The 57,671-nt window shown below is 35.0% G+C and carries 53 protein-coding genes (2 of these 53 only partly in view); 20 read left to right on the top strand and 33 right to left on the bottom strand.

Translation table 11 applies throughout. From position 1 onward, the window contains the following. The 7 genes from EL260_RS15125 to EL260_RS15095 all read right to left on the bottom strand — a co-directional run. Positions 1 to 310 carry the 5' portion of a DUF2750 domain-containing protein gene (locus EL260_RS15125; protein WP_123856137.1) on the bottom strand. It extends 149 nt beyond the left edge of the window, so the window shows 310 of its 459 coding nt (coding positions 1-310); the start codon lies at positions 308 to 310; its stop codon lies beyond the left edge, outside the window. A gap of 29 nt (positions 311 to 339) precedes the next feature. Continuing rightward, positions 340 to 732 (bottom strand): hypothetical protein, encoded by a 393-nt coding sequence (locus EL260_RS15120; RefSeq protein WP_123856136.1) that lies wholly within the window; start codon positions 730 to 732, stop codon positions 340 to 342. 78 nt (positions 733 to 810) lie between these two features. Continuing rightward, positions 811 to 1,392: a GDP-mannose pyrophosphatase NudK gene (gene nudK / locus EL260_RS15115; RefSeq protein WP_123856135.1), complete on the bottom strand. Its 582-nt coding sequence runs from the start codon at positions 1,390 to 1,392 to the stop codon at positions 811 to 813. 31 nt (positions 1,393 to 1,423) lie between these two features. Further along, positions 1,424 to 2,332 (bottom strand): TIGR01777 family oxidoreductase, encoded by a 909-nt coding sequence (locus EL260_RS15110; RefSeq protein ID WP_123856134.1) that lies wholly within the window; start codon positions 2,330 to 2,332, stop codon positions 1,424 to 1,426. 28 nt (positions 2,333 to 2,360) lie between these two features. Further along, on the bottom strand, positions 2,361 to 2,705 hold the full coding sequence (locus EL260_RS15105) for a hypothetical protein (protein ID WP_123856133.1): 345 nt from the start codon (positions 2,703 to 2,705) through the stop codon (positions 2,361 to 2,363). A gap of 5 nt (positions 2,706 to 2,710) precedes the next feature. Beyond that, positions 2,711 to 3,313, bottom strand: coding sequence for an HPP family protein (locus EL260_RS15100; protein ID WP_123856132.1), 603 nt, complete (start codon positions 3,311 to 3,313; stop codon positions 2,711 to 2,713). A 124-nt stretch (positions 3,314 to 3,437) separates the two neighbouring features. Beyond that, positions 3,438 to 4,160, bottom strand: a complete 723-nt coding sequence (locus tag EL260_RS15095) for a polysaccharide lyase family 7 protein (protein ID WP_123856131.1) — start codon at positions 4,158 to 4,160, stop codon at positions 3,438 to 3,440. Between the two features lie 188 nt (positions 4,161 to 4,348). On the opposite strand from EL260_RS15095, the gene EL260_RS15090 reads away from it, so the two are divergent. Then, entirely contained in the window at positions 4,349 to 5,374 is a 1,026-nt protein-coding gene (locus tag EL260_RS15090; protein WP_123856130.1) for a methyltransferase, read from the top strand. A gap of 287 nt (positions 5,375 to 5,661) precedes the next feature. Here EL260_RS15090 and EL260_RS15085 read toward each other — a convergent pair whose 3' ends face one another. From EL260_RS15085 to EL260_RS26155, 7 genes are all read right to left on the bottom strand, one after another. Beyond that, positions 5,662 to 6,828 carry an iron-containing alcohol dehydrogenase gene (locus EL260_RS15085; RefSeq protein WP_123856129.1) on the bottom strand — a complete coding sequence of 389 codons (1,167 nt, stop codon included), beginning with the start codon at positions 6,826 to 6,828 and terminating at the stop codon, positions 5,662 to 5,664. 67 nt (positions 6,829 to 6,895) lie between these two features. Then, positions 6,896 to 7,771 carry an AraC family transcriptional regulator gene (locus tag EL260_RS15080; protein ID WP_123856128.1) on the bottom strand — a complete coding sequence of 292 codons (876 nt, stop codon included), beginning with the start codon at positions 7,769 to 7,771 and terminating at the stop codon, positions 6,896 to 6,898. Positions 7,772 to 8,389: 618 nt separating this feature from the next. Further along, positions 8,390 to 8,767 (bottom strand): hypothetical protein, encoded by a 378-nt coding sequence (locus EL260_RS15075; RefSeq protein ID WP_123856127.1) that lies wholly within the window; start codon positions 8,765 to 8,767, stop codon positions 8,390 to 8,392. 456 nt (positions 8,768 to 9,223) lie between these two features. Continuing rightward, positions 9,224 to 11,179 carry a hypothetical protein gene (locus EL260_RS15070; RefSeq protein ID WP_123856126.1) on the bottom strand — a complete coding sequence of 652 codons (1,956 nt, stop codon included), beginning with the start codon at positions 11,177 to 11,179 and terminating at the stop codon, positions 9,224 to 9,226. Next, positions 11,176 to 12,255, bottom strand: coding sequence for a hypothetical protein (locus EL260_RS15065; RefSeq protein WP_123856125.1), 1,080 nt, complete (start codon positions 12,253 to 12,255; stop codon positions 11,176 to 11,178). Before EL260_RS15065 ends, EL260_RS15070 begins: the two co-directional genes overlap by 4 nt. Before the next feature lie 91 nt (positions 12,256 to 12,346). Next, the gene (locus EL260_RS15060; protein WP_123856124.1) at positions 12,347 to 12,772 is read right to left on the bottom strand and encodes a hypothetical protein; all 426 of its coding nucleotides are present in this window, start codon (positions 12,770 to 12,772) and stop codon (positions 12,347 to 12,349) included. Further along, on the bottom strand, positions 12,769 to 13,905 hold the full coding sequence (locus EL260_RS26155; protein WP_185145914.1) for a hypothetical protein: 1,137 nt from the start codon (positions 13,903 to 13,905) through the stop codon (positions 12,769 to 12,771). The genes EL260_RS15060 and EL260_RS26155 overlap by 4 nt, the downstream gene beginning before the upstream one ends. A gap of 418 nt (positions 13,906 to 14,323) precedes the next feature. Between EL260_RS26155 and EL260_RS15050 the strand changes: the two genes are divergently transcribed. From EL260_RS15050 to EL260_RS15010, 9 genes are all read left to right on the top strand, one after another. Beyond that, positions 14,324 to 14,656 carry a single-stranded DNA-binding protein gene (locus EL260_RS15050; protein WP_123856123.1) on the top strand — a complete coding sequence of 111 codons (333 nt, stop codon included), beginning with the start codon at positions 14,324 to 14,326 and terminating at the stop codon, positions 14,654 to 14,656. A gap of 14 nt (positions 14,657 to 14,670) precedes the next feature. After that, entirely contained in the window at positions 14,671 to 15,126 is a 456-nt protein-coding gene (locus tag EL260_RS15045; protein WP_228445475.1) for an HRDC domain-containing protein, read from the top strand. 124 nt (positions 15,127 to 15,250) lie between these two features. Continuing rightward, positions 15,251 to 16,618, top strand: a complete 1,368-nt coding sequence (hisS, locus tag EL260_RS15040) for a histidine--tRNA ligase (RefSeq protein ID WP_123856122.1) — start codon at positions 15,251 to 15,253, stop codon at positions 16,616 to 16,618. A gap of 225 nt (positions 16,619 to 16,843) precedes the next feature. Next, positions 16,844 to 17,704, top strand: coding sequence for an SHOCT domain-containing protein (locus EL260_RS25990; protein ID WP_123860550.1), 861 nt, complete (start codon positions 16,844 to 16,846; stop codon positions 17,702 to 17,704). Between the two features lie 11 nt (positions 17,705 to 17,715). Beyond that, positions 17,716 to 18,570 (top strand): PH domain-containing protein, encoded by an 855-nt coding sequence (locus EL260_RS15030; RefSeq protein WP_123856121.1) that lies wholly within the window; start codon positions 17,716 to 17,718, stop codon positions 18,568 to 18,570. Between the two features lie 18 nt (positions 18,571 to 18,588). Continuing rightward, positions 18,589 to 19,230 (top strand): GNAT family N-acetyltransferase, encoded by a 642-nt coding sequence (locus EL260_RS15025; protein WP_123856120.1) that lies wholly within the window; start codon positions 18,589 to 18,591, stop codon positions 19,228 to 19,230. A gap of 65 nt (positions 19,231 to 19,295) precedes the next feature. Beyond that, on the top strand, positions 19,296 to 19,829 hold the full coding sequence (locus EL260_RS15020) for a PH domain-containing protein (protein WP_123860549.1): 534 nt from the start codon (positions 19,296 to 19,298) through the stop codon (positions 19,827 to 19,829). Next, a complete protein-coding gene (locus EL260_RS15015; RefSeq protein ID WP_123856119.1) occupies positions 19,826 to 20,563 on the top strand; it encodes an ABC transporter permease in 738 nt (245 codons plus the stop codon). The genes EL260_RS15020 and EL260_RS15015 overlap by 4 nt, the downstream gene beginning before the upstream one ends. Positions 20,564 to 20,572: 9 nt before the next feature. Next, complete coding sequence (locus EL260_RS15010; RefSeq protein WP_123856118.1) at positions 20,573 to 21,364, top strand: class I SAM-dependent methyltransferase; 792 nt, start codon at positions 20,573 to 20,575, stop codon at positions 21,362 to 21,364. A gap of 160 nt (positions 21,365 to 21,524) precedes the next feature. On the opposite strand, the gene EL260_RS15005 is transcribed toward EL260_RS15010, so the two are convergent. The 3 genes from EL260_RS15005 to EL260_RS14995 all read right to left on the bottom strand — a co-directional run bounded on the left by EL260_RS15005 (position 21,525) and on the right by EL260_RS14995 (position 23,928). Next, entirely contained in the window at positions 21,525 to 21,761 is a 237-nt protein-coding gene (locus EL260_RS15005) for a YtxH domain-containing protein (RefSeq protein WP_123856117.1), read from the bottom strand. A gap of 101 nt (positions 21,762 to 21,862) precedes the next feature. After that, entirely contained in the window at positions 21,863 to 22,705 is an 843-nt protein-coding gene (locus EL260_RS15000) for an isoaspartyl peptidase/L-asparaginase (RefSeq protein ID WP_123856116.1), read from the bottom strand. A gap of 332 nt (positions 22,706 to 23,037) precedes the next feature. Continuing rightward, positions 23,038 to 23,928: a cyanophycinase gene (locus EL260_RS14995; protein WP_123856115.1), complete on the bottom strand. Its 891-nt coding sequence runs from the start codon at positions 23,926 to 23,928 to the stop codon at positions 23,038 to 23,040. Between the two features lie 197 nt (positions 23,929 to 24,125). On the opposite strand from EL260_RS14995, the gene cphA reads away from it, so the two are divergent. After that, entirely contained in the window at positions 24,126 to 26,756 is a 2,631-nt protein-coding gene (gene cphA, locus EL260_RS14990) for a cyanophycin synthetase (protein ID WP_123856114.1), read from the top strand. A gap of 137 nt (positions 26,757 to 26,893) precedes the next feature. Here cphA and EL260_RS14985 read toward each other — a convergent pair whose 3' ends face one another. From EL260_RS14985 to EL260_RS14950, 8 genes are all read right to left on the bottom strand, one after another. Beyond that, complete coding sequence (locus EL260_RS14985) at positions 26,894 to 28,078, bottom strand: hypothetical protein (protein WP_123856113.1); 1,185 nt, start codon at positions 28,076 to 28,078, stop codon at positions 26,894 to 26,896. Positions 28,079 to 28,318: 240 nt separating this feature from the next. Next, positions 28,319 to 29,152 (bottom strand): type 1 glutamine amidotransferase, encoded by an 834-nt coding sequence (locus EL260_RS14980; RefSeq protein WP_123856112.1) that lies wholly within the window; start codon positions 29,150 to 29,152, stop codon positions 28,319 to 28,321. Positions 29,153 to 29,185: 33 nt separating this feature from the next. Continuing rightward, entirely contained in the window at positions 29,186 to 30,307 is a 1,122-nt protein-coding gene (locus tag EL260_RS14975) for a carboxylate-amine ligase (protein WP_123856111.1), read from the bottom strand. A 30-nt stretch (positions 30,308 to 30,337) separates the two neighbouring features. After that, a complete protein-coding gene (locus EL260_RS14970) occupies positions 30,338 to 31,291 on the bottom strand; it encodes an ATP-grasp domain-containing protein (RefSeq protein ID WP_123856110.1) in 954 nt (317 codons plus the stop codon). Positions 31,292 to 31,465: 174 nt separating this feature from the next. Then, positions 31,466 to 32,179, bottom strand: coding sequence for an alpha/beta hydrolase-fold protein (locus EL260_RS14965; protein ID WP_123856109.1), 714 nt, complete (start codon positions 32,177 to 32,179; stop codon positions 31,466 to 31,468). Between the two features lie 29 nt (positions 32,180 to 32,208). Then, positions 32,209 to 33,423, bottom strand: coding sequence for an ATP-grasp domain-containing protein (locus EL260_RS14960; RefSeq protein ID WP_123856108.1), 1,215 nt, complete (start codon positions 33,421 to 33,423; stop codon positions 32,209 to 32,211). A gap of 140 nt (positions 33,424 to 33,563) precedes the next feature. After that, positions 33,564 to 34,979, bottom strand: coding sequence for a leucyl aminopeptidase family protein (locus EL260_RS14955; RefSeq protein ID WP_123856107.1), 1,416 nt, complete (start codon positions 34,977 to 34,979; stop codon positions 33,564 to 33,566). A gap of 5 nt (positions 34,980 to 34,984) precedes the next feature. Beyond that, positions 34,985 to 36,106, bottom strand: a complete 1,122-nt coding sequence (locus EL260_RS14950; protein ID WP_123856106.1) for an alpha/beta hydrolase-fold protein — start codon at positions 36,104 to 36,106, stop codon at positions 34,985 to 34,987. A gap of 201 nt (positions 36,107 to 36,307) precedes the next feature. On the opposite strand from EL260_RS14950, the gene glgB reads away from it, so the two are divergent. The 7 genes from glgB (at position 36,308) to apaG (ending at position 47,164) form a co-directional block, all read left to right on the top strand. Next, complete coding sequence (gene glgB, locus EL260_RS14945) at positions 36,308 to 38,254, top strand: 1,4-alpha-glucan branching protein GlgB (RefSeq protein ID WP_185145913.1); 1,947 nt, start codon at positions 36,308 to 36,310, stop codon at positions 38,252 to 38,254. Position 38,255: 1 nt separating this feature from the next. Beyond that, on the top strand, positions 38,256 to 39,662 hold the full coding sequence (locus EL260_RS14940) for a glycogen synthase (RefSeq protein ID WP_123856104.1): 1,407 nt from the start codon (positions 38,256 to 38,258) through the stop codon (positions 39,660 to 39,662). Between the two features lie 93 nt (positions 39,663 to 39,755). After that, entirely contained in the window at positions 39,756 to 41,024 is a 1,269-nt protein-coding gene (locus tag EL260_RS14935; protein ID WP_123856103.1) for a glucose-1-phosphate adenylyltransferase, read from the top strand. 396 nt (positions 41,025 to 41,420) lie between these two features. Continuing rightward, positions 41,421 to 42,461, top strand: coding sequence for an SRPBCC domain-containing protein (locus EL260_RS14930; RefSeq protein WP_123856102.1), 1,041 nt, complete (start codon positions 41,421 to 41,423; stop codon positions 42,459 to 42,461). 125 nt (positions 42,462 to 42,586) lie between these two features. Further along, a complete protein-coding gene (locus EL260_RS14925) occupies positions 42,587 to 45,400 on the top strand; it encodes a 2-oxoglutarate dehydrogenase E1 component (RefSeq protein ID WP_123856101.1) in 2,814 nt (937 codons plus the stop codon). 39 nt (positions 45,401 to 45,439) lie between these two features. Further along, positions 45,440 to 46,693 carry a 2-oxoglutarate dehydrogenase complex dihydrolipoyllysine-residue succinyltransferase gene (gene odhB / locus EL260_RS14920; protein WP_123856100.1) on the top strand — a complete coding sequence of 418 codons (1,254 nt, stop codon included), beginning with the start codon at positions 45,440 to 45,442 and terminating at the stop codon, positions 46,691 to 46,693. Between the two features lie 81 nt (positions 46,694 to 46,774). Further along, entirely contained in the window at positions 46,775 to 47,164 is a 390-nt protein-coding gene (gene apaG, locus EL260_RS14915; RefSeq protein WP_123856099.1) for a Co2+/Mg2+ efflux protein ApaG, read from the top strand. 64 nt (positions 47,165 to 47,228) lie between these two features. On the opposite strand, the gene EL260_RS14910 is transcribed toward apaG, so the two are convergent. From EL260_RS14910 to EL260_RS14900, 3 genes are all read right to left on the bottom strand, one after another. Next, the gene (locus EL260_RS14910) at positions 47,229 to 47,783 is read right to left on the bottom strand and encodes a 3'-5' exonuclease (RefSeq protein WP_123856098.1); all 555 of its coding nucleotides are present in this window, start codon (positions 47,781 to 47,783) and stop codon (positions 47,229 to 47,231) included. A 98-nt stretch (positions 47,784 to 47,881) separates the two neighbouring features. Continuing rightward, positions 47,882 to 48,865 carry a glycosyltransferase family 2 protein gene (locus EL260_RS14905; protein ID WP_123856097.1) on the bottom strand — a complete coding sequence of 328 codons (984 nt, stop codon included), beginning with the start codon at positions 48,863 to 48,865 and terminating at the stop codon, positions 47,882 to 47,884. A gap of 6 nt (positions 48,866 to 48,871) precedes the next feature. Further along, positions 48,872 to 49,756, bottom strand: a complete 885-nt coding sequence (locus tag EL260_RS14900) for a lysophospholipid acyltransferase family protein (protein ID WP_123856096.1) — start codon at positions 49,754 to 49,756, stop codon at positions 48,872 to 48,874. A gap of 80 nt (positions 49,757 to 49,836) precedes the next feature. Here EL260_RS14900 and EL260_RS14895 point away from each other — a divergent pair, with 80 nt between their 5' ends. Next, positions 49,837 to 50,406 carry a thioredoxin family protein gene (locus tag EL260_RS14895; RefSeq protein WP_123856095.1) on the top strand — a complete coding sequence of 190 codons (570 nt, stop codon included), beginning with the start codon at positions 49,837 to 49,839 and terminating at the stop codon, positions 50,404 to 50,406. Positions 50,407 to 50,490: 84 nt separating this feature from the next. Here the strand turns inward: EL260_RS14895 and EL260_RS14890 are convergent, their stop codons facing one another. The 4 genes from EL260_RS14890 to EL260_RS14875 all read right to left on the bottom strand — a co-directional run bounded on the left by EL260_RS14890 (position 50,491) and on the right by EL260_RS14875 (position 56,377). Further along, the gene (locus EL260_RS14890) at positions 50,491 to 51,876 is read right to left on the bottom strand and encodes an aldehyde dehydrogenase (protein ID WP_394343548.1); all 1,386 of its coding nucleotides are present in this window, start codon (positions 51,874 to 51,876) and stop codon (positions 50,491 to 50,493) included. Between the two features lie 296 nt (positions 51,877 to 52,172). After that, positions 52,173 to 53,603 carry an MFS transporter gene (locus tag EL260_RS14885; protein ID WP_232534812.1) on the bottom strand — a complete coding sequence of 477 codons (1,431 nt, stop codon included), beginning with the start codon at positions 53,601 to 53,603 and terminating at the stop codon, positions 52,173 to 52,175. Between the two features lie 465 nt (positions 53,604 to 54,068). After that, positions 54,069 to 55,115, bottom strand: coding sequence for an HlyD family secretion protein (locus EL260_RS14880; protein ID WP_123856092.1), 1,047 nt, complete (start codon positions 55,113 to 55,115; stop codon positions 54,069 to 54,071). A gap of 5 nt (positions 55,116 to 55,120) precedes the next feature. Then, entirely contained in the window at positions 55,121 to 56,377 is a 1,257-nt protein-coding gene (locus EL260_RS14875; RefSeq protein ID WP_123856091.1) for a TolC family protein, read from the bottom strand. A 214-nt stretch (positions 56,378 to 56,591) separates the two neighbouring features. On the opposite strand from EL260_RS14875, the gene EL260_RS14870 reads away from it, so the two are divergent. Continuing rightward, positions 56,592 to 57,395, top strand: coding sequence for a helix-turn-helix domain-containing protein (locus EL260_RS14870; RefSeq protein ID WP_123856090.1), 804 nt, complete (start codon positions 56,592 to 56,594; stop codon positions 57,393 to 57,395). Positions 57,396 to 57,578: 183 nt separating this feature from the next. Here the strand turns inward: EL260_RS14870 and rplI are convergent, their stop codons facing one another. Continuing rightward, positions 57,579 to 57,671, bottom strand: the final stretch of a protein-coding gene (rplI, locus tag EL260_RS14865; protein WP_123856089.1) for a 50S ribosomal protein L9. Its footprint extends 411 nt past the window's final position; only the last 93 of its 504 coding nucleotides appear in the window; its start codon lies off the right edge, out of view — the gene reads right to left on this strand; it ends in the stop codon at positions 57,579 to 57,581.

The following is a 57,671-nucleotide window of genomic DNA, read 5'->3' as shown; positions in this document are numbered from 1 at the left end:
TATCAAAATTAACGCCTACAAGCAAACCATCACTATTCATTCCCAGGCACCAGTTTTCCAGGAACTCATTAATAGGAATAGAAGATGCTTCATAACGATTCCATTCTTTGTCTACGCAAGATTTTGCCCTTGCTACATCTGACCAGAAGCAAATAATTTCTACGGGTTCACCATCATCATATTCCAAATCGTTGGAGTAGGAGGTTGCGTAGCCTTTATCATCTTTTAAACCATATACTACTTTTGTTTCAATTACTTTTTTAATAAAATCTTTATAGCGGTTCTTTAGGGTAATTTGGTCCTGAAGCATATTTATTAGTTATAAATTGATTTTTTGTTTTACAATGAGTTCCTACTGGTGTTTATATACACGATCTCAGGATTTTCACCATCGCTATTTCGTTTTGATCTTCCGTATAAGCCTATTTCCAGATCATTAGGTGTTTCATGATCCAGTTCTGATGGATGTACATAAGTATACATACCATATCCATGTCCGGAAACAAGCCAGCCTTCTGTAAAATTCAAATGAATAACATTGAAGTCTCCGGCAGGGCCTCCTGCAAATACAGGTCCGAATTCTTTCATTAGTTTGATCGCTTCATCCCGTACATTTTCAACAGTACTAACATCATCAAAAATAATATACGTGTCGTTTTTAAACAAAACCCAATCCTGAAATTGAGGATTAATGGCAAGTTTTACATGCTCAAGAATTGATAAGTTATTCATGATTTAAATATAGTTATTAAAAAAATCAAACGGTTATCAGAAATGTATATTGTGTCTTTACTTTGTGTAGAAAAAGCTTTACAAAATCCCCTTAATCCTCAAATGCTGCAACAGCATCATTGTCTTTGCATCTTTAATCTCTCCGGTATCAATCATAGTAATAGCCTCATCAAAAGATAATTCCAGCACTTCAATATTTTCTCCTTCCTCTTCAAGACCGCCACCATCATTAATCTTCATTTCGTTGGAATATTCAGCGATGAAAAAATGAAGAATTTCCGTTACGGAACCGGGAGACATATAGGCTTCAAATACCTTTTCAACTTTAGAAATCTTGTATCCTGTTTCCTCTTCCGTTTCTCTTTTGATACAATCTTCAGGATTATCATTGTCTAAAAGCCCGGCACAGGCTTCAATAAGCATTCCGGATGCATTTCCATTAATATAAGTGGGTAACCTGAATTGCCTTGTGAGGATAATCGTATGAGAAATTTTGTTATAAAGCAAAATAACAGCTCCATTTCCACGGTCGTAAGCTTCTCTGCTTTGAGTTTCCGTAGTTCCGTCTTTTTTGCGAACCGTAAAAGTAACTTTGTTTAAAGTATACCAGTTGTCTGATAAAATATCTGTTTTTAAAATAGTAATATTAGGATTTTGCATAGTGTTGTTTGAATTCTTTAGGTATATAAAGTTATTGAGTTTTTAATAAATCTCTTAAAGCATCTTTCAGATCAGGAAACTTAAAATGAAACCCTGCATTCTGTATTTTTTGTGAAGAAGCTCTGGAACCTTCCAAAATTGCGCTTGCCAGTTCACCAAATAACATCTTCAAAACAAAAGCTGGAACATTGGGCATAAACAGAGGTTTCTTAAGAACTTCGGCAATCTTTTGGGTTAACTCAGCATTGGTAGCATGCTGAGGTGAAACAGCATTATAAGCACCATGAAAACCTGTATTTTTTAATGCAAATTCATAAACGGAACAGATATCTTCAATATGAATCCATGGCATATATTGTTTACCGTTCCCCAAAGCAGAGCCGATGCCATATTGTATTGGAGGAAGCATTTTCTTTAAAGCTCCTTCCTTTTCAGAAAGAACAACAGCAGTCCGGATTTTTACAATTCTGTCTGTAAGGTTGTGTTCTTTAAAATGATCGGCAGCTCTTTCCCAAAGCACTACAACTTCACTGAGGAAGTCATGTCCTGGCGGATCATTTTCCGAAAATATTTTTTCTGTAGTCTTGGTTCCGTAAAAATTGATTCCTGAAGCTGAAATAAAAGATTTAAGTTTAATTTCTTTTTTTCTTAAAGCATTTCTTAGCAATGTGGCAGAATCCACTCTGCTGGCAATCAGCTCTTTTTTTCTTTCTGCTGTCCAGCGCTTTTCTGAAATATTGGCGCCTGCGAGGTGAATGATGTGGGAAACGTTTTCCAAAGCAGATTCGTCAATGGTTCCTTTTTTAAGATCCCATTCATATTCATTTGCTTGTCTTTTTTTCCGGGTAAGAAACCTTACCTCATAATCATTGCTGATTTTTTTTGCCAGTTCTTTTGCAATCAAACCGTTTGCTCCGGTAATCAAAACAATTTCTTTCATAATGATATATTTTGTGGTGGGGTGTTGATTATGCTTGATTTTTAACAATCAAAACAAAGTCTTCTTCTAAAAGTTTATAGCCATAATCGTAAATAAACTTGTACTCAGAACCGTTTTTATAAACCTTTAGATTGGTGAAATAGTCAAAATCAAAACCGAGACTTTCCAATTTGGATTTAGCAATCTTTGTTTTGCCATCTATATTGACTTCTACGAGAATACGGTAGTTTTTGCGGAGTTTATTATTGATATTCCGCATCAGATTTGTAGAATCTTTATTCTGCTTGTTGTTATAGGCATTCCGGCAGGCGTCGTTGCAGAATTTTTTATCAGACCTCCCAATGATTTTTTCGCCACATTCCAGACAATTCATATGTTTTACTTTTTCATTTTGTGCCCGTGAGCATGTTTTTTTCGTAACAATCTTATAAACCTGCTGTGAGAAGGGTAGCTTCTGTTGGGCGTTATATTGTTAAAAAACAAAGCCACAAGCAACAGGATAATACACCCCGAAAGAACCGGAGAGATAACATACCAATAGCCTAATTCCGGAATTTTTCCGGTTGAACTTACCGCAATAAGAGCTGTTGCTCCACCTGGCGGATGCAGGGTTTTTGTGTATTGCATCAATACAATAGAAAAAGCCACAGCCAATGGAGCCGAAATCCATATAATATCCGGTACAATTTGATACACTGTAACCCCTACTAATGCTGAAAGCACATGCCCACCTATCAAATTTCTAGGTTGTGCTAACGGACTTTGAATGGCTCCATAAATCAGAACACTGGAAGCCCCAAAAGAACCGATCAGAAATATGTTTTCTGTCTGTGTCAAAGAATGAGACTGTATAAAAGCAATCAGTCCAATTCCGAAAAAAGCACCTAAGAATGACCAGAAATGCTCCTTGTAATCAACCAGTGTTTCCTTATAGATCACATATTTCGAAACTCTGAATGTTCTTTTTATCGTCTTCTTCATTGAGGTTGTCTTCTTTTTTGATGATAGTACAAAGATACAGAATTATCCGTTTGTAAATGGATAATATGGAGATTGCAGCCTTCAAGAGTAAAAATTATTACCAGCCTTTAACCGGTCTTTCAGATTAGCTGTTTGTTTTAATTTGATAAATAGCCACAGTACCGGAGGTTACCGGAAATTTATTGTCTTGCAGATAATTCCCGGCTTTAAAATAAACTGATTCGTGTTTCCAGCTATTTCCAAGGCTAAATACAGTCGTTTGTTGGTTTATTTTTACCTGAATATTTAAGTTGTTTTGTTCAATAGAGTATTCAAATACTTGTCCCAAAGGAATGTTTTTCAAAAGAGTAATGCGTTGTTCTTTATCATCAACTTCTTTTTTAAAACCAACCTGAAGGTTACCATTATTCCACCAGATTTTTACAGCTTCCGTTCCCTTGGAATTACCATGGATCTGTCCAATGATTATCTTTCCCGTACCAGGCTGCTTTAATACCGCCATTTTAACCTGTAAATGATGTTGGTTTTCAAAATGCCATTCGCTAATTTGTCGTAGTTCTGTTCTGGGGTAGTGAGATCCCTGAGTAGTTTTGCCATCAGAAGAACAAAAAAGACGGATGCTCGTGTCCTCTGGTGAAAAATAAAAATTCTCGGAAGAAAACTTAGGAATATCTGCTCCTTTAATTATGGTTATAGAATTGTTTTTCTCAATAGGAAGCTGAAGGTTAAAGTCACTTAAATCAAATTGAGATTGGGGAACAGGGATATATGTTTTTTGAGCATATGAAAAATTTGAACATAGGACAAACAGTCCTGCTTTTGCAATGTTTTTAAAACGATTCTGCATCTCTAATGGAATTTTGATTGAACAATGAAGACTAATTTAAATAATTTCTTTGATAAATTTTTACATAAGCTAGTGGTTATAATTGTTTTTTTAATTTAAATGTCAGTAAGTTATGAATAAAATACATAATTTCACTTATTGTTGAATTATGATATTGTAAACTTTAATCTCAATTAAAAACTATTCCTATGAAAAAACAACCCGTAAAACCTGAATTTACCTTGAAGATGTTTCAAGTATTAGGCGGTGTGTGGATTGCCGGCTGTGTAAAGACAGCCGCAGAATTAAACATTGCAGATCATTTGGCAGCTGGCCCGAAAACAATTTCATCGCTGGCAAAAGAAATACAGTCCAATGAAAAAGCATTGTATAGAATCATGAGAGCATTAAGCAGTGTGGGTATTTTTGAAGAATCAGAGAACCAAATCTTTGCATTAAATGATTTTGGGGCAGCATTGCAGACTGATGTGCCAGGAACAGCAAAGAATTTTGTACTTACGATAATGAAAGAACATTTTCCTGCGTATGGAGAGCTTACCTACGCTGTTCAGACAGGTGAAATCCCTTTTGATCATATTCACAGAATGCCTCTTTGGACTTACTATAAAAAGCATCCGGAAATAGGGGAGAACTTCGGAAAAGGGATGACCGGAATGTCAGGAACGGAGCTAAAAGGAATTATGGAAAATTATGATTTCAGTCCCTATAAAAAAATAGTAGATATAGGCGGAGGAAATGGAGTGATGATGTATACTATCCTGGATGCTGCATCCGATAGTTCAGGGGTCATTTTTGATGAAGAAAATGTAATCGAAAAGACTGTGGAACTTATCCCCGAAAATTTAAAAAGAAGATGTTCTGTTGCCATCGGTAGTTTTTTTGAAAAAGTTCCGGAAGGAGCAGATTTATATACCATGAAATGGATTATCCATGACTGGAATGATGAGGAATGTATTCAGATTTTAAAAGTTTGCTATGATGCAATGCCAAAAGGAGCAAAACTATTGATTATAGATGCCGTTATTCCTGATGATTCTCTAAATCAGCCTCATATTGCCAAACTTTTGGATATTGTAATGCTGGCTTGTCTTACCGGAAGAGAAAGAACATTGAGCGAGTTTAAAGTTCTTTTGGAAAAATCAGGATTACAATTCAGCAGGCTTGTTCAGATTGGTACAGAAGCGAAAAGCATCATTGAATGTGAGAAAATTTAAAACTGAGAGCGTAATGATAGCAAAAACAGGAAGTTTATCAGACTTCCTGTTTTTTATGCTAAAATTTAAATATAAAATTATAGTGTCTATATACAATTTTACATCACTGTCATTGGCTACGCCGAATCTTTGATTTCTGACGAAGGAAGAATCTCATAATATCGCTTAGATTCTTCATTTCACTTTTGAACTACGTTCACAGACCTTCAGTCTGTATTCAGAATGACAGAGTCATAGTAATAAGATAACCGCATTAATGTAAAATTGTATATAATTACCAAAATTAATTATCCTGCCACCAATTCTTCAGTGTAAACAAGCCCTTCATAACAAGCATTATAAATTGACTTTAATTCATCCAAAGAAGGAACTCTAGGATTGAAACCTGTACAAGGATCTGCAAGTGCATTAGCCGTGATATAATCAATATTTTTGTCCCAATCTTCTCTTGAAATTCCAAATTCTTTTATGGCTGATGGATTATTAACCTCTAAACGTAATGCCTCGATGGCCTGCGCAAGGTCTTCAGCTGTTTCTTTACCAATAACTCTGGCTAAATCTGGATAGCGTTCTGTAGCTTGAGCGTTATAACGGATAACATTAGGAAGGAAAATAGCATTAGATGCTCCGTGAGGAATCCCATACAACGCTCCAACTTGATGAGATAATGAGTGAACAATTCCTAACCATGCATTATTGAAAGCTAAACCTGCCATAAAAGAAGCATCATGCATATTCTGACGGGCTGTAATATTGTTTGGATTTTCTACCGCTTCTTTTAAATTGTTAAAAACAATATCAAGGCCTCCTTTTGAAAGCGCATCTGCGATATTATTATCAATATTGGAAACAAAAGCTTCCACACAGTGAGTCAATGCATCAAGCCCCGTATTGGAAGTCACATGTGCAGGCATTGAAGCACAGATTTCTCCATCTACGATAGCAATATCCGGTGTTAATTCATAAGAAACGATAGGATATTTTACCCCTTTTTCTCTGTCGGTAATTACAGCAAGACCTGTAGTTTCAGTTCCTGTACCACTTGTGGATGGAATGGCGATAAATTTTGCCTTATTTCTTAAAACAGGAACCGTGAAAGGTTTTATCATCGCATCAAAATCGGCATCAGGATATTCGTAAAATACCCACATGATTTTTGCGGCATCAATGGCAGAACAACCTCCTAAACCAATCACCCAATCAGGCTCAAATGTTTTCATGATTTCAGCTCCTTTCATACAAGTTGCTGATGACGGATCTTCTTCTACACCTTCGAAAATTTGTGTTTCTATTCCTGCTTCAGTAAGATAAGTGATGGCCTTATCCAGAGTTCCGCTTTTTCTCATTGAGCTTCCTCCTGTTACGATTACCGCTTTTTTACCTTTAATATTTGCTAATTCTGAAAGACTTCCGGCACCATGGAAAACTTCTCCTGCAATGAATAATTTGCTCATTTTTTTTGTTTGATTTTAATGAGACAAAATTAGATAAGCCCAGACGGACCATGTTATACAAACAGGATTATGTGTTATACATTTGCGCCAATTCCTGTTGAAGAGCAGTGGGGGTTTCCTTCAATTTTGCCTTTACAAACTTATTGAGAGCAGAAGGTGAATTGAAACCAAGATCAAAGGCGATTTCTTTATGAGAAAGATCTGAAAACATCAATTGCCGTTTGATCTCTATTAAAATTCGGTTATGAATGGCTTGAATGGCCGTTTCTCCACAATGCTTTTTTGTAATGGAGTTTAATTTTTTTGGGCTAATAGCCAGTTCATCTGCATAATATTGAACCGTTCTGTATTGTTTGTAATGTTCATTCAACAATTTTTTAAAACGAACATATATTGGTTTGTCGGGTGTTTCTTTATGCAAGATAGGATGAAGTCCATGAACAGATTCAATTAACCCCAACAGAAAAATTTTGATATGAAACCTTGCCTGTTCCTTTTTGATAAGGCTTGGATGCTGATAAATTCCTTTGATGATGGAGATTGTATATAAACTTTGCTGAAAGTCTTCTGATGACAAAACGGTACAATGAAGCTGCGTGGAAAGGTTGACATTATAAGTACTCAGTTCGTTTTTCAAAATATCTGAACAGAATAATATTTCTTCAAACAGAATGATTTTTCCTTTCAGGTCATTACTTATATCAGAAATAAAATGCACCTGCTCCGGAAATACCACAGAGATTTTCCCTGGCTTCAAAAAATGAATCTTATCCTCAATATGCAGTTGTAAAGTCCCATTTTCAATAACGATAATAAAAAAATGATCTTTTTTGTGTGGCTTACCATACTCTTTCAAAGAGTCATTGGTTAAATCAAAAACCCGAAAAGAAAGATTTTTATCCTCTTCCTTTTGAATATTCTTTTTAATCTCCAGCTTCTTCATATACTCATTTCTTTATATTCAAAAATCTTTGTACTACCTTTTTGTATAGAACACAATACAAAAATAATTTAAATCTAAATTAAATAGCCACTAATGCACGAATAAAAAAAATCGTGCATTAGTGACTAATTACTTTGTGAATTTTTGTTTTTCAAATTAAATCAACATTTTTTTACTCTATAAAATAATTCCTATAGTGTATTTTTTGTTTTGTTTATCCGATCGTAAACGACTACAAACGAATTTAAATAGTTTATAACCGACTGAGCCTTGTTGGGATCTACAACTTTGCCACAGAGATTTGAGAAAACAGTGAACGTCTCTTATCTGAAATATTAATCATTAAAATCTAAAAGTTATGTCACTAAGAAACAAAGTAGCAAAATATGTAGTGTAGAATGTTCATTTTTTGTAATCGATGTTTTTTAATCTTTTTATTGAATGGCTTTTGTTATAATTTTTTATACAAAAAAAGAAATTATTGTTCACATTTGATGTTCATATTTGAATTACTTAATTTAAAATATATTCAACCGACTACTACAGATATACAGAGTAGTAGTGAGAGGAAGAGTTTTGAAAATAGTAACGGCTGTCAAAAAGACAGCCGTCAAATATTTATTTAAGACGAATGTCGTATTCGTCCAGAATAGGAATTGTACTATTTAGGCAATCCATTATTTCTTGCGGTTGTGTACTATCAGCAACTTGTGTCTTGTATTTAGCAATATCGTCAATTACAGACGCGGGTATTTTTTTCTTAGCCAATACTGAACTAAGCTTGTTAAAAGCTTTGTCTAAATGTTCTTTTATTTCATCTAGTTTCTTATGATATGTGCGCTCTAACTGATCTTCCTTAACACCAGGTTTAGGGTTTTTGTAATTAAAATGATTGATTGTCAGACGTTCCCAGTCATCAGTATTGGCTCCATGTTTAAATCTATCGCAGTTCCAACATCTGCGTATAAAAAATTCATAAGTTAAGTTGTCTTCCATAATTAAAATTTGGTTAATGTTCTATAATATATTAAGAATTACTTTTTTCGTTACGTTACGCTCAATAGAGCTCTTATACTCTATTGAGGAAGTTGGTCAGTGGCTAAGTACCTCCGGTTATATTTGATGTGGCACTGTCTTGTCTCTAGGATTATAAAGAAAGACTACATCATAATTAGAATAAGGCAAGTTTTCACAAATTAGTTTGTTACAATTTACAGCTTATATCGATACAAATGTAGAAATCAGCTATAAAATATCACTTTAAAAAAGCTTTTTAATCTATTCAAATAGAGTTCAGATTGATCACGATTAACTAATCACATTACAATTAAATGTATTTATGTGGTTTTTCTGTAAAAAAATGTGAATTTTGAAGTTAATCATTGTATTAGAATAAGTTATATAAGTGTAATTAACCTTTATAATATTTTGTTTATCGCTAATGGTCTTATATTATATATTATTAGATTCTATAATATGACCAACAATGAATTGAGTCTTATCCTTAACCTCAAAATCTACAAATCTTTCAAAGTCTATTGTAATTGAATTACGTATTTTAATTTTTGCGTCCTCCTCGGATAAAAGAATACCCTCATCAGTCTGTTGCCATACACTTGGATTTTCGAAGTATTTTTCTTCAACCAATTCTTCTGGTATTTTATTTACATCTACAGACAATTCATTCTCAAACCAGGCTTCATTAACAATATGGTGCATCAGAAAAGCTTTCTTAAAATTGCTGATGACTACTTTATCTTTCAACAATGGGCTATCTACTAAAAATATGGGAATACCGTCAAATTCACCTAATACAAAAAAATTCATAGTATCATCATGATATATAGGATTGTAGTAACCAGTATACCTATCTGATCTGAAAAATTCTTCATCTTTATAGAGATATTCAGATTCCAAAATAATAGCAGTAGTTGTAATTGAATTTCTTTGCATTTGTGCAAGGGCGGAATCGAGTAAAAGTAATAGGGATGTTTCATGGATAATCACCGGATCACAATTCTCGACAATTTCAATAAACAGGTCATTTTCCATTTTTCCAAATCCCGTAGCAAAATGATCCAATCCATTTTTTGCGTTCACATAATCATCTTTATTAAATAATTTTTTACCATTTTCAATAAAGTTGTGCTGTTCTAATTTTTTAATTCCCGGATAATCCTCGGAAACCTCCATAATATCCCCTAAAATGTTAAAAATTTTTCTAATCCTAGTTTCGATTTTCCACGCATCTTGCATTTGTATTGTAAACCATCTTATTTTACTATCATCAAGATCTTTTTCAGCTAATAATTTTTCTTCCTCACTTACGATCACTCGCTTTGCAAATGCTATAGAAGCTAATAAGTTTTTTGCTATCCTATCATATTCATCAATATTTCTCACCAACAATATTTTTTGCCATTTCTCATAGTCTTTTCTGAATTTTTGAATATCTTCTTGCACTGCGTCATATAGAAAAGGAAGTGTCATTTTTTGATTTGAGCTAATTTCAGATATATCAAAATAATAGTTCTTCGTCCTTATTCTATCGATTACAAATCCGGTAGTCATCCAGTTTGAAACCATCGGAGGTCTAAACGATTCCATTTCAGGCCGACCCATGAAGTCCCAGTGTTTCCACCCCATGTACTGTGATAGATTTGAAGTTCTGAAAAAAAAGAGATCCTTAATCTCTTTGTCTAAATCATTTATCTGAACTTCTTTAACTACTTGCAATAGTCTAAGTAAATTCTCAGTATCAATTATACCCTCATCGTACAGTAAATAGAGCCAATATTTAAGGCCAGAAAGGGTTTGCCTCCCATAATTACTGACTCGAGATTGAACCTCTAAATCAGCTTTAATTTTTTGTATTTCTTCAGTATTTTCATCTCCGTAACTTTCAGAAATTAAAATATTTAAGCGGTATTTACTACTTGGATCAGCAAATAAATCACCAGTTAAATATCGATATTTTTTTATCGATGAGGCCAACATTTCCCAGTCATAAAATGTAGTCTGTCTATATAATAGATCATTAAAACTTCTAAAAGCCTCATAATAAAAATCAATGATTAATAATTTATTAGATTCATCTTTTGTTAAAATTCTAATCAATGTAATTATTTCACTTATGTGACGTGACATTTCATCAGCTACAAAAAATATTTTCTCTCCTTTTAATTGGTATTTACTCTGTTGTTGTTTTATAGTTGTATAGATCGTATCTGGAAAAATTATAAATTGATTAAAAGTTTCAATCTTTTTATATTTTAATGTTTTTCGTAAAATTTTTCTTAAAAAATTTACAAAAGTGTTTACAGTTTCGGGGCTATTATTCTCAATCGCAATCTTGAGTGAAGACCAAATACTGGTAGCCAAGCTGTTTGCAATATGAACATTATTCATACAATATCGTGTTTTAATAATAAGTCAAATAATTCATCATAAATCGATAAAATCTCATTTATATTTTTTTGTTTTCCTTCTGTGGTATATTCTTCTAATTTAGTCTCGAAGTAACGCACATATTCATCTGATTGGTTTATAATTTTCGAAGGTTTTTTTAATGTTAAACACCCTGATAAGTCCAGTTGTCTATTATAAGATGTTGTAATACCTGGAAAAATAAAATTTGAATGATTCTGAGTAACTAAATTTAATGATAGACTTTCAACATAGTAATATTTTTCATAAGCATGTCGATTCTTTAATCTATCCTGTAAATCTTTAAAATCAATATCATATATTAAATATTCTTCGGTAGGTGGTCGATCTAAATCAGGTAAAAGAAGCCGTTGTCTTAGTCCCACTGGATCAATACCGTGATCATGCATCAAGTTTTTAAATTCTGCCGCACTATATTTCGACAATAGAAAAATTTTGACATTCATCTTTATTTCATCGATCAGCTTTTGTTTTAGAATTTTTTGAATATTAGAAGCATTTGCGAAATTTATTATCGTACTAAATAAATATCCAATTCCAATTAATATAATTAAAGCCAAATAAGTACCTGCGAGCACGAATCTCTCAAAGTACGGTTCAATAGAATCTCGTAATGTTGATACTATAATCAAACAGAAAATGGCACTCAAAGTATAATATATAATTAAATATAATCTTGAGTTTACAAAAAGCAATTTATAGGTTTGATCGTTTTTTACAGCAAGATTGCTTAATAAAAGTCCTATCACTGCTAGTGTCATGCTGATAATGGTTGCTACATTAGAAGTTCGCTGATCAATTATCGTACTAGCGGTGTCTTTATCTATTTTAATAAAAGTAAAATCAAGGTTTATAGCTGCGACTAAAATATAGAGAATAACAACATTTAGAAATACTAACCACCAATTTTCGCGTTTCGATAAAATGTTGAAATATTTAATGAGATAGTTATCTGAATTTTCAAATAATTCAAAGTGATTTTGTTTGATTTTTTTCTCTATCTCTTTACGATGACCAGATTTAAATTTGGAGAGCATTCTTAATTATTAGTGTCGCTAATATAATAAAAAATTTAAAAGATATATTTGGAGAAAATTTTTAAAATTGTTCCAGTATTAATTTTTTACATTAATCTTTATTTACTTTTTTTAAAAAGAACATACCTACAGTTGCTGCAACAAGCCCCTGAAAAGGACCGAGATAAATACTTGATGATTGTAGCCAGGGGATCATTCCTTTTGAAGAAAGTGGTTGTGCTAGCAACACACTTAAAACAACAAGTAGGTAAAAAATTGAAAGGCCAAAAGCCAAATTAAAATAAAATTTTTCTACTTCCTTATCAGAATTTTCTGTATTCAAGTCGGTTACAAAAACAGTTATAATAAGTGAAAGAGTTGGTAACAAATTTTGGGTAAACCAGCCCCAAGCTTCAATATTTTTATCTTCAAATTTGCCTCCAATGGTTTGCATAAACATAATTATAAATAGTATTGAAGAAGCTGTAAACCAAGGTATTGAAAGCTTTCTTTTTGCTGTTTCAAAAGATATTTTCATTTTTTCAAAGTATTTATAATACCAGTAACTGTTAGATTCTTACCTGGTATTGGTGTTGGTGATAATAGCTCAGCAGTATCACTACTTTCAGATTTTTTAAACTGATAAATTAATGCTGTTACTTTATGCTGTGAAGTGAAATTCTGCTGCCCAATTTCATCAGGTAAAGAGGTAGCACCTTCGCTCATCATCATATTCATAATTTCTGGTGAAGCTTCACTATCGGAAAAAGATATGGGATTTCTATTAATTATAAACACTATACATCTGTAATAGCCTGGCTGGGCAATAAAAAGTGAATTAATATAGTCTTTAAGAGAGAAGAAGTATTGTTTATTATTTTTATATTTCCAACGTGATTCTTCCGGAAAAGGTCTTCCTGCCTTATCTGTCTGTTCCAACTGTGTTACTAGTGCAAAGCCTTCACTTACATAATAATAGCTAATTCGAGTATATTTATTTATTCTCAAGGCGTTTGTAAGTTTGCTGTTAATATCCCCAATTAATTTTGCACTTTTAAAATATGTATTGGGTAAGATTTCTACATCTGAAGGATAAGGCGGTTTTTCAGGAAACCTTCTTAAATTATAATAACCAATGGAGCTACTTGTTTTTGGACAACCATTGTTTTCCGGAGATCCAGGTATTGTAGGACACATATCATCTTTATCAAAGATATTATCACCATCACTATCTGACCATGGGCATCCGTTATTTTCGATAGGACCTGTTACATTTGGACATTTATCATTAGTATTAATAATGCCATCTCCGTCAGTATCCTGTTTTGATTCATGCATTGTACCACAATCGGTGAATAAAATTGAAAAATATAAAAGAGAGAGAAAATAAAAATATTTGATATTGGGATTGTTTCTATTATTTGTAATACTACAAATTAACTGTATCCCAATTTTTTTCGAAATATTACTTTTCTTCGGTTTAGCATTGTAGTTATCCGAAAGTTTATTTAAAATTACTATTTTATTTTCTTTTGCCTTTCGGGGAAGCCAGATAAAGAGATAAATAGCAACTGTGGGAACGCACCAAATACTAATTGCAAGTAGAATAAATAATCCATTACTTTTAATAGCATTTATCAGTTTTTCAAGTAAATCAAAGAATTTATCCATGGTAATAGGTTTTATACCAAACCCAAAAGAAGATTCCCCTCATTATCCTGACAACATGTTACCTTTTCTTTTTATTATTATACATAAAAGAATTTTGAGTTTCAGGGTTTAATTAGTTTTATTCAAATATAAGAAATATTCTACTATAATCTCATTAATTATATACAGTTAATTTGGATAGAATTTAAGAGTTAAATTTTTCCAAAAAGATAGTAATCTTTACTATCTTTTAATCTTAATAAATACTAGTTTGTGCCATATTCTTTTTATGTTTTTATCCGATCGTAAACGACTACAAACGAATTTAAATAGTTTATAACCGACTGAGCTTTGGTGGGATCTGCAACTTTGCCACAGAGATTTGAGAAAACAGTGAACGTCTCTTATCTGAAATATTAATCATTAAAATCTAAAAGTTATGTCACTAAGAAACAAAGTAACATTAATTGGTTACACAGGTAAGGAAGTTGAAATGGTAAACTTCGAAAACGGAAATGTAAAAGCAAATGTATCCTTAGCTACAAGCGATCATTACACAAACGCTAAAGGCGAAAAGGTAGAAGAGACGCAATGGCATAATCTGATTGCTTTCGGGAAAGTAGCAGAAATTATGGAAAAGTATGTCCCTAAAGGAAAAGAAATTGCGATTGAAGGTAAACTTACGTACAGGTCTTATGACGATAAGGATGGCGTAAAGCGTTACATTACGGAAATTCGTGTAGATGAAATTCTGTTGTTAGGAGGTAAATAATTCTAAAAACTCAAATGATGAAAGTAAAGGTTTTTAAGATCAGACTCCCGGAAGAACTTCTCTACAAAGATCAGAAAATGCTGGATGATTTTCTGGAAGGTAATGAGATTATAAAAGTAGAGACTGCTTTTGTAAACGATGAATGTTATTGGTCTGTAATTCTGTATTTCGAAGAGCCAAAATTGGTGAAAAATACAGTGAAAGAACCAAAGGCTGTTAAATATTCTGCAGAAGATGATTTCCTGAATCCTGATGAAGAAAAGATTCTCAATGCCCTGAAGCTTTGGAGATCAGAGAAAGCCAGAGAACAAAATCTGCCAAGCTACTTCATTGCCAGCAACAAAGAGCTGATGTCTGTAGCCAAGTATAAACCAGCCAAAAAAGAAGAGCTGCTGGAGATCAAAGGATTCGGAAAGCATAAGATTGAAAATTATGGCGAAGAAATACTGGAAATCCTTGAAAGTGTATGATTTTTCAGAATAAATGATCCTATTAACTTTAAAAGCTGAGGAAGATTGCTTCTTCAGCTTTTTTATGCTGTGTAAAGTCCCTGCAATTCCTTACTTTTGTACTTATCAAAATGACATACAATAAATGAAGCCAAGTTTAGCAAAAGGAACAAGAGATTTTACGGCGCAGGAAGTTTCCAGAAGAAAATATATCATCGGTATTTTACAGAATAATTTCGAATTATTCGGATTTCAGCCATTAGAAACACCAAGCTTTGAAAATCTTTCTACTTTAACAGGAAAGTACGGAGAAGAAGGAGACCGCTTGATTTTTAAAATCCTCAATTCAAGCATTAATGAAGCAAAGGAGGATAAAAAACATCAAATGCTTCATGACTTCCAGAGAGCGTTGGAGAAGCCTTTCAGTGCAGAAAGCTTAACAGATAAAGCGCTTCGTTATGACCTTACAGTACCTTTTGCAAGATTTGTAGCGATGAATCATGGGAAATTAACATTTCCATTCAAGCGTTTCCAGATCCAGCCGGTATGGAGAGCAGATAGACCTCAGAAAGGAAGATACAGAGAGTTTTATCAATGTGATGCAGACGTTGTAGGAAGTGAAAGCTTATTGCAGGAAGTGGATCTTGTTCAATTATACTTGAAATCATTTGCTGATCTGAAAGTACCTGTGACGATTCACATGAACAACAGAAAAATTCTTTCCGGGCTAGCTGAATATGCAGGGATTACGGATAAACTGATCGATTTTACTGTCGCTTTGGATAAGCTGGATAAGATTGGAAAAGAGGGTGTGGTTAAGGAATTATTAGAAAGAGAAATCTCTCAGGAATCTATTGATAAACTAGACTTCTTATTCAGTCAGTCTGATGATGCACTGAAAAACCTTCTTCAGCTAAAAGAAAAATTCGAAGGCAATGAGATCGGATTGAAAGGAGTAGAAGAGTTGGAATTTGTTCTTACACAATCTCTGAACCTTGGTGTTGATATGCAGAATCTTGTATTCAATATTACGTTGGCAAGAGGTCTTGATTATTATACCGGAGCTATTTTCGAAGTAAAAGCTGATGAAGTAGCAATGGGTTCCATCGGTGGAGGTGGTAGATATGATAACCTTACAGAAGTGTTTGGAGTTAAAAATATCCCTGGAATTGGTATTTCGTTCGGGTTAGACAGAATTTATCTGGTGATGGAAGAGCTGAACCTTTTCCCTGAAGAAGCTTCTTGTAAAATAGAATATCTATTTGCTAATTTTGGAGGTGAAGAAACTACAGAAGCTCTGAAATTAATTATGCAGTTGAGAGCAAAAGGTATTTCAGCAGAACTATACCCTGAAAGCGCAAAAATCAACAAACAATTTACGTATGCCGAGAAAAAAGGAATTAAAAATCTTGTTTTCTTAGGGGAAGAAGAACTTAAAAATAACACGGTTACCTTTAAAAACCTTGAAGCCGGAGAGCAGAAGACTGTTTCTTTGAATGAGTTTTTAGGATAAAATACGATAAAAATATAATCAAAACGGCTCAAGGTTCTAAAACCCTGAGCCGTTTTTTTGAATGAGAGTGTAAATTTCAAGAATAGGAGAAAAAAATATCTGAAAAACAAGAAGATTTGAATATTTTTGAGGATAAATATAGAATCAAAATTTGTAATTTGGACTGAAAGAACAAAAAACAGATTAAAACTGTTTTAGTCCATACCATTTAAAACTTAAAACCAGATGAATACTATTTGCGCATTATGCGGAACTCCGCTGACGTCTACGGATATGCTTGTTGGGAAAAATAAACTTGCAGATGGCGGTTATCTATGTGCCGGTTGCTTTACTAAAGCAGTTACTATCAATAGAGATCTTATCAATAATTTGGACCAGTTCTATTTTGCTGAAATAACAGGAATGTTCCTTAAAAGCAAAATTGATGGGAGTCAGAGTACGGGAATTTCATCCTCAGGAACGGGCAACTATGAATATGATGCTCCCACCAGACTAGACGAAATAAAAGACCAGATTGTAGCCCTGAAAGCCAGATTGAGTGTTTTAGCCAATGAAGAAGTCAATGAACTGGATAAAGTCCTGGATCCGAGCGAACGTTTGATTGCGATTGCAGAATGTATCAATCTTCATAATAAGAGGGAAGGAATTATTTTTTCAACCCAATGGAGGGTGATTTTCATGGATAAAAAATTCCTGGGTGGAGTGGTGAAAAATGAATATAACCACAAGGATATTATCTCTCTGGATCAGGTTGAAAATCTTTTGTACTCAGTGTTAAGAGTTAATACAAAGGGCGGTGCTGTAGAATTTAAGCTGCATAATAAAAGTGACGGAAGAGCATTTTTAAATATCAAAAATAATAATACAAACTATTCTGAAAATAAATTCAGAGCAGACCCTAGCCCATTACATGCATTTTCTCAAATAATTCCGGATTTGGTGCAGGAAAACGTCTACAATACAAATAAGACAGATTCCGGAGCTATTATTGAACAATTGGAAAGATTGGGTAAACTCAAAGAAAGTGGAATTCTAACAGAGGCAGAGTTTGCAGAACAAAAGAAAAAGCTTTTGGATAAATTATAAAAGAAGAAGAAATGAGTAATACTTGTTCATTATGTAATACAGAATTAACCTCTATGGATACGCTTCTGGGAGAAAATAAGCTTTCGGATGGTGGTGTTTTATGCAATAAATGTTTAGATAAAATAAGCTACATCAATCAGGAAGTATTATATAACCTTAATCAGTTCAATATTGATGATATTCATCGTATCATTCAGGATAAAAATTCAGAACAGAATTCACTTGCTATAACACAAGAAAATCTTCCTATGACTGTGGAAGAAGAGGCTCAAAATATTTCTAAAGAAGTATATAAAAGGAGAAAGCAGAAGATAAAAACAGAGTTGGAAAAGCTGAATGCGAGTCTTTCTGTATTTACCAAAGGTGAAATCAAAGAACTGCCTTATCTTATTTCTGAGGAGGAGAAAATCATTGGTATTACAGATGCTCAGTTTGTTAATACACTGGCTGCAGGAATCCTGGTGGCAACTTCCAAAAGAATGATCTCTGTTTCAAAAGCAATGTTTGGGACAGCCAAAATCAACGATTATCCCAATGAAACGATCAAGTCAATAAGTTTTGTAACAGATCCGAGATCTCCAATCATAAAATTACATCTTGATGAAAGAGTGGTAGAGTTTGAATGTTTTATGGATAAAGAAGATGCAGAAAAGTTCTATGATATCATAAGACCTATCTATAATAAACCGATACAGCAACTTCAGCAACAGACAAATCCCGTAAATGCAAATACAGCTGCAAACGCTACACGCTCCCTTGATATTCTTGAGCAGTTGGAAAAATTGGGAAAACTGAGAGAAAATGGTATTCTTACCGATACGGAGTTTACAGAACAAAAAAGAAAGCTGCTGGAACAATTAAAATAAAACTCTTAACACCCAATCATGAAGGATAAAACGGAAATAGTAGAAAACTGGCTTAAAGGATGGTGTTTATCAAGAGAAGTATCTTTTCCTGTTCAATATAAGTCTGGATTCAATGTATTTGTGGGAGATGAAAAACAAAAAGAACGGTACGTATTTCCTGACCTTAATGAAGATTTTTTTCAACTTGCCCGGTCAATTGATGAGCCTTGGATTTATCTGAAAGTAAGTACCTCTCCTGATTGGTTTATAGGGGATATTCCTGAAAAATGGCAATTACAGGCACAAGGGTATTTGATGACCTGCTTTCATCCGATGAGTTTTCCCAAAATCAGTCTTGCAAAAGGATATCACTTAGAGTTTTCTGAGTATAATAGAACTTTTGTTGTCAGGATTGTAGCAGAGAATGGTGAACAGGCTTCTATAGGTCGTGTTTCACTTATAGATAGTGTTGCCGTTTATGACAGGATTATTACCGAAAAAAATCACCAAAGGAAAGGGCTTGCTTCTTTTTTATTGAAAGAACTTGAGAAGATCGCTTTGTCGAAAGGGTTTTCAAATAATCTTCTGGTCGCAACAGAAGAAGGAAAACGGCTGTACGAAACCTTAGACTGGAAAGTGTATTGCTTACACTCTTCCATTGTAATTCCTTCTGAGGTGTAAGTTTTTAATCAAATTAAATTATTATTTTCCTAAGAAATAGTAATTTAGACCCATAAACTATAGCTATGAGTGAAAAGTCAAGACTCGACGAAATAAGAGAAGAACTTGAAAATCTGGATATCAGCCCTACCATATTTGCCAGAAAAGAAATCCGGGAATTACCGGATATCATCTCAAAAGAGGAAAAAATTATTTACCTCGTTGAAGGCAGAAATAAAATAAACAATCATCATATCATTTTAGTAGCTACAGACAGAAGACTGATCTTTGTAGATAAGGAATTCATGTACGGATTGAAAGTAGAAGACTTTTCTTATAGCAAAATAAGTTCAATACAGTATGAAACTGCATTATTACTCGCCTCTATAGATATTCAGGTTACTGATGACATTGTAGAGATTGATGGAGTAGGAAGATACCATGCTGAACTTTTTTGTGAAAAGGTAAGAGACTTCATGTCCCGTCCTGAAGAAAATTTTCATAAAGCTGAACCCACTGTTTTAGATCAATTGGAACAATTGGGAAGGTTAAGAGAAAGTGGAATTTTGAGTGAAGAAGAATTTAATGAGCAGAAGAAAAAACTTATAAGCAAATTATGATAAAAGAAGTCGTATTTAGAGCATTAAACTGGAGATGGTATTTTACCTCTTTACTCACATTATTTATAGGAATTTTCTGCTGGGTACTCATCCTTATTTTACCAATCAGCAGTTTTACATGGAATTTTTTCTCGGCTTTACCATTTCTGGTTGCTGGAGTAAGCTTTATATTAGGAATTTCGAGGATGTTCAAAAAAGAAGAATTTAAAAACGGTCTTTGGCAATGCCTTTTAAGCTTTATTATGTTTTTTATCATTGGTGGGCTATTCGCTTTTTATCCGCCTAAAAGTCCTTATAAGCCTTATCATAATGATATTAAGAATCCTAAGAATGCAAAATTTTCAATGCCTTTGAAATTATTCTCAGATGAGAAAGAACTTGTAGAAGTTACCCAACCAGATATTCTTATCTATGATTATTTACAACCCGGAACTTATAAATATGATGTTTTCCTGAATACAATAGAAAAAGGCAAGATCTATTTAAGAGTGTATGATTTTAATACCAACAGGATTCTTTCTGAAAAAGAAATTAAAAAACAATCGATGAGAGAGGTTTTTAATCCCAATGATGAATTGAAAGAATTTTCAAGTGACGATAAAGATTTTACAGTGAAAGAAGGAGATTGGGGAGACTATTATGGAAGCAGGATTGAAGTTTGGTTTCAGCCGGATAATTCCAATACACCTGAAAGAAAATTATTAGAAAAAAATTATATTATTCAGGGAAATTAAAATTAAACAATGGAAAATTACTTAGAAATAAATAAAAAATCATGGAATGCAAAAGTAGAACCGCATTTGAAGTCGGATTTCTACTTTGTTGATGAATTTTTAAAAGGAAGAACCTCACTGAATTCAATTGAGCTGGGACTTCTGGGAGATATAAAAGGAAAAACTATTCTGCATTTGCAGTGTCATTTTGGGCAGGATTCTATTTCACTGTCAAGAATGGGGGCAAAAGTTACCGGGATTGATCTTTCTGATAAAGCAGTTGATACAGCCAGAGATCTTGCACAAAAGTGTGGAACTGATACAGCATTTATCTGTTCGGATGTATATGATCTACCTAATATTCTGGATCAGAAATTTGATATTGTATATACAAGCTATGGTACAATAGGCTGGCTTCCTGATCTTGGAAAATGGGCAGATGTTGTCAATCACTTTCTAAAACCTGGCGGGAAGTTTATCATGGCAGAATTTCATCCTGTCGTTTGGATGTTTGATGATGATTTTACAAAAGTCACCTATAACTATTTCAATGAAAAACCGATTGTAGAAACGTATGAAGGAACCTACGCAGATCAGTCTGCACCTATTGTACAGGAATATATCATGTGGAATCACTCTTTATCGGAAGTTCTTGACAACCTGATTAAAAAAGATCTGCAACTGAATACTTTTCAGGAGTTTGATTGGTCACCATATCCGTGTTTCAGACATGTAGAAGAAGTTGAAAAAGGAAAATGGCGAATTCCACAGTTTGGAAATAAAATTCCGCTGATATTTGCGTTAATAGCACAGAAAAAATAAAGTATTGTAATATCCAACCATTACGAAGGAGATCTGGCTAAAAAATCAAAGATTTTGCCTTAAATACACTTCATTTATTCTGATGAATAAACAAAAAGTCATCGCAAACTACTACGATGACTTTTTCTATATATGAATGTTAAAAAAACTACTGTCTTTTTTAGCTTAAAGAATCCTCGGCTTTTGTTTTTGCCTCGTCTACTTTATTTTGAACCTGGGAAGCAACATCATTGGCTTTACTCTTAATATCATTTCCCCATTTGTTAAGATTATCCTTTGCTGTATTAAGCTTATCCTTTACGACTTGCTGATCTTCAGGACTTGAATTTTTATATTTCCAATATGCTAAAGCACCTAGTCCTAGTAAAGCTAATAAACCTTTTGTTTTGTTTCCCATGATTTCTATTTTTTAAAAGATATTAATATTAAAATTTGTTATTAATACATATGTAAAATACGTGCCAAAAAATTAAGTTGAATTATAAAAAAATGTTAAAATTAAGAAAAGATATCAAAATTTTCACCGTCAAAACTGGCGAAAACCATAGTAGGATAGGAATCCTGATGATAAATATTTCCATCTTTATCAATGGCAATGGCACCTGCAAATCCGTCAATTGTTTTAAGTTCATCAAAGGTTTTACTGAAAGCCGTTTCAAGGCTCATTCCATCCGTCACACGGGTTACAATTTTTGCGGCAGTAGCATTGCTCACAATATCTTCTCCCACACCTGTGCAGCTTACCGCACAGAATGCGTTGGCATAATTCCCGGCCACAGTGGCCGAGTCTGAAATCCTTCCCGGAATCTCAAAACCTTTTCCACCTGTAGAAGTAGCAACAGCCAATTTCCCATCTTTGTCGATGGCTACACAGCCTACAGTTCCTTTACCTCCGTTATTCAGTTTAGCTTCATATTCTGTTCTTCTCTGTGGAATTTCCGTTGAAAAGTTTTCAAACCCGTGTTCTGCAGCGTAACGTTTCGCCCCTTGACCACCTAAAACCCTATCATCTTCTCCAATCAGGTCTTTGGCTACAAAAATTGGATTTTTTACCTCCTGAATATTAATGACTCCACTTAATTTTTGGGTTTCACCATTCATAATTGCCGCACTCATACGAATGACACCATCACTTTGAATCTGTGAACCTATTCCCGCGTTGTATAATGGATCATCTTCCAGCAAAGAAACAGCATAAGCCACTGAATCAAAGGCCGAATGGGTATGAAGATAATGAAATGTCTTTTGAGCAATTTCTTTTAAAGAGTTCTGTTTGGCTGTTTTTACTTCATGGCTTTGGTCACTTTCCGAGAAGAAGCCTCCGTGAATGATGATTTTCATAGAATATAAATGATAGTTGATAAATTTTTTACGAAGGTAATTTATAAATAAAAGATAAAAGATAAAAGATAAAAGATAAAAGATAAAAGATAAAAGATAAAAGATAAAAGATCTTGTCTTTAAATAACAATTACCCATGTGTATATCCACAGGGATATCAACATCAATAAAGGTGGGCTTTGGCCCACCTGAAAAAATATTTAACCCGTTCGTTGGCTTTAGTCCAAACTTATTTGATAGTCTGCTACTATCTAAACTGTGAATTTAAAAAAACAAAAAAACGGAACCGAGGTCCCGTTTATATTTATATTTTATATACAGTATAAATTTTGTTATTTATCCTGAGGAATTGGATTGAATTGTGAATTCTCAATCGTCAGCGCTTTAGTGGTAAGATCATAATGATCATTCATAGACATTACATGAACCGTTAAATTATCAATAGAAATAGGTTCTCCAAGATTAATATTGGTTAGGTTGGTATCTTTAATAAATCTTCCATCTACCAAAATTACAAGTCCGGAACCTACAGCAGTCATCACATCATTATGAATAAAAAGTCCGGTATCTTCCCCAAGTCCGATTCCCAATGTTCTTGGGTTATTCACTACTGCCTGGAAAAGACGTCCGATTCTGCCTCGCTGTACAAAATGCGTATCGATGATAACGTTATCTATTAAACCTAAACCTTGTGTTGTTTTAATTTCTCCCTTCAACAGAGCTTCAGAACTACTTCCCTGGTAAATCATATTTTCTGAGGCAGCAGCTGCACCGGCAGAAGTTCCTGAATAAATAAAGTCCTGTTCCTGATATTTTAATAAAATAGTATCGTGAAATCGGGTTCCGCCCAGAATAGATGTCAGTCTCAACTGGTCACCTCCTGTAAACATCATGACGTCCGCAGCATTCGCTCTGGCTACCATTGCATCAGAATTAGCTTCTTCACGATTATGAATATCAAGAATATTCACATTTTTAGCACCAAGGAATTCAAATGCCTTTTTATATTCAGCACCTACAATCTGAGGAATTTGAGAGGCTGTTGTTACCACTTCAATCACAGAATCTTCTTTGTGTTTTGATTCGTTGATGATCTTTCGCAAAATTCCGCGCTCAAAAAAATTAAGATTCTTTTCAATATTCTGATCATAATCGGTTTCTGCAAAGCTTCCTTTATTTACAGCACCTCCGATAACAATTAATTTTCCTACAGGTTTAGTCATGGTACAAAATTAAAAAATAATTAGCATATTTGGCGAATTTCGTGCCATCTTTAGTTGATTTTTAATGTTTTAGAAATGTGAATAAAGATTAATTTTTTTTTAATAAATCTTCAAGTGTGCTATAGTTTCGTTTAGGGTTTTATATTATATTTGATTATAAAATAAGTTATTATTAACTGACAAAATGCCAATAGACTATGAAAATCGAAAAGATTCAGGCACTACGAGGTCCTAATATCTGGAGTATCAGAAGAAAGAAACTGATACAGATGAGGTTAGACCTTGAAGAAATGGAGAATTATCCTACCAATAAAATAGATGGATTCAGGGAAAGAATTGAAAAATTAATTCCATCACTGGTTACCCACAGGTGTTCAGAAGGAGTGGAAGGCGGTTTTTTCCATAGAGTAGAAACAGGTACCTGGATGGGACATGTCATTGAGCATATTGCCCTGGAAATACAAACCTTGGCAGGAATGGATGTTGGTTTTGGAAGAACCCGGGAAACCAAAACGCCGGGAGTGTATAATGTAGTATTCAATTATCTTGAAGAAAATGTAGGTATTTATGCTGCCGAAGAAGCCGTAAAGATCGCGGAAGCCTTAGTTGAAGGAAATGATTACAATCTAAATTCCTGTATTCAGAAACTGAAAGAGATCAGAGAACGTGTGCGCTTGGGTCCATCTACCGGAAGTATTGTAGAAGAAGCCGTTTCCAGAAAAATACCATGGATCAGATTGGGAACAAATTCATTGGTACAGCTGGGGTATGGAGTTAATCAACAGCGTTTTCAGGCGACAATTACCGGAAAAACAAGCTCTATTGCGGTAGATATTGCCTGCAATAAAGAATTAACCAAAAGGATGCTTCACGATGCTGCTATTCCGGTACCTATAGGTGACTTGGTGGTTGATGAGGAAGATTTAAATAACGTTATCAAAAAAATAGGGTATCCCATTGTTTTAAAACCTTTGGATGGAAATCATGGAAAAGGCTCCTCTATCAATGTTAATGATTGGGAGGCAGCCAAAATTGGATTGGAACATGCCCAGAAATACTCCCGAAAAGTAATCGTTGAAAAATACATTACAGGATATGATTTCAGGGTATTGGTGATTGATAATAAAATGGTGGCGGCAGCAAGAAGAGTTCCTGCCCATATCGTTGGAGACGGGGAACTGAATATTCAACAGCTTATTGATAAAGAAAATAAAGATCCACGAAGAGGGTATGGCCATGAAAATGTTCTCACCGAAATTGCAGTGGATAAAGATACTTTAGAACTGCTTGAAAAGCTTCAATATACTTTGGAAACAGTTCCGCAAAGAGGAGAGGTGGTTTATCTGAAGTCTACAGCCAATCTTTCTACAGGAGGAACATCAATAGATGTTACCGATATGGTGCACCCGGAAAATATTACAATGGCGGAAAGGATTTCCAAGATTATCGGACTGGATGTTTGCGGGATTGATATTATGGCAGAAAACCTTACACAACCTTTAAAAGAAAGTGGTGGGGCTATTATAGAAGTCAATGCTGCTCCAGGATTTAGGATGCATCTGGCTCCAAGTGAAGGGTTGCCAAGAAATGTAGCGGCTCCGGTAGTGGATATGCTATATCCACAGGGAAAACCTTTTACCATTCCGATTATTGCAGTAACCGGAACCAACGGAAAAACAACCACAACAAGATTAATTTCCCACATTGTAAAAAGCAATGGTTATAGAGTAGGATTTACTACTTCAGATGGAATTTATATTCAAAATACAATGCTGTCGAAAGGAGATACCACAGGACCATTGTCAGCAGAGTTTATTTTAAAAGATCCTACCGTGGAGTTTGCTGTTCTGGAGACAGCCAGAGGTGGAATTCTCCGTTCCGGGTTGGGATTTTCACAATGTGATATTGGCGTTCTGACCAATATTGAGGAAGATCATTTGGGAATGAATGATATCCATAACCTGAAAGATCTTACTAAAGTAAAGCGGGTTGTATTAGACAGTGTAAAGAAAACTGGTTGGAGCGTACTGAATGCAGACAATGAATATTCCATGAAAATTGTTAACAATCTTGATTGTAATGTAGCTATTTTCAGCATGGATGAGAATAATCCTCATATTGTAAAATTTGCCAAAGAAGGAAGAATTACCTGCGTTTATGAAGAAGGTTTTGTAACCATTAAGAAAGGTGACTGGAAGATTAGAATAGGTAAAGCCAAAGATTTCCCGATTACAATGGATGGTAAAGCCAGATTCATGATCGAAAATGTTTTGGCGGCCAGTTTGGCAAGTTATCTTCATGGATTTGGAATTGAGGATATTTCCAATTCGTTAAGAACCTTTATTCCAAGTGCGCAGCTTACTCCCGGAAGATTAAATGTCTTTAAGTTTAAAAGCTTTAAAGTGTTGATCGACTTTGCTCACAACCCATCCGGATATGAAGCAATAGAAGATTACCTGAAAAATGTTGAAGCAACTAAAAAAATAGGAATTATTTCAGGTGTTGGAGACAGAAGAGATAGTGATATCAGAGAGTGCGGAAAAATTGCTGGAAGAATGTTCGATCATATCATCATCCGAAATGAAAAACACCTTAGAGGAAGAACCGAAGAGGAAATCAACGGATTGATTATCGAAGGAATGCAGTCTTCAGGAAAAGATGTCAGCTACGAAATTATTCCTAAAGAAATTGAAGCATTGAAGCATGCCATGGGAATGGCTGAAGACGGAACATTCATTACGGCTTTAAGTGATGTAATTTCCAATGCTATTGATCTTGTTCAGGAATATCAGGCAAGAGAATTGCTGGAAGATGACAAGAATTTGTAAACATCTGAAATTGAGATAAAAAAAGCGGTTGTACTTCATAGTGCAGCCGCTTTATTATAAATTCTGATGATCTCACCGATTAATAAGTTATTAAGCATCTGCGATATCTGCAAAATCTGCGAGAGCTCAGCCTTTATTTATAGTTCTCCAAAAAAAGCATTAGAACTCCCAATCCAGATAGCATCTTTCTTATTGAAATCCACATTGACCATGGCTGCTTTGGTCATTCTTCCTAAATTTTCAAGTAGTATAGGACGCTCATCATTTTCTTTCCAGATATACAGCAAACGGATCTCTGCCTTTGAAAATTCCCCATTGATATCTTCAAAAAGCGGCTCATAAGTTACCTTTCTCTGTAGGATATAGTTTTCCTTATCTTCTATAGTGTCTGTAATTTCTTTGGTAGGATTTAAATTTACACCACTGCCTGCAAATGAAAATAATGGCTTTAATACAAAATTCTCAAGGTTTTCATGTTCCGGAAATTCATGCAAGAAATAACTTTTAGGAACAAATTGATGTTTCAGGAATGGTAAAATAAACTTAGAAATCTTAAAGAACCAGTTCGGATGAGTGATCCATTGTACATCTACTTCTTCACGGAAATCAAACTCAATTTTAAGATCGGGAATCCTATCCAGTTCATCAAATATCACACGATTGTAGATTCTTTTGATTTCAACAAGTTTGCTGTCATTTTCATAGTAAAGCTTTTTACCTTCCTTCTTTATTTTGGTCAAACATACCGTTTTGATACCGAGTAACTGCTCGGTTAAAGTAAAGTCGATGGCTGTTTTCTGCTTTTCAGGAAAGATTTCAAGAAGAATGACATTCTCCGGATTTTCATCCCCTACAATCAGATCTTTTAAATACTGTTTAAAGTCTGCATGAGACATAGGATTACGAATCGATGAAAGAAAAGGATAAACTTCACAGAACGTTTCTTCATAAATTTTTTGGAAAACATATAATGAAGGAAAAGCCTGAAGCTCGATCAGCTGTGGTTCAATTGTTCCATCTTCATTTTTACAGACTCCAAAATCGATGGTGAAAAAATGAGGTTGGTCTGTATCATTGGGAACCCTGCAGTTGTCAGGAATTGCTTTTTGAAGGGTTTCAGCCGGAAGCGCTTTGATCTGGCTAATGATACTTTCACTGGCATCAAGCAATTTACTTTCAAATTCTTTAGTAAGGAAAATAGGACTTTCTGAAATTCTGAAACCCGGTTCTATACCACCTTTTTGTTTTAAAATCTCTTTAAGCTGTTTGTATTTTTCATCTGAAAACTCCTGATTGAAATGCTTTCTGTATTTTGGGATCATATTTTTTCTTTTGTGGTGGTAAAAAATCGAGCATTTTTGCTCGATTTGATATTTGAAATAAACTTAACCACAAAAGTCACAAAAGTTTTTACTAAAAATATAAATGGATGTATAAGTTCACATAAGATGAAAATCAAAGATTTTCAAAACGCCTAAATGTACTTTTCAAACAGTTTAATAGTAACTTAAAAAGAACTTAGATGTTAAGCTTTTGTGGCTTTTGTGGTTTATTTTAATTTTTTAAGCTAAAGACTCAACTTCTTTCAAAATGTTTTTTTTTGCAAACTGAAGAAATCTTGGGAGGATCTGATTTCTGGTCAAAATGATTTTATCTTCATCATCTATTCTGTCCATGGTTTCAAGATATTTTTCCATTCCGAAGTTTTCAATCATAGCTTCTCTGTTCTTATCATCTTTAAGATTTTCTATTAAAGCCTCAGGGCTTGCTTCCGGGTGAAATTGGGTCCCGAATACTTCATCAGAAAAACGAACAGCCATTATCGCTCTCTCCAAATTGATATGAGGCCGGAACTTTTCAATAGCCATAACAGTCATTCCCAGTTCTTCAAAACGGTCGTGATCCGGCTCAATGAACTGATAAGCTCTGGAATCTACTGCATAAAAAGGATCCTGAAGATTTTTGAACAAAAATTCTTCTCTGCCTTCTGTTGTTTTATGAATTGGCATTACCCCAAAAGAATAGGATTTTCTTTTACAGATATTTCCTAATTTCCAATGAATACTTGCCAACTGAAAAGAATGACAAATCAGGAAAAGATACTTTTTATCCTCATTGTATTTATTATGTTCAAAAACGGAATCTAAAAATTGAGCAAACCTATTTTCCCATTCGAAACCTTCACGGTGCGGGGTTCCTGGTCCGCCTGAAGAAATAAAAATATCAAAGTCTCCAATCTCCGGCATTTCATCTTTAAACCTGACATCAAATGTCTCGATGATTACATTTTCTTCAGAGTTCTGCTGAAACGTTTCAGAAATTTCTTTAATGTTTCTAAAGCCTTGATTAACATGATTATTGTTCATGTCCAGCAGAGCAATTCGAATATCTTTCATTACATCATATTTTTTGTAAAGTTACCAAAAATATTATGAAGCGGATTCACCATGTGTGATGCCGTACTCTGTTTCTGAGATCATATAATCCACAACCTTAGTAAGATCCCCGGTTTCTTTGAAGATCTGAAGCTGTCGATCGGCACCCGTACCATTTTCAAGAATTTTCCAGGCATATTCAACTTCTTGTCGGCATCCTAAATCATCTACTACATCATCAATAAACTCTAAGAGTTCTTTTAACAAATGGGGATAAGGAACCGATTCTTCTTTTCCAAAATCAATCAGATGAGCCTCAATACCGCTTTTGGAAGCACGCCATTTATTTTCATTCAATAAAAGTCTTCTGTAGCTTCTAAAACTCAGATTTTGTTGGTGGAGTTTATAAATTTTAGCCACTAAACTCTGCATAATGGCTGCAAGACATACTGTTTCATCAATTCTTAAAGGCATATCGCAAATCCTGAACTCAATGGTAGGATAGAACGGATGAACCCTTAAATCCCACCATATTTTTTTAGCATTATCAATGGTTCCTGTTTTTACCAAAAGATCGACATAACTATCAAATTCTGCCAATGAATTGAAGTAACTGGGAATACCGGTTCTCGGAAACTTAACGAAAATTTCCTGTCTGTAAGATTTAAAACCTGTATACCTTCCGATCCAGAAAGGAGAATTGGTAGAAAGGGCATAGACGTGAGGCAGAAAATAACGCATTACATTCTGAATTCTTACGCCTTCCTCACGATTAGGAATTCCAATATGAACATGAAGTCCAAAAATCAGGTTCTCACGGGCAACATCCCCCATATCATCAACAATTTTGATATATCTCTCTCCCTGAGTAATCGTATTATCAGACCAATGAGAAAAAGGATGGGTTCCTCCTCCGGAAACGCGAAGTCCCTGTTCATGGGCTGTATTGATGAGATGCCTTCTTAAATTGGTTAATTCTGCTCTTGCTTCCTGAATATTCTGGCAAATTCCGGTTTCCATTTCGATCATGGATTCGTGCATTTCGTGCTTTAAGTTTTCACTCAAAACCGCTTTTCCGCCTTCAATGATTTTTGATACGTGAGAAATCAGATCCCTGCTTTCAACATCAATGATCTGATATTCTTCTTCGATTCCAATAGTAAACTGATGATGCATTGTCTTGTGTTTTTTTATTCTTTTTCAATATTATTTTATGGAATCTTTTACGAAGGTTCCCCAAGTGATATTAGGTTTTCCCGGAACATATTCCTTAGCTTTTTCAATAGCAAGCTTAGCAGCATGTTCTATAATCCATGCGAAATTCTCTTCTCCTACGGAATTTCTGTCTGCATCCGGAGCCGGATTACAGAAGTCGATAGCATAAGGAATACCATCTCTTACAGCAAATTCAACAGTGTTGAAATCATATCCTAACGCTTCATTCATTTTGATCGTATAATCATGAATGGTTTTTAATAATTTTTCAAGCTCTTCCCCTTGTGTCTGGTGAGTAGTGGCATACCTTAAGTGATGTGGGTTCCTAGGTTCGTAAGGCATGATATGAACATATTTTCTGCCCAGACAATAGACTCGGTAATAATCATCAAAAATAATTTCTTCCTGAACCATCATCACCAGCTGTTCTGTTTCTCCAAGCTTGTTCCAAAGATCATCCGGATTTTCTACCCTGTAAACATTCTTCCAGCCGCCACCATCGTGAGGTTTCATATAAGCAGGAAATCCAACATAATCAAAAATATATTCCCAGTCATGGGGAAATTTAAGGTTCCTGAATGAAGTTTCCGAAGTATCGGTTGGTCTTTCATGGGATGGAAGCAATACTGTTTTTGGTAACGGAATACCTAATTTGCTCATGAGTGCATTATTAAAAAATTTCTCATCAGCACTCCACCAGAACGGATTATTGATTACATAAGTACCATTAAGTGCAGCGTTTTTCAGATAAGCTCTGTAAAAAGGAACATTCTGCGAAATTCTGTCGATGATCACTGCATACCCATAATCTGCACCCTGCTCAAGTTTATCAATGGTAACAGGTTCAGCTACGATATCTCCACCTCCCAATTCATTTACTTTGTCTATAAATGCCCAGGGAAATGTGTCTTCCATACCGAATAGAATTCCTACTTTTTTTGTCATAATTTTTGTTTTTAATGGTGTCTACTATACTTTATTTCTCAACAGAATCTATGATTCTTTAGATTTTTAAAACTTAAGCGTTAAAGTATTGATTCTCCTTTTCATTTAAAAATCTTTATTTTAAACACTTAAGTTATTTTACAAACTGATTTTTTGTTTTTATTTGGATGTTTTTTAAGAGAAATAAGCTCCAATAAAGATTGGAAAAACCATTCTCCACAACGGCCAGTCGTGACCAATCCATTTTCTTTCATCATACCAGAAATCAATACCTTTTACCCTTAAGATTTCTGCCATTTCAATATTCTTGTCTTTGCAGATATCCTGATCTGAGGTGCTCAATACAATGTGCATATGCTTATATTTCCATGCTTCATCATTTCTTATAAACTCTCTTGGACAGTTGAAATATACCAGGTCATCGGAATAACCGTCCATAAAATTTCTTATGCTGAAGGCCCCTGAAAGGCAAAACAAATGAGAAACTACATCCGGAAACCTAAAGGCAAAATTGGCAGCGTGATAACCTCCAAAACTGGCTCCAGCCACTGCTACACGATGGGTTTTATGAAGTTTTTGAATGTATGGAACAAACTCCACGATCAAAAACTGCACGTATCGTTCGTAATTTTTGATTCTCTGTTGCGGTGATAGTGTTTGATCATAAAAGCTCCAGCTGTCAATGGTCTGAATATTATAAAGCTTTACCTTTCCCTGTTCTACAAACCAATTGATACTTCCGTTAAGGTGAAAGTCATGGTTCTGGGTATATTGTCCTTGAGAAGTAGGAAACATGATAATAGGATATCCGGAATATCCGGTCACTTCTACCTTAAGACTTGTTCCCAATATATTGGAATAGTAATCAGTATGTTCTATATGCGGCATTTAAATTTGTACTTTAAGGTTGTGTATAATTAACTGCTTAATTTACTAGTCTTAGGCGGAAGGATGTTGAGCATTTCGGCATTGATCTTTTCTGCGGCGCTGTCTAGTCTTTCTTCTATTACGGAAGCATCACTGGATTTGTAAACAATTCCAACATGATAATCGATGGGAAGAAATTTTATAGCTTCCTCACATTCGAATTTACTATAATCTGGCTCTTTATCTTTGATAAGCGCAACAATAAGACCTGCGTAATATCCTGTAGGAGGGGAGACACTATAGTTTTTATTTCTTAAGAGAGCATCTTCAATTTTGGCCCATTCTCTCCAGATATTGATGCTGCTTGAAGCTTCTACCAAATCAGGAATATGAGCGCCCCCCACTCGTGAGGAGGTTTCCAGAAAATACCATTTTCCGTCTTCTTTTCCACGGATGAATTCCGTATGAGTGGCTCCGTTGAGTAATCCAAAGTTGGAAAGTACTCTGGAATTGATCTCTTCCAAAGCTTTGAATTCATCAGAGTATCTTCCTAATGTTTTAGATCTGAAAACACCCCCTTCATGAGAAACCTGCATAGGCGGAGCCAGATATTTTGATGCAGAAGTAAAGACTATTTCTTTGTTGAAGGTAAGGCTGTCTACATGATATACATCTCCCGGTTTAAAGCTTTCCAGGAGGAAAAGATGACGCTCTTCTCCAAGAATTTCCAATGCCTCATGAAGCTGTTCTTTAGTCATTATCTTTTTAATTCCTGATGCCGAAGCCTCTGAACGGGGCTTCAATACCCATGGAGCGGGAACCTTATCTACAAATTCATTCACTGTATCGTCATTGAAAACGGCCGTAAATTCAGGAACATTGATGCCTGTGTCTTTTGCCTTTTGGCGCATCGCCAGTTTATCTCTGAAGTAGCGGTGGGTAGTCTGTCCCATTCCCGGAATACGAAACGTTTCGCGGATCAGGGCAGCCTTTTCTACGTCGTAGTCATCAAGGGCAACTACAGCATCTACTTTTCTTGTTTTCATCAGGTGTGAAAATCCCTGAATCAAATGTTCCAGGTTCCACACAGATGGTTTGATTTCAGGCATATAAAATACCTCATCAATGGCTTGCCAGGGCCAGTTTTTTTCTTTAAGATTTTCTGATGTTACTAAGATGATTTTATTACCGAGCCTCTTCATTTCATCCATGAAGTCATAGCCCTTGTAATAGCACGAAATACATACTATAATTTTCTCCTCCATATAATGTTTTTTAAGTTTTAGTGAATTATCAAAAATAAAAGCAATTCTTTATTGTTTGATTAATATCAAAAATAAAAATATGATGTGCTTTTATTAATCACTAATCAAGTATACAGAGAATTTTTGTAATAAACTAATTTTTAGTGATAATTTTCGATTAAATCCGTGAGTAATTGAACCCCATACCCGGTTGCTGCTTTTTCTTTAGCATACCCTACATTTCCAAAGGCTACTCCGGCAATATCCAAATGCGCCCATTTAGGGTGGTTTTCAGTGAATTGTTCTAAGAATTTGGCGGCGATAATACAATCTCCAACAGGCTTTAGAGACATGTTTTTTAAGTCGGCTACATCAGACTGTATATCATCTTTCCAGATATCCCATAATGGTAAATTCCATAGCCTCTGATTGGTGTGATCTCCGGTTTTTATCAAAAGGTTTTTCAGGTCTTCATTATTGGAAAATAGAGCTCCACAAGTATCGCCAAACATTCTTACTGAACTTCCCGTTAAAGTAGCGAGATCAATAAGGAAATCTGTTTTGTAATTTTTAGTTAGATAAGACAGTCCGTCAGCAAGAATTAGCCTGCCTTCCGCATCCGTATCCATCACTTCAATAGTTTTACCATTGTAAGCGGTAATCACATCACTTGGAAGAAGGGCTTTTTCGGAAATAGCATTATCAGTAATCGGAAGAACGGCTATAATATTAACAGGTAAATTCATTTCAGCAGCATAGATTAGAGTCCCTAAAACAGCTGTTGCTCCGCCCATATCGGATTTCATATAATGCATATTGGTAAAAGGTTTTAAGGAAATGCCTCCGGTATCAAACAATACACATTTTCCAACCAATCCAAATGTTTTTGCATTTTTAACGGTGGTCTTATATTCCAAAATAGTGAAGGCAGCATCATGAGCGCTTCCTTGGTTAACAGCAAGATAAGCTCCAAGACCAAGTTCTTCGCATTTTTTTCTGTTGAAAACGGTATATTTTAATTCATATTTTTTTGCCAGATTTTTAAGGTATAAACTGAAAATTTCCGGTTTTTTTAGATTCGCAGGTTTATTCATCCATTCCTGGCAAGCGATTTGTCCATTGCTTAAAGCTTCAGCTTTCTGGCTGATAAAATCCAGTTTTTTCTGGCTTAAATTTTCAAAATGCAATTCAAATTTTGAATTCCAGAAAGGATGGTTTTTTTCAAAAGGATAGTTGTAAGTTCCTATGAGTAATCCCTTCACGAATTCTTCAAACTGTTTTTCATTAAGAGAATCTGCAAGCAGTAAAGTGGGAGCAGCCTGTAGTTTTTCCTTTTGGGTTTGAGAGAATTTTACCGCAACCTGTTGGAATTCAAAATTTTGTAAAGTAGATTTTCCGAGTCCGATAAAGTAAGTAATTCCTTCTTCATGAGCATTGATGAACACTTCATGCTTTTTTCCTGTGAAGAATAGGGCAATATTTTTATTGAAATTTTTACTTGTTTTGGTCCATTCCTCTTCAGTGAATAAATGGAATATCTGGGTATAGTTTCTATTTTTTTTGTTGATTAGTTTCATAAAATTTAGTTCTTAATGCTTTGTTGTTGTGGTTTTACTTCTACAGGATTTTCGGTGTTGTCATAGAACAGCCATTCAATAGCTCTCGGAAACTCCTGTGACCAGTAAAATTCATTGTGAGTTCCTTCAGGATTAATGCTGGTTCTGAATTCAAAGTCAAAGAGGTTCTTTTTCTCCCATCTTTTCAGATATTCTTCAAAAATATGAATTCTTTTGACCATTTTAGATCCTTCCTGCCCACCACCATATAAGTATATTTTTGTTTTAAATGGAACCCGGAAGTTCATCATGGGAAAGTTATTATTGGGTTCCACCCAAAGAGAAGGAGAGAAGATTAATAACTTAGAATAAACTTCAGGATAAAGGAATCCACTGTAAATACTGATTAATGCTCCCAGCGAGCTGCCACCGATTCCTGTATTGTCGCGGTCCTTTTTAGTACGGTAATTTTCATCCACATAAGGTTTTAAAGTATCAGCAATAAAACGGATGTATTTTTTTCCCTCAGAGCCATTGGCTACATTATCATTATCAAAGATATATTCTTTAATCCGTTCTTCGCTTCCGTGTTCTATAGCAATGACGATAATATCACCACGCCCGTATTCTGCAAGGATAGATAGCTTTTTATCAATTTCCCAGTTTCCGAAACCACTTCCTTCATTGAACAGGTTTTGGGCATCCTGAAGATATAAAACAGGATAGCTCTTCTCCGAAGTATGATAGTCATAAGGAAGTACAGCCCAGATTTTCCGGTAACGATCCAGTTGTGGAATATAGAATTTTTCGGAAATCACTTCAGCAGTGGGGAAGAACTCCTCCTTAAATGGTCCCCAGTTTAATCTCCATTTTTCTACAGTATCAGAAACTTTCTGGAGTGATTTTTTTGTTTTCCGATTAGGAGTGATATTTCCATATTTATCCAGTTCTACATTTTCCCAGCCTCCTTTGGTGAATTTGTACTCAATTTCATCAGCTAGCTTTTCGTCTTCAATTTCTATAAAATAATGATGTGAATCTGATCTTTGGAGTAGGTAATTATCGTCTTTTGGATTCCAATTGTTGAAATTACCAGTAATAAATACTGGCCTGTCATCTTTTTCATCAGTATAAAGTTCGAACCTCATCATAAGTGTTTAATAAATTATTAGATTGCTAAATTTATAAAAAAGATTGTTTGGGAATCATAAAAAAGTGAATTAAAAAATGATATATTTGATAGGAAACGAAAGTGGGAAACTAACATGATAATTATTTGATGAATAATTAATCACTATTATCAGTATTTTTCGTAGTTTCAGACAAAATATAAATACAAACTGATCTTGATGAATTCTGTTAAAACCTATACGCTTTTCACCGATCATGACGTGTATCTTTTCAAAGAAGGTAGACACTATAAGCTGTATAGTAAATTTGGAGCCCATTCTGTAGAGAAGGATGGTATAAAAGGAGTTTATTTTTCGGTTTGGGCACCTAACGCCAAAAAGGTTTCCGTAATAGGAGATTTTAATAACTGGAACCATAAAGATCATATTTTGTTTCCAAGATGGGATGGTTCCGGGATTTGGGAAGGCTTTATTGAAGAGTTGCCTTGGGGAACTTTATATAAATATGCCGTTGAAACAGCAAGAGGAGAAATCCTGGAGAAAAGTGATCCTTATGCTTTAAGCTGGGAACAGAATATTCAGGCAGCATCATTGGTTTCTACAACCTGGTATGAATGGAATGACAGGGAATGGATGGATAGCCGTAGAGAGAAAAACAACCTGGATGCCCCTTTGTCTGTTTATGAATTACATCTGGGGTCATGGGTAAGAGAAAGTAATGATCCTGATAAATTTTTGAACTATCGTAATATTGCAAAGAAACTCGTCCCTTATATAAAAGAAATGGAGTTTACCCACGTGGAGTTTATGCCCGTTATGGAATATCCTTATGATCCAAGTTGGGGCTATCAGATTACAGGATTTTATGCCGCCACTTCGCGATTCGGATCACCACAGGATCTGATGTTCCTGATTGATGAACTTCATCAGCATAATGTAGGTGTTATTCTGGATTGGGTACCTTCACATTTTCCCGGAGACGCTAATGGACTGTATCGTTTTGATGGTTCTCATTTATATGAACATGAAGATCCGAGAAAAGGGTTTCATCCTGACTGGAAATCTCATATCTTTAATTATGGAAGAAATGAAGTAAAATCTTTCCTGATTTCCAATGCAATGTTTTGGCTGGATCGTTATCATGCAGATGGACTGCGTGTGGATGCCGTAACTTCAATGCTGCATCTGGATTATTCAAGGAATGAAGGAGAATGGGAACCCAATGTCTATGGCGGAAATGTAAATCTTGAAGCCAAAGCATTTCTGCAGGAATTTAATACCGCTGTTTACAAAGAATTTGGAAATAGTATTATGACCATTGCGGAAGAAAGTTCAGATTTCCCTATGCTTACCAAACCTGTTCATGATGGCGGTATAGGCTTTGGAATGAAATGGATGATGGGCTGGATGCACGATACATTGGATTATTTCAAGGAAGACTTTGTCAATAGAAAATTTCATCATCATAAACTTACGTTTGCTTCCATGTATATGTACAATGAAAACTATATGATGCCTTTGTCTCATGATGAAGTGGTACACGGGAAAGCAAGTCTGATTTATAAAATGAAAGGGGATGAATGGCAAAAGTTTGCTAATCTTCGTACCTTGTACGTATATATGTATACTCATCCGGGAGCCAAACTGCTTTTTATGGGTGATGAATTCGGGCAAACCAGCGAATGGAATTTTACCCGAAGTCTTGACTGGCACCTGTTGGAGTATCCTGTGCATAAAGGATTGCAGGGGTTAGTAAAGGAACTAAACCATTTGTACCAATCAGAATCTGCATTGTTTGAAAATCAGTTTGATAAAAACGGTTTTGAATGGATAGAGGCAGATGATCTGGAAAATTCGGTTTACGTTTATCTCAGAAAAGGAAAAAGGAGAGATGATGTTTTGATGACTGTCTTAAATCTGGCCCCAAAAGTCTTGGACTACAGAGTAAAGATACCCAACGGAACGCATTGGGAAGTTATCTTTAATTCCGACGATGAAGAATACAGTGGAAGTGGAGTAATATCTGAGGTAATGGAAGAGAAATATGAAGATGGAATGGATCATCAGAAATTTATGACTATCAAATTACCTCCTTTGGCAGGGGTTATTTTGAGGCAGCAAAAAGATAAAAAGTATAAATTACACAGAATTAAACATAAAAGATAAAATGGTTATCTATCATTTAAGTACAGAATGTTATCCTGTAGCAAAAGTGGGTGGGCTGGCAGATGTTGTAGGTGCACTTCCAAAATATCAGAATAAAATAAAAGGAATAGAAGCCAAGGTAGTAATGCCATGGTATAATAAACCCTTTGTGCACGAACATGAATTTGATTTAGTATTTGATGGCTTTATCCATCAGGGATCAAATATGCTGCAGGTTCAGGTCATAAAGGAAAAAACAAATGTTCTTGGGTTTGAACTCTATATGGTGAAAATTCCCGGATTGTTGGATAGGGAAAATCCTTACGGATATAAGGATGAAAGTTTTCAGTTTCTGGCCTTCCAACAGGGAGTTCTGCATTGGTTATGTGCTATGGAATTAAAACCGGATGTTCTCCATTGTCATGATTACCATACCGGATTAGTCCCTTTTATGGTAGAGCATTGTCCGGAATTTAGCTTTCTTCAAGACGTAAAAACAATAGGGACAATTCATAACGGGGAATATCAGGGAATGATGAGTTGGAATATGGCGAATTATATGCCTTCTTTTGATACTTATAAATGGGGCTTAATGGATTGGAATGGATTGATAAACCCATTAGCAAGTATGATTAAATGTTCAGATGCCTTTACTACAGTTTCCGAAGGATATCTGGAAGAACTTTTCATCAGCTTCAGAGGACTAGAAAGTCTGGTTCGCCAGGAATTCGGCAAGGCGTATGGAATTATCAATGGAATTGATACGGAAGTCTGGAACCCGAAAACTGACCCCATGCTGGATTTTAATTTTAGCAGTAAGAATGCAGTGGCGCAAAAGAAAAAGAACAAAGAGAAACTTTGTAGAGAATATGGTTTAAAACCTGAACTTCCTCTATTTGCATTTATTGGTAGGTTCGCTACGGAAAAAGGAGCAGATCTATTACCGGATGTGGTATGGAAAAGTATCAAACAAAGCTATGGCGCTTTAAATATCATGATTCTGGGGTCAGGAAATACCTATATTGAGAATAAACTTAAGGAATACGACTATACCTATACCAACTTTGCCCTGGATTTAGGGTATAAAGAACATCTTTCTCATAAGATCTATGCCTCGGCAGATTTCCTGTTAATGCCATCAAGAGTAGAGCCATGTGGTTTAAATCAAATGTATTCTATGAGATATGGAACCGTTCCGGTAGTAAGATATACCGGCGGATTGAAAGATACAGTAGAAGATATTTCAACCGGCGGAGCAGGACTAAATTTCACATATCCCGGTGTAGACGATATTGTACATGCGATGAACAGGGCGATTGGAATTTATAATCAAAAAGGAATGATGGAAGAACTTATTCATGCCAACATGAATTTTGACTTTGCATGGGAGAAATCTGCTGAGAAATACATAGCTTTATATAACAGCTGACATAATGAGATTTTTTATCCTTAGTGATATCAGATTAATCAGACACCGAAAATAGAACAGTAAATTTAATAAAATAAAAAACGCAATATATTTATGAATCCAAATGTAATCTCTATTGTATTGGGCGGAGGCAGAGGAACAAGATTATTCCCGTTAACGTATACCAGATCAAAACCTGCAGTTCCTATTGCTGGAAAATACAGACTGGTGGATATTCCTATTTCAAACTGCCTGAACTCAGGACTAAATAAAATCCTGGTTCTGACTCAGTTTAACTCAGCGTCACTGAACTCGCATATTAAAAATTCTTATCATTTCGATATCTTCAGTCAGGGCTTTGTAGATATTTTAGCTGCTGAGCAGAATGTAGAAAATGACAGCTGGTACCAAGGAACTGCAGATGCAGTGCGCCAGTCCATGAAACATCTTGAAAAGTATGACTATGAATATATCTTAATTCTTTCCGGAGATCAACTTTATCAGATGGATTTTAGAGAAATGCTGGATTTTCATATTGAAAACGGAGGTGATCTTACCATTGCAACCATTCCAGTCAATGCAAAGGATGCAACGGGTTTTGGGATCTTAAAATCCGATGATGATGGAAATATTACCTCTTTCTACGAAAAGCCAGGTTATGATATGCTGGAAGGTTTGCAATCTGAGGTTTCGGAAGAAAATAAAAACAGAGGTAAGGAGTATCTGGCTTCCATGGGGATTTATATCTTCACCAAGACCATTCTTAAGAAGATGTTTGACGAAGGTGCTGGTGATGATTTCGGAAAAGATATTATTCCAAGTTCCATTGGGAAATATAAAACATTAAGTTATCAATATGAAGGATATTGGACGGATATCGGAACCATAGAATCATTCTACGAAGCCAATCTGGATCTTTGTCTGGATCTTCCGCAATTTAACTTGTTTTCTTCCTCTCCAATCTATACAAGAGCGAGAATGCTTCCACCATCAAAAATCAACGGTTCTTATGTGAGTAAGGCTGTTTTCGGAGATGGATGTATCATTATGGCAGATAAAATTGAAAATTCTGTGATTGGAAATAGAACCCGCATAGATAAAGGCAGTACCATTGTTAATTCCTACGTGATGGGAGCAGATTTCTATCAAAATACCACAGAAATTGTTCTTAACGATAGAAATGGTCGTCCGAATATGGGGATTGGGAAATACTGCTATATTGAAAAAGCGATTCTTGATAAAAATTGCTATATCGGAGATAATGTAAAAATTATTGGTGGAAAACATCTTCCGGATGGCGATTATGGAACTTATTCAGTACAGGATGGGATTGTAGTTGTGAAAAAAGGGGCAGTGCTGGCACCGGGAACTCATATTGGGTGAGAAGAAAAGAAGAGGGAGGCTGGAAGATGGAAGTTATCAAAATCGGAGTGATAAATAGTCCCTTTCTTTATTGAAAGACCTGGGAATAATGGTTTTACATTAAGTTATTATTTCACTATGCCATTCCCAATGTAAAGAAGTGAAATGAAGAATCTAAACTATAAATGAGATTCTTCCTTCGCAGGAAATCAAAGATTCGACGTAGCCAATGACAATGGGGTAAAATTTATCAGCACCTAATTTTAATCAAAGAATTATTGGTAATTGTTATAATAACAGTGGTTTACATATTTCATTATCCAGCTTCCAGCCTTTAACTAGGTTAATTATTGTTAAACATACAACCAGAGTGATCGGCATATTGGTCACTTTTTTTATTTGTATTACTTTTGTGCTATGCGTATTTTTAAATATCTAACTGTCCTTATTGTTCTTTTGGGAGGTGCTTATGCTGCTTCTATGTATTATTTTGTGGATGAAAGCAAGAATTTCACCGTGGAGAAAGAAATTGATTACCCGGTAGATAAAGTTTTTGCTCAGTTCAATAATCTCCAGAGCTTTACAAGATGGAACAACTTTTTTACCAGTTCACAATCTATGGATATAGACTATTATACGCCTTATGAAGGACAGGGGAGTGCCATTAGCTATGTAGACAAACAGAATGATACCGATGGTGAAATGTTCATCCTTTATGAGAATCTTAATAAGACTCTAAAATATCAGCTTTTTGAGGATGAAAATGAAAATCCGACATTGGTTGACGTTAAATTTAAGCCTGTTTCTGCTGAAAAGACTAAAATTACGTGGTATGTACATACGCCTAAACTTTCTGTCTGGCGAAGAGTAGAGAACTTCTGGACAGAGGACCGTTTTGCTGAAAATATCAACAAAAGTATGGTTAATCTTAAAAATTCTTTAGGAAATAAGGTTGAAAAAGACAATCAGATGGCAGCCATCAAATATGACAGTCTGATGGTGGAAAATGAAGAAGATAAGCTGTTATTAGGTATCAATGTAAGTACAGCTAATAAAAAAGATGCCCTTTACAAAAATATCGTGATGAATTATAACAAAGTGTATAATTTCGTATCGATGGACCTTGGTAAAAGAGATGATGAATTCGGCTATCCGGTCTTGATGACCGATGCAGATAACTATAAAGACAAAGAAGTTTCTTACTTCCTGGGAATTCCACTTTCCAAGAAAATTGGAGTCTCTGATAATAACTTTAGTTTTAGGTCTGTAAACCCATCACAAAACTACGTAATGTACTACAAAGGCAGCTATGAAGGCCGAATTAAGGCAATTCAGCAGCTGATTCTGAAAGCCAAAAAAGATGAGATGCGCTTCGGAGATATCCGCCAGACCTTTATTGAACGTCCAATGGAAGGTCAGGATGTGAACATTAAGCTCTCATTATCAGTGTATAAGTAATTTTTTTTTAATTATTTTTTTCTTAAGTTTTTTTAACGGTTTCAGACTGTTCTAACTCGGTTTTTTTTATTAAATTTGAAGATTAATTCTACAAATAAATTTTAATAAATAGATAAACTGTAATAATGGACAGATTTTCATTCCTAAACGCAGCTCATTCTCAGTTAATTGAGGATTTATACCAACAATACTTAAAATTCCCGGATTCTTTAGAGCCATCATGGAAAGCTTTCTTTCAAGGCTTCGATTTTGCTTTGGAGAACTATGGAGATGACGATAACATTCAATTTATTCAGGCTCCGGCCAACGCTGCTCCGGCAGTACAACAGATTTCTCAGGCAGTATCAACCGGAGAAGTTCCTGAACACATCAAGAAAGAATTTAAGGTAGTAAACCTTATTGAGGCTTACAGAACAAGAGGGCACCTGTTTACAAAAACAAACCCAGTTAGAGAAAGAAGACACTATACACCTACTTTAGATATCGAGAACTTCGGTCTATCTACAGCAGATTTAAATACAAAATTCAATTGTGCCGTTGAAACAGGGATGAAAGAGCCTGCTACTTTAGCAGACCTTATCAAACACCTTGAGAATATCTACTGTGATTCTATCGGAGTAGAATATACATACATCAACAACGTTGAAGAAAAAGATTTTATCAAAAAATGGCTTCAGGTAAATGAAAACCACCCAAGCCTTTCTGCGAACGAAAAAACAGAGATTTTATTAAAATTAAATCAGGCTGTAGCCTTTGAAAATTATCTTCATACAAAATTTGTAGGTCAGAAAAGATTCTCACTAGAAGGTGGAGAAACATTAATCCCAGCTTTAGATCAATTGATCTCAAGATCTTCTCAATTAGGAGTTGATGAAGTTGTTCTAGGAATGGCTCACAGAGGAAGATTAAATGTTTTAACCAATATTTTCGGAAAGTCTTACAAGCAGATCTTCTCAGAATTTGAAGGTAAAGAATTTGAAGAGGATGTATTCTCAGGTGATGTTAAATATCACTTAGGATCATCTAAAAAGATCAAAACTGCTTCAGGAGAAGAAGTGAGTATCAACCTTACGCCTAATCCGTCTCACCTTGAAACTGTAGCTGCCTTAGTAGAGGGTATTTGCCGTGCAAAAGTAGATGATAAATACAAAGACTATTCTAAAGTGTTACCAATTATCATTCATGGTGATGGTGCTATTGCAGGGCAAGGTATTGCTTACGAAGTAGCTCAGATGATGACTTTGGAAGGCTATAGAACAGGAGGTACAGTTCATATCGTTGTAAATAACCAGGTTTCATTTACAACAAACTACATGGATGCAAGATCTTCAACCTACTGTACAGACATTGCAAAAGTTACAGAATCTCCTGTAATGCACGTAAATGCTGACGATGCAGAAGCTGTAGTTCACGCCATCCATTTTGCTGCTGACTTCAGAGCGAAATTCGGAAAAGATGTGTATATTGACCTTTTAGGATATAGAAAATACGGTCACAATGAAGGGGATGAGCCAAGATTTACTCAGCCTAATCTATATAAAACAATTTCAAAGCACCCGAATCCAAGAGAAATTTATAAAGAAAAATTACTTAAGGATAGTATTACTTCAAATGATGTAATTGCTAAAATGGAAACGGAATTCAAAGCACTGTTAGATAAGGACTTTGACGCTTCTAAGGAAATTGAGAAAAACGTAATGGATTTGTTTATGGCTGATGATTGGACGAACTATCCAATTGGAAAAAGAGGAGCTGTTCAATCGCAGGTTGATACTCAATATGACTTAGCTAAATTGAAAGAATTAGCACTTAAAATGTCTACGCTTCCTGCTGATAAAAAATTCCTTAACAAGATTACAAGACTGTTCGAAAACCGTATCAAAGCTATTGAAGGAGATTCATTAGACTGGGCGTTAGGAGAGTGGTTAGCATATGCAACACTACTTGTAGAAGGTCACAATGTAAGAATCTCAGGAGAAGATGTGGAGAGAGGAACATTCTCCCACAGACACGCCGTTGTAAAAACAGAAGATACAGAAGAAGAATATATCCCGTTAAGACACGTTTCAGAAAGTAGATTTGATGTATTCAACTCTCACCTTTCAGAATATGGTGTTTTAGGTTTCGATTACGGATATGCAATGGCATCTCCAAATACCTTAACCATCTGGGAGGCTCAGTTCGGTGATTTTGTGAATGGTGCTCAGATTATCGTTGACCAATACTTAGCTGCTGCAGAAGAAAAATGGAAACTTCAGAACGGATTGGTAATGTTATTGCCTCACGGTTCAGAAGGTCAGGGTGCGGAACACTCTTCAGCAAGATTGGAAAGATTCCTAACACTTTGTGCTAATGAAAACATGGTAGTAGCCAATATTACTTCTCCTGCCAACTACTTCCACTTATTGAGAAGGCAATTGAAATGGGGGTTCAGAAAGCCATTGATCGTAATGAGCCCTAAATCTTTATTGAGACATCCAAAAGTAGTTTCTCCACTTGAAGATTTCGCAACAGGTACATTCCAGCCAATCTTAGATGATCCAAGTGCAGATCCTAAAAAAGTAGAAAAGTTAGTTCTTTGTTCAGGTAAATTATACTTCGAATTATTAGCGAAGAAAGAAGAATTGAACTGTGAAAATATTGCATTAGTAAGATTTGAGCAGTTATATCCACTTCAGACAGATGCTATTGAAGCAATCTTCAACAAATACGAAAACAGAACACAATTGGTGTGGGCCCAGGAAGAACCTGAAAACATGGGAGCTTGGTCTTATATCCTGAGAAACTTCAGAGATACAGGTATCCAGGTAGTATCCCCGGTACCAAGCGGTGCTCCGGCTCCAGGTAGCCACAAAATGTTTGAGAAAAACCAAAATGCAGTAATCAACAGAGTTTTTGATAGAGATGATGCTCCAGCAAAAAGACCCGTTACAGCTTAATTTAAATAATATCCAATTAAAAAATAAAAAATACTCGATATGTCAGTTTTAGAAATGAAAGTTCCTTCACCGGGCGAATCAATCACAGAAGTTGAAATTGCAACTTGGCTAGTAAAAGATGGTGATTATGTAGAAAAAGATCAGCCTATCGCAGAAGTAGACTCAGACAAAGCAACTCTTGAATTGCCTGCAGAACAAAGTGGGATTATCACTTTAAAAGCAGAAGAAGGTGATGTGGTACAAGTAGGTCAGGTAGTTTGTTTAATTGATATGGATGCTGCAAGACCAGAAGGTGCTGCACCTGCTGCTGAAGCTCCAAAACAGGAAGAAGCTCCAAAAGCGGCTGAACCTGCTAAACAAGAAGCTCCAAAACCAGCTGCTCCGGTTGCTGCTCCACAAACTTATGCTACAGGAGCTCCATCTCCATCAGCTAAGAAAATCCTTGATGAAAAAGGAATGGATGCTGCTCAGGTTTCAGGGACAGGAAGAGACGGAAGAATCACTAAGACTGATGCTGAATTAGCTGCAGTTCCTGCATTAGGAGGAAGTCCTCTTACGGCTACAGGTTCTAGATCCACAACAACAACTAAACTTTCAGTATTAAGAAGAAAAATAGCTCAGAGACTAGTTTCTGTGAAGAATGAAACAGCAATGTTAACAACTTTCAACGAAGTTGACATGTCTGAAATCTTCAGATTAAGAAAACTATATAAAGAAGAATTTGCTCAAAAGCATGGAGTTGGACTTGGTTTCATGTCTTTCTTTACAAAAGCGGTTACAAGAGCATTAGAAATGTATCCTGATGTAAATGCATCAATTGACGGAGATTTCAAAATAAACTATGATTTCTGTGATATTTCAATTGCCGTTTCTGGTCCTAAAGGATTAATGGTTCCTGTATTGAGAAATGCAGAAAATATGTCTTTCAGCGCAGTTGAAGCAAACATCAAAGATCTTGCTACCAAAGTAAGAGACGGTAAAATTACAGTTGACGAAATGACTGGTGGTACTTTCACCATTACAAATGGTGGTACTTTCGGATCTATGCTGTCTACACCAATCATCAACCCACCACAATCTGCAATCTTAGGAATGCACAACATTATCCAGAGACCAGTTGCTGTTGATGGACAAGTTGTAATCAGACCAATGATGTACGTGGCAATGTCTTATGACCACAGAATTATCGACGGAAAAGAATCTGTAGGATTCCTTGTAGCGGTAAAAGAAGGTATTGACAATCCTGTTCAGGTATTAATGGGAGGTGATGAAAGAAAAGGCCTTGGATTATAGTTTTTAATAAAATTATAACGCAAATATATAATCTCGCCTTAAAAAAGGCGAGATTTTTGTATCTATTAAGAAAATACTACAATGATGTTTTCAAAAATGACTTCCAATATCAAAGTTTCAGTAATACCTGAATATGATAGTAAAAACAGTTATCCATCCGAAAACCGTTATGTTTTCAAGTACAATATCACCATAGAAAATGACGGAAGCTTTCCTATAAAAGTACTGAAAAGAAAATGGCTCATCTTTGATGTAGGATTCGGATTCACAGAGATTATAGGGGATGGAATTATCGGCCTGACTCCAGAGATAGGAACCGGTGAAAATTTCGCTTATTTCTCCAATGTAATGCTCCGTTCCGGAGTAGGAAATATGAGTGGAAAATACCTGGTTAAAAACCTAGAAACACAGGAGACTTTTGAGATTGATATCCCAAAATTTAACTTGCTCTCTGAAGTACTAAGTAATTAAAATAGTTTTTGTCATAGAAAATGACTGATGCAGGTACCGGAACCCGGGTCTGTTAGCTGTATTATTAGAGCTTTTTAATTTTTGCCTTCATATATTCATTTACTTCATCATTACTGGTGAGGAAGAGTTTCTCAAATGCCAATAAAGATATCTTTGCACAAACTTCTGCATCAGCACCCGCTCTGTGGTGATTGAACTTGATGTTATGGTATTCGGCAAGTGGCTTTAGTCCATATTTTGGAAGATAATTCCATGATTTCTTTGCAAGCTGTATACTGCACAGATAGTTGAGTTGTGGGGTAAACATGCCATAATGTTCCAGACAGCCTCTTAAAACAGAAGCATCAAAACCTGCGTTGTGAGCAATCATTAAGCTTCCATACATCATTTCCTGTGCCTCATACCAAATTTCATCAAAGGTAGGAGCATCCTGTACATCTTCAGGTTGTATCCCATGTACAGCAACATTGAATTTACTGAAATAAGGAAAACTAGGAGGTTTTATCAACCATGTTTTGGTTTCTACAATTGTAGAGTCCTGTACTACACAGATTCCCATCTCACATGCAGAGCTTTTTTCATGTGTGGCCGTTTCAAAATCTATTGCACAGAAATCCATTGAGATAATTTGATATTTAAAATGTATAGTTTGATATTAGTCAGTTGTAACACTTCTTATCTAAAAATATTCTACTGAGAACATTTCTAGCCTTTCTATTATTTTTTATTTCCGCCCAAGAAATGTTTAAAAATCAGCCATTCTGACTGATAGAATTGATCTTTATGATGCTTCTGACGAAGTTTCCATGTTCCGGGAAGTTGGGCATAAAAACCAAAATGTGCTCTTACAACGGCCCAAAGGTGAGGGAAACCATGTTTTAATCCAAAATAGATTCCAGCGATACCATCCAGACAAAGTCTGAAAAAGATCAGCCAGATCAGCTTAGGAAATGGTAAGTTTTTAAGCATCATAGACAAGTTATTTCTGATGTTTAAATAGGTTTTCTGAGCGCTTTGTTTATTTAAAGTTCCCCCGCCTACATGATACACTTTAGACTTTCCGGTATAAAAGATCTTCTTTCCTGAATTGATAAGCCTCCAGCAAAGGTCAATTTCTTCTTGGTGGGCAAAAAATCGTTCATCAAAACCTTTCTGTTCCCAAAAATCTTTGGAACGGATAAAAAAGCAACATCCCGATGCCCAGAAGATCTCTGTTTCATCGTCATATTGGCCTTTATCCTCCTCAAGATCATCAAAAATACGCCCTCGGCAGTAAGGATAACCTAGATTATCAATCAGCCCGCCCCCAGCTCCTGCAAATTCGAAGAAATTTTTATTATTAAAGGATAAAACCTTAGGTTGAATAGCCGAAATTTTAGTGTCTTTTTCAAATAGAGCCAATAGGGGTTCTATCCAATTTTCAGTAACCTCTACATCAGAATTGAGAAGGCAGTAATATTGATTGGTTATTGCCTTTAACCCCTCATTATATCCGCCGGCAAATCCGTAGTTTTTATCATTTTTAATAATTTTTACGGTAGGGAAATGCGTGTTCAGATATGCTATAGAATCATCTGTAGAAAGGTTATCAATAACATAAATATCTGCATTTTGAGAAAATTGAACTACACTCGGAAGAAATTTTTCCAGCCAATTTTTCCCATTCCAGTTTAAGATGGCAACTGCCAGTTTTTTCTGCATGTACATCTAATTTTTTTCAGAATCAAGAAACTTAATAGAATCCTGATACTTCCACTTTCTGTGGGACCAAAGATAATTGTCCGGATGCTTATGTAAGGTATTTTCAAGCATTTTATGGAATTTTCTTACCACTTCATGCTCCGTAAATTTTTCCTGATCCGGATAGATTCTGTAGTAATTAACCTGGTAATACCCACGTTTTACTTTTTTCATTTCACAATAAATAAAAGCAAGATCCATTCGGGTAGCTAATTTATCATAACCAATGAAAGCAGGTGTTCGTTGATTTAAAAATTCTAAACCATACGTAACATGAGAAAAATGTGGAGTCTGATCTGCCACAAACATATAGATAGAATCACCGTTATTAGGCGATTTGAATATATTTCTGATGACTTCATTAGCTTCCAGTGCTTCATTCCCAAATTTATTACGAACCTTTTTCATCTGGTTTTCCCAAAAATTACTGTTTACTTTTCTGTAGACGGGATGACAGTGCTTTTGTGGGACTATTTTTGCCAAAGCATTAATCCATTCCCAGTTAAAGACGTGGCCGGCAAGTAAAATGATATTTTTACCTTCCGCTTTCACTTCGTGAAACAGATCCTGATTAATGTGCTGCATTCGGACTCTGGCTTCAGTTTCAGAAATGCTGAATGATTTGATAGTTTCTACCAGATAATCGGAAAAATTGCCATAGAATTTTTTTCGAATTTGTCTGATCTCGTCCTCAGATTTATCAGGAAAGGAATTTCTAAGGTTTTGGGTAATCACCTTCTTTCTATAACCTACAAGATAGTAATTTAAGAAGAATATAACGTCCGAAAAAATATATAATATTCTAAGCGGAAGTTTTGAGATGAAAAATAATATTTTGATTAAAAAGCTCATAAAACAGGCAAATTTAGTGATAATAAAATTATGGTTCTATTTTTGTAGGGAGATAAGTAATTTTTTTTTATTTTTATGTTATGAAAAAATCAGCAATTTTAGCTTTTCTGGGATTAAGTGTATTAGGCTTTTCACAGAATACCAATATACCGAAAGAAGAAAAAGTACGAGATAATACGCTTTTGGTAAAAACTGATCATGCAGAGTTGGATGCGAAGAAGAAAGCTGCAGAAGAAAAAGCAAAACTTCCTAAACCATATAATCCAAAAGCTGATGCACAGGCAGATATTAATAAATTAGTAGCCCAAGCGAAGAAAGAAGGAAAAAATATTATACTTCAGGCTGGCGGAAACTGGTGCATCTGGTGTCTTCGATTTAATAACTTTGTACAGGGAACTCCTGAATTGAAAGAATTAGTAGATAAAAACTATTTATACTATCACCTGAATTATTCTCCGGATAACAAAAATGAGAAAGTTTTTGCTCAATATGATAATCCTGGTGAAAAATTCGGATATCCTGTATTTATCGTTTTAGATAAAAACGGTAAAATGATTAAAGTTCAACAGAGTGATGTATTCGAAGAAGGAAAAGGGTACAGTAAGGACAAGGTAAAAGAGTTTTTCAAGACTTGGAAGCCAAAAGCATAAAAATAATACTAAGGTTGTTTCAAATAGAAATAACCTTTTTTATTTTTCACAAAAGAGTGGATGTGATTTTGAGATCTTTAAGAATTACAAAAATCTTTTAATCCAGCTTAATTTTTTTTCAGAATAAGGTGGATATTTAATATTAGGTTCGCCCCATGTAGCTTTTTCCAGAACAGATTTTTGATGAGAAAATGCTTCAAAACCGAATTTTCCATGATAATTTCCTATTCCTGAGTTTCCTACGCCTCCAAACGGTAAGTTATCATTACTTAAATGCATCACAACATCATTAATACATCCACCTCCAAAAGATAATCTTTGGGTAAAGTTTTCCTTTTCTTCAGTATTATTGGAAAAAAGATAAGCTGCCAGAGGTTTTTCCAGTTCCAATATTGCATTTAAAGCCATGTTATAATTTTTAAAACCGATAACCGGTAAAAGCGGTCCGAAAATTTCTTCCTGCATGATAAGATCGTTCCAATCTATATTGTGAAGAATAGTAGGTTCTATATATCGTTTTTGTTCATCAGAATTTCCTCCGAAGTAGATTTTCTCGTTATCAATAAGACTGATCAATCGTTGAAAATTTCTTGTATTGATGATTTTTGTATACTGTTCCGAATCCGGGCTATATTTAAATTCTTTAATGTATTTTCTCAACATTTCCAGAAACTGTTCCTGAACGGCTTCTTCTACCAATAAGTAATCAGGAGCAACACAGGTTTGACCGGCATTCAGGAATTTTCCCCAGACTATTCTTTTAGCTGCAATGTCAAGATTGGCATTTTTAGTAACAATGGCTGGTGATTTTCCACCCAGTTCGAGGACAACAGGTGTTAAGTGTTCTGCTGCAGCTTTGTATACTATTTTTCCCACTTTAGTACTTCCCGTAAAGAATATTTTGTCAAACTTTAGCTTCAGAAGTTCTGTAGTTTCATCAATACCACCTTCATATACATAAAGATATTCCGGGGGGAAATTTTTATTGATGATAGTAGACATCGCCTTCATCGTATTTTCAGCAATTTCACTGGGTTTTAAAATGCAACAGTTTCCGGCACCAATAGCCGCAATAATAGGAGAGAGGGATAATTGATAAGGATAATTCCATGCTCCGATGACCAGAATATTACCCAAAGGTTCAGAGTAAATTTTACTTTTTCCAAGCTGATTCGCCAGATTTGTACTTACTTTTTGGGGCTTTGCAAATGACTTTAGATTTTTCAGATAATAATCAATGTCATTCAGAACAAATGCGATTTCTGTGGTGAAGGTATCAAATTTAGATTTTCCAAAATCATTGTAAATAGCCTCATATAATAGGCTTTCGTTGGAAATGATAAGGCTTCTGAGCTTTTCAAGATACATTTTTCTGAAGGCAATACTTTTGGTTTGCTGTGTTTTAAAAAAGTCTCTTTGGCTCTGTAAAATTTTTTCAATTTCCATACGATGGCTTTTTAAAGTACTGATGTGATGATAATGAGAGGGATGCAACAAGAAACCGGCCAAAGTTGGTCATTTAAAGATTGTATAGATTTTAAAACGCCATGATCACTAAGATAATTTCAATACTGCTTATTTTCCGTTTGCAAAGGGACTTCATTCAGCAAAGACCCTTTGCTAAGTGAAATGCCCTTGTGAACGTTTATAAAGTATTTTATTGTGAGCTTTTGCGAACATTGCGTTAAGAATAAAGAAATTGCCTTAATCTGAACCGAAGTCACAGGTTATTTAATACTTTAAGAAATTCTATCTTCCTTTTTTCATTACATAATATTCCTTACTGCTATTTTAACCGGATGGTAAAGCAGTAAAAGGAGAGCTGTAACGAAAGCGAGCCAGAATAAACCTGTGAATATCTCCATATTGGAAAGCAGGATAGATTGAGCGGTTATTTTTGCTTTAAAAGCTCCTGCTGTCATCGATAATGATTCATTTACCGGAAGTTTTGAGATATTGGCTCCAAAAATCTGGTTCCATTGGTTGTAGAAAACAGGATTGGTATCTGTAAGATTGAAGCTTAAGACATCCGAGTGTTTTAACGTTAAAAATAATATTCCATTTTGCATTAAAGCATATCCAATGGCAGTAGCCCAGAAACGGGTAGTAGTTCCCATTGCACTGGCGTTCGCCACATATTCTTCCGGCATTCCTGAAATCAGAAAGAATACGAGAGGAGTAAATAATAGACCTTGTGCCACTCCCTGAAGGAATAAAGGCGGACAGATGGTTGTAAGTGTGGTATCAGGATAAAAGGTGTAGGTAAACCAGGCACAGTCTATTGCCAGTAAAAGAAAACCTGTAAAAAATACAATTCTGGAAGAAACACCACGAACCAGGCAAATTCCTGATAAAAGTACTCCGATCAGTGTTCCTGCCACATTCCAGTACTGGATATTGACAATATAATCCCATGGCCATTTCCATACCGTTGCCATAATACTGTATACATTATTTAACCCTGAACGAATAAGATAAAAGATGAAAAACAGGATCATTCCCACAATCACATTTTTAGAACTGAAAACTTCAAAATGAAATAAAGGGCGTTTTGAATTCCTTTGTTTCAACATAAACAAACCTCCGGAAATGAGAAATATAAACAAACAAATAATGATAGAATCAGACTCAAGCCACATCTGTCTTTTTCCATAAACAATAGCATAGGCCCCGGCTTGAAGACAAACCCAAAGGAAAAACCAACTTGGAATATCCATTTGGTATAATGGTTTTTTAGGAAAGAAACGATTTCTGTTGAAAATGACGAAGCCTAAAATCAAGACAAAAACATGGAAATAGGCCATCATTAAAATCATATGTTGGTAGTTATAATCTTGAATGCTTGATTTAAGTAAGGTTGTAGTTACTGTTCCTCCTGTCAGCATAAGTGCATACATGAAAAGATAAGCAATCACTTTAGCATGTCTTGTTTTTAATTCAGCTATGATTAATGGCAGAAAAATAGCACCTTCCAGCAATCCGAAGAATCCTTCTAAAAAACGGATCACCAGAATTACATGATAATCATTGGTGACGGATAAGATATAAAGAAGAATAACTGAAACAGAAGACATTAGCAAGACATAATATTTTACACTGAAATAAGACATGAATCGCTGTAATACCAAAAGTGTGACTACAAAAGTTCCATACATCAGCATCATTAAATATTGAATATCGTCTGAATCTACATCCATAAAAGAGGATGTAAAGGCACTATTGGAATGCAGTAATGATAACAACATAATGTGCGGAAATAAAGCCATTATGAGAAGAGGCAATTTCAACCATTGTGGTAACCATTTATGATAAACTGTATTGTGTTGCATAGTTGTTTAGAAAGCTAATAAAATGGATAAATTCACTTTTTAGCTAATTGTTATAATGAAAATGCGAAAAGACAAAAGGGCAAAGGGGTAAAAGTAAAAGGGAAAATGACAAATATGCTTAAAGAAAAAATGAGCAGATCTGTATTTTGCGGTTTTGCCTTTTCGCAGAAAAAATAATTTGAAGATTTGAAAATATGAGAGTTTGAAAACGATAGTAAAACCAAATATTTTTGTACTCTAATACTCTAATACTCTAATACTCTAATACTCTAATACTCTAATACTCTAATACTCTAATACTCTAATACTCTAATACTCTAATACTCTAATACTCTAAATCTTCTTAGCGCTCACCAGAACATTCATTCCTGAAAGCAGTTTTTCATTTTCTTTGCTATTATCCAGAATTATTTTTATAGGAAATCTCTGTTCAATTTTTACGAAATTTCCTGTTGCATTATCCGGTTTTATAAGAGAGAACTGAGATCCTGATGCAGGGGATATAGAAAGAATTTTTCCTTTGAACTCAATATTTGGATAAGCATCTGCAGTGATAATGACTTCCTTGTTTTGATCGATCTGACCAAGTTGAGTTTCCTTATAGTTGGCAATAATCCACTTTTCTTTGCTTACGATTTGTACCAATGCCTGTCCTTCTTTAATAAGCTGTCCTTCCTGAATCGTTTTTTTTCCTACCCAGCCGTCATAAGGAGCTGTGATTGTAGTGTATGAAAGGAATAATTTAGCATTATTAAGACTGGCTGAACTCTGTTGAATCTGGCTTTTAGCTGGTGCTACTTTTGTCTGTTGCTCATTAGCGCCTGCTCTTACCGCATTTTTTTGCTGTTCCAGGGCTAGAAGATTTGCTTTGGATTGTTCATAAGATGCTTTTACATTTTCAAATTCCTGTTCTGTAGCGGCATCTTCTGATAGAAGATTTTTGTATCTTTTGTAATCCTGTTCAGTTCTCCAGATATCAATTCTTGCAGAAGCAATTTTAGCATCAATAATTTTCGTATCACTTTGTTTTGTGTTTACACTGCTTTGAATGGTTGTAATATTTTCAGTAGTAGTAGTGAGATTCGCTTCAGCCATATGTACCTGATTGACAAATTCTCTGTTGTCAATAACAATGAGTGTATCTCCTTTGTGTACAAACTGATTTTCATTAAACTTAATGCTTTTGATAAAGCCTGAAACCTTACTGGAAACCGGAGTGATATATTGTTCGATCTGTGCATCGTTGGTTGTAACATTTTTTCTCGAAAAAAGATAGAAGCTTACCATTCCCGTGACTCCGCTGATGATAAGAATCCATGCCAATAAAGTAATGGTTTTATTGATTCTTTTTTCCTTTTGTGTCAGTTGTTTCTGTGCCATAGTTTTTATAAGTTTCCAATCGTATATTGGAGTTGATAGTATTTTAATTGTCTGTTAATTTTTACGGAAATAAGATTAGATTCGGCTTCCAGATACGTATTGTCTGCATCAATCAATTCAGTAATAAGGCTTAGTTTATTCACATATTTTGTTCTTACAATACGATAGTTTTCCTTAGCCTGATTAATTGCTTCTTCTGCAATTTTTACTTTTTGATCAGTTTCTTCAAACTTTTTGTATGCCTCATACACAGTATGTCTTACCTTTTCTTCGTTTTCCTCAATCTGTAGTTTGGCAAGATCAATGTTTTCTCTGGCTTCCTGCATTTTGTATTTGTTTTTGTACAGATTTTCGATCGGATAGGTAAGGTTCAGGCCAATCATTCCCAAACGGTAAGCATAAGGTTCAGGCGGAAAGAACATCATGTTCGGATATTTTAAGAAATATTCTCCACCAGCAACTACTTTGGGTAAATAATTGGCTTTAGTGATTTTCTGATCCAGCTCTTTTAATGAAAGATTCTTGTGAGTAATTTCAACCGATTCATTTTTATTTAAGGCTGTCTCTGTTAACTCTTCAATATAAGGGATTGCTGCTTTATCAGAGATCAGGTCCTCCGTATCCACATGCATTTCCTGCTGTTCCGGAAGAGAAAGAATAGTTTTCAGCTTATGTTCTGCAATCTGTATATCATTATCCAGTTCTGTCCAGCTCATTTTGTGGTTAGAAAGCTGTAATGAAGTTCTCAATACTTCGTTCACGGTAACTACTCCATTAGCTTTTAATGCTTTTACTTGCTTAATGTTCACCGAATCTTCTTTCATCTTATCATTAATAAGCGACTGTTGTTCTTTTAAATGATGGATTTGAAGAAAAGCGGTAATTACTTCCATTTTAAGCTGTCTCTCATCCAGATGTGTTTTTAAAGTTGAAATTTCAGTATCAATGGCTGCTTTTTTCTCTGTATTTTTTATTTTGCCACCCATATAAACAGGAATAGATGCAGATAGCGTAAAATCATACATTCCATTGATCGCATCGTATTTTGTAGGTTTATTAAATACGCCATCCTGGTATTGAAAAAGATTGGTCACCTGATTATAACTGGTATGAAATTCAATATCTGGAAGTTTTTCCATTTTCAGATCCTTCTCATTTGTAACAGACATTTCCTGTTTTAAATGACTGATCTGGATATTCTTGTTATTTTTTAAACCAATTTCTATAGCCTGTTGCAGACCAAGGTGTTGGTAGTCTATCATTTGTGAGTGTAAAAAGTTGCTCAATAATAAGCACAACGCGATGCACCGATATCGGCATGCGTTAAATATCATATTCATAAATTAATTAAAGGATTTTTGCTAAGATGATTTTGATACTGCAAATTTACGACGATGGTTGGTGGACACGATTTGTGAAAACAGAAAAAGATTTGTTCATTTGCGCCATTTTAAAAATTCTTCCTATCTTTATTTCATGAATGACAGTCATTTTAAAGAAGTAGAAGACGATGATGCCGAATTTTACATATATCATGTCCTTACCGGAAATGTTACTACAGATATCCATTATCATAGTTCTGCCCAATTGGTATATGCAGAAGGAGGTATTGTACATGTCTTTACAGATCTGAAACACTGGTATCTTCCCGCAAGATGTTTCATGTGGATTCCTGCTGGTACACCACATTATCTTTTTTCTACCAGCCCAAAAGTGGATCTGTATAATTTTTATTTTAAAAAAGAAGCTGATAAAAATGGCTTTTTTGATGAAATTAATATTTATTCTGTCAATGAATTACTAAGGGAGATGATTTTATACACCAAAGATTGGAATGGAAAAGTGACAAAAAATGATCAATCTAAATATTATTTTCTCAAAGCACTTAAAGGTGTTTTACAAGAAAAAAAGCACAAACATCTGGCATTTCCAATACAGCATCCCTTTCCCAAAGATGAAACATTATTAAAGATTGCCAGATATATTCATGCCAACCTTGAAAAACCCCTAACAATCGAATCTACAGCTAAAGAATTCGGTATGGGTACAAGAACTCTTTCTAGAAAATTCAAGGAGATTTTGGGCATGAATTACGTTCGTTTCCTGCGAGCTTTAAGAATTACCCGTTCTTTAGAATTAATGCTGGAAGGAAAATATAATATGTATGAGATTGCAATGATGGTTGGCTATAACAGCTTGTCTTCTTTCAGCAATATTTTTAAAAAAGTAATTGGAGTAGCTCCAACGGAATATCAGCAGAAACTGAGAGGGGATAGATAGTTTGAGGGGTTTAGAACGAGAGAATTGTGACGCGTGTTTAGAGATATGGGATGAAAATATTTTATATTATTGCTTGTTAGAATTTTCTGTATCTCTTTTCTGAAGAGGGGATTTTTTGATCAGAAAAAAACCACTTCAAATAAATGAAGTGGTCTTGTATGGTGAGAAAATCTCAGTCGCTTATTAAGCTTCTTCAGATTTAGCTTCTTCTTTCTTTGCAGCAGGTGCAGCTACAACTGGAGCGTCAGATACGATATCGAATTCGAAATTGTACTC

The organism is Chryseobacterium nakagawai, from assembly GCF_900637665.1.
GTDB classification, from domain to species: domain Bacteria; phylum Bacteroidota; class Bacteroidia; order Flavobacteriales; family Weeksellaceae; genus Chryseobacterium; species Chryseobacterium nakagawai.
The sequence above is the reverse complement of the archived record's forward strand: the minus strand, read 5'-3'. Positions and strand labels throughout refer to the sequence as shown.

Coding starts and splice junctions, on each gene's coding strand:
- EL260_RS15120 (WP_123856136.1), bottom strand. CDS start 732: ATGAATAACTTATCAATTCTTGAGCATGTAAAACTTGCCATTAATCCT.
- nudK (WP_123856135.1), bottom strand. CDS start 1,392: ATGCAAAATCCTAATATTACTATTTTAAAAACAGATATTTTATCAGAC.
- EL260_RS15110 (WP_123856134.1), bottom strand. CDS start 2,332: ATGAAAGAAATTGTTTTGATTACCGGAGCAAACGGTTTGATTGCAAAA.
- EL260_RS15105 (WP_123856133.1), bottom strand. CDS start 2,705: ATGAATTGTCTGGAATGTGGCGAAAAAATCATTGGGAGGTCTGATAAA.
- EL260_RS15100 (WP_123856132.1), bottom strand. CDS start 3,313: ATGAAGAAGACGATAAAAAGAACATTCAGAGTTTCGAAATATGTGATC.
- EL260_RS15095 (WP_123856131.1), bottom strand. CDS start 4,160: ATGCAGAATCGTTTTAAAAACATTGCAAAAGCAGGACTGTTTGTCCTA.
- EL260_RS15090 (WP_123856130.1), top strand. CDS start 4,349: ATGAAAAAACAACCCGTAAAACCTGAATTTACCTTGAAGATGTTTCAA.
- EL260_RS15085 (WP_123856129.1), bottom strand. CDS start 6,828: ATGAGCAAATTATTCATTGCAGGAGAAGTTTTCCATGGTGCCGGAAGT.
- EL260_RS15080 (WP_123856128.1), bottom strand. CDS start 7,771: ATGAAGAAGCTGGAGATTAAAAAGAATATTCAAAAGGAAGAGGATAAA.
- EL260_RS15075 (WP_123856127.1), bottom strand. CDS start 8,767: ATGGAAGACAACTTAACTTATGAATTTTTTATACGCAGATGTTGGAAC.
- EL260_RS15070 (WP_123856126.1), bottom strand. CDS start 11,179: ATGAATAATGTTCATATTGCAAACAGCTTGGCTACCAGTATTTGGTCT.
- EL260_RS15065 (WP_123856125.1), bottom strand. CDS start 12,255: ATGCTCTCCAAATTTAAATCTGGTCATCGTAAAGAGATAGAGAAAAAA.
- EL260_RS15060 (WP_123856124.1), bottom strand. CDS start 12,772: ATGAAAATATCTTTTGAAACAGCAAAAAGAAAGCTTTCAATACCTTGG.
- EL260_RS26155 (WP_185145914.1), bottom strand. CDS start 13,905: ATGGATAAATTCTTTGATTTACTTGAAAAACTGATAAATGCTATTAAA.
- EL260_RS15050 (WP_123856123.1), top strand. CDS start 14,324: ATGTCACTAAGAAACAAAGTAACATTAATTGGTTACACAGGTAAGGAA.
- EL260_RS15045 (WP_228445475.1), top strand. CDS start 14,671: ATGATGAAAGTAAAGGTTTTTAAGATCAGACTCCCGGAAGAACTTCTC.
- hisS (WP_123856122.1), top strand. CDS start 15,251: ATGAAGCCAAGTTTAGCAAAAGGAACAAGAGATTTTACGGCGCAGGAA.
- EL260_RS25990 (WP_123860550.1), top strand. CDS start 16,844: ATGAATACTATTTGCGCATTATGCGGAACTCCGCTGACGTCTACGGAT.
- EL260_RS15030 (WP_123856121.1), top strand. CDS start 17,716: ATGAGTAATACTTGTTCATTATGTAATACAGAATTAACCTCTATGGAT.
- EL260_RS15025 (WP_123856120.1), top strand. CDS start 18,589: ATGAAGGATAAAACGGAAATAGTAGAAAACTGGCTTAAAGGATGGTGT.
- EL260_RS15020 (WP_123860549.1), top strand. CDS start 19,296: ATGAGTGAAAAGTCAAGACTCGACGAAATAAGAGAAGAACTTGAAAAT.
- EL260_RS15015 (WP_123856119.1), top strand. CDS start 19,826: ATGATAAAAGAAGTCGTATTTAGAGCATTAAACTGGAGATGGTATTTT.
- EL260_RS15010 (WP_123856118.1), top strand. CDS start 20,573: ATGGAAAATTACTTAGAAATAAATAAAAAATCATGGAATGCAAAAGTA.
- EL260_RS15005 (WP_123856117.1), bottom strand. CDS start 21,761: ATGGGAAACAAAACAAAAGGTTTATTAGCTTTACTAGGACTAGGTGCT.
- EL260_RS15000 (WP_123856116.1), bottom strand. CDS start 22,705: ATGAAAATCATCATTCACGGAGGCTTCTTCTCGGAAAGTGACCAAAGC.
- EL260_RS14995 (WP_123856115.1), bottom strand. CDS start 23,928: ATGACTAAACCTGTAGGAAAATTAATTGTTATCGGAGGTGCTGTAAAT.
- cphA (WP_123856114.1), top strand. CDS start 24,126: ATGAAAATCGAAAAGATTCAGGCACTACGAGGTCCTAATATCTGGAGT.
- EL260_RS14985 (WP_123856113.1), bottom strand. CDS start 28,078: ATGATCCCAAAATACAGAAAGCATTTCAATCAGGAGTTTTCAGATGAA.
- EL260_RS14980 (WP_123856112.1), bottom strand. CDS start 29,152: ATGAAAGATATTCGAATTGCTCTGCTGGACATGAACAATAATCATGTT.
- EL260_RS14975 (WP_123856111.1), bottom strand. CDS start 30,307: ATGCATCATCAGTTTACTATTGGAATCGAAGAAGAATATCAGATCATT.
- EL260_RS14970 (WP_123856110.1), bottom strand. CDS start 31,291: ATGACAAAAAAAGTAGGAATTCTATTCGGTATGGAAGACACATTTCCC.
- EL260_RS14965 (WP_123856109.1), bottom strand. CDS start 32,179: ATGCCGCATATAGAACATACTGATTACTATTCCAATATATTGGGAACA.
- EL260_RS14960 (WP_123856108.1), bottom strand. CDS start 33,423: ATGGAGGAGAAAATTATAGTATGTATTTCGTGCTATTACAAGGGCTAT.
- EL260_RS14955 (WP_123856107.1), bottom strand. CDS start 34,979: ATGAAACTAATCAACAAAAAAAATAGAAACTATACCCAGATATTCCAT.
- EL260_RS14950 (WP_123856106.1), bottom strand. CDS start 36,106: ATGAGGTTCGAACTTTATACTGATGAAAAAGATGACAGGCCAGTATTT.
- glgB (WP_185145913.1), top strand. CDS start 36,308: ATGAATTCTGTTAAAACCTATACGCTTTTCACCGATCATGACGTGTAT.
- EL260_RS14940 (WP_123856104.1), top strand. CDS start 38,256: ATGGTTATCTATCATTTAAGTACAGAATGTTATCCTGTAGCAAAAGTG.
- EL260_RS14935 (WP_123856103.1), top strand. CDS start 39,756: ATGAATCCAAATGTAATCTCTATTGTATTGGGCGGAGGCAGAGGAACA.
- EL260_RS14930 (WP_123856102.1), top strand. CDS start 41,421: ATGCGTATTTTTAAATATCTAACTGTCCTTATTGTTCTTTTGGGAGGT.
- EL260_RS14925 (WP_123856101.1), top strand. CDS start 42,587: ATGGACAGATTTTCATTCCTAAACGCAGCTCATTCTCAGTTAATTGAG.
- odhB (WP_123856100.1), top strand. CDS start 45,440: ATGTCAGTTTTAGAAATGAAAGTTCCTTCACCGGGCGAATCAATCACA.
- apaG (WP_123856099.1), top strand. CDS start 46,775: ATGATGTTTTCAAAAATGACTTCCAATATCAAAGTTTCAGTAATACCT.
- EL260_RS14910 (WP_123856098.1), bottom strand. CDS start 47,783: ATGGATTTCTGTGCAATAGATTTTGAAACGGCCACACATGAAAAAAGC.
- EL260_RS14905 (WP_123856097.1), bottom strand. CDS start 48,865: ATGCAGAAAAAACTGGCAGTTGCCATCTTAAACTGGAATGGGAAAAAT.
- EL260_RS14900 (WP_123856096.1), bottom strand. CDS start 49,756: ATGAGCTTTTTAATCAAAATATTATTTTTCATCTCAAAACTTCCGCTT.
- EL260_RS14895 (WP_123856095.1), top strand. CDS start 49,837: ATGAAAAAATCAGCAATTTTAGCTTTTCTGGGATTAAGTGTATTAGGC.
- EL260_RS14885 (WP_232534812.1), bottom strand. CDS start 53,603: ATGGATGTAGATTCAGACGATATTCAATATTTAATGATGCTGATGTAT.
- EL260_RS14880 (WP_123856092.1), bottom strand. CDS start 55,115: ATGGCACAGAAACAACTGACACAAAAGGAAAAAAGAATCAATAAAACC.
- EL260_RS14875 (WP_123856091.1), bottom strand. CDS start 56,377: ATGATAGACTACCAACACCTTGGTCTGCAACAGGCTATAGAAATTGGT.
- EL260_RS14870 (WP_123856090.1), top strand. CDS start 56,592: ATGAATGACAGTCATTTTAAAGAAGTAGAAGACGATGATGCCGAATTT.